The following is a 57,671-nucleotide window of genomic DNA, read 5'->3' on the forward strand; positions in this document are numbered from 1 at the left end:
CTGCGGCGCCACCGCCGCGCACCTCCGGGCGCTCGGGCCGCTCCTCGCCGCGGCCGGCGGCGGGCGCCCGGCCTAGACCGGCGCGGCCGCGCGCGGGTAGGAGCCGAGCAGGTACAGCGTGTGGACGCGCCCGAGCACGCCGGCGAGGGCGTCGGCGCACGCGGGGTCGGCCCGGTGCCCCTCGAAGTCCACGTAGAACACGTAGTGCCCCATCGTCCGCTTGGTCGGACGGCTCTCGATCTTCGAGAGGTTGATCCCGCGCCGGGCGAGCTCGCCGAGGACCTCGTGGAGCCCGCCCGGCCGGTCGCGGTCGAGGGTGAACGCGATGCTGGTCCGATCCGCGCCGGTGGGGGCCTCGTCGGAGGGCGCGAGGAGGACGAAGCGGGTCACGTTCTCGTCCGAGTCCTGGATCGCCTCCGCGAGCATGGCGAGCCCGTACCGCTCGGCCGCGGCGCGCGAGCCGATCGCGGCCGCGCCCGGCTCGCCCGCGGCGACCTTGCGGGCGGCCTCGGCGGTGGAGGTCTGAGACTCGAGCGCGGCGTGCGGGAGCCGCTCGCGCAGGAAGCGCGTGCACTGGCCGAAGGGCTGCGGGTGCGAGAGCACGCGGCGGACGTCCTCGAGCCGGGTCCCGGGGCGCGCGAGGAGGTGCTGGCGCACCGGGAGGAGCACCTCGCGCCGGATCCGCGGCCCCGGCTTCTGGATGAGGAGGTCGAGCACGGTGCTCACCGCCCCCTCGATCGAGTTCTCGATGGGGAGCAGCGCCGCGTCCACCGCGCGCGAGAGCAGCGCGTCGTAGGCGTCCACGAAGGTGGGGTACGGGATGGCCTCGCCGTCCCGCGCGAGGTCGCAGCGGGAGACCGCCTCCTCGCTGAAGGTGCCGGGGGGGCCGAGATAGGCGACGCGCATGAGGGAGGACTCCTATCACGGCCCTCGGCCGGACGCCGCATCACGCGGCGTGGACGAGCGCGGCCAGCTCCCCGAGGGCGGCCGCCAGGTGGTCCGGCTCGGCCGCCGCGAGCGCCTCCGCGCTGCACGCCCCCCAGAGCGCCGCGACGGTGCGGACCCCCGCGCGCCGGCCGGCGACGAGATCGTGCGGCGAGTCGCCGATCATGAGCGCCTCCTCGGGCGCGCGCCCGAGACGCGCCAGCGCGAGGCGCACCGGCTCCGGATCGGGCTTGGCGCGCGGGCAGCTGTCCGCCCCGATGACGGCGCCCATGTACCGGTCGAGCCCGGTGTGGCGGAGCGTGCGCCAGGCGCCCTCCTCCACCTTGGCCGTCACGACGCCGAGCGGGTGCCCGCGCGCGGCGAGCCCGGCGACGAGCTCGAGCGCCCCCGGGAAGCAGCGCGTCATCCGGTCGTGCTCGGCGAGCCAGTAGGCCCGGTACCGCCGGAAGAGCACGTCCACGTCCTCCGCCCGCCGCGCGAACCCGGCGAGCTGGGTCCGGAGCGGCGTCCCGATGCCGGCGATCCACTGGGCGTCGCTCGGGCAGCTCCCGTAGCCGTCGAAGGCGTGCCGGACGGCGGCGAGGATGAACGGGACGGTGTCGACGAGGGTGCCGTCGAGATCGAAGAGGACGGCGATCGGGCGAGGAGCGGGCACGCCGGTGAGCATAATCGAGAAACGGCGATCCGCCCGCCCGCCCGGACGCGCGCGCGCCGGTGGGCGGCTCGCGCCGGGGGGCGCCGCCCGGGCAGGCCCGCGCGCGGCCGCCTCCCCATCGACCGCGCCGCGATGCGCCGGGCTTTCGCACGGACGGCCCGAAGCGCAACGTTCCGGCGGAGGGGGCGGTGGCGAGCCTTTCGCAGAAGGTGCAGCAGGCGCTCGACGAGGGGCGCATCCTGGTGCTCGGCACGCAGGTCCTGCTCGGGTTCGAGTACCGGGCGTTCGTCGAGCGCCGCTTCGACGACCTCCCGCGCTGGGCGCAGGCCCTCAAGCTCCTCGCGCTGTGCACGATGCTCTGCGCGTTCGCGCTGATCGTGCTCCCGGCGGCGTTCCACCGGCTCGTCGAGGGCGGCTCCGACTCGGCGCGGCTGCTCCGCCTCACCACCCGGGCCGTCGGCCTCGCCCTCCTGCCGCTCGGCGTCGGGCTCGGGCTCGACCTCGCCGTCGCGGCCCAGCCCGTGCTCGGCGCCGGAGGAGGCCTGGGGTTCGGCGCGGCGTCCGCCGCGCTCGCGCTCGGGTGCTGGTACGGCTGGACCGGGCTCGCCCGGCGGCAACGGGGCGGTCGCGCCGGGCGGGAGGAGGAGGACGAGGAGATGGCGCCGACGCCCTTGCAGACCCGGATCTCGCACACCCTCACCGAGGCCCGGATGCTGCTGCCGGGCGCCCAGGCGCTGCTCGGGTTCCAGCTCGCGGCGGTCCTGGCCGACGGCTTCGACCGGCTCCCACGGGCGGCGCAGCGCGTCCACCTCGGCGCCGTCGCCCTCACGGTCGTGACGATCGTCCTCCTCATCGCGCCCGCCGCCTACCACCGCATCGTGGAGCGCGGCGAGGAGACCGAGCGCGTCCACCGGGTGGCGAGCGGGCTCGTCGTCGCCGCGCTCGTGCCGCTCGCGCTCGCGCTGTCGGCGCAGCTCGGCGTCGTCGCGTACGCGTTCGGCCGCGACGCCAGGCTCGCGATCGCGCTCGGGGTGGGCGCCGCGGCGGTGCTGCAAGGGATCTGGTTCGGCGCGCCGCTCGCGCTCCGGGCCCGCCGGGCCCGTCGGGCCTCGCCCCGGCGCGCCGCGGCGCGCCCGTGAACGTGCCCTACGCCTTCGCCTCGTCCTTCTCCCCCTCTCCGAGGATCCGGTAGAGGGTCTTCCGGTCGATGCCGAGCACCTCGGCCGCCCGCGTCTTGTTCCCGCCGTGCTCGGCCAGCACCTGCGCCGCGTAGCGCCGCTCCAGCTCCGCCAGCGTCGGGCGCTCGGCGCTGCCCGGCGGCGGGACGGCCGGGACGGTCGTCCGGCGGATCGCGTCCGGGAGGTCCTCGGGGACGATCATCGCGCTCGGGTTCAGGGCCAGCGCACGGGCGATCACGTTCTCCAGCTCGCGGACGTTCCCGGGCCACGGGTAGGCGACGAGCAGGTCCCGCACCGCCGGGGTGATCGCCGCCTCGGGGTGGCCGAGCTTCGCGGCGAAGTGCTCGGCGAGGAGCGGGACGTCCTCCCGCCGATCGCGCAGCGGCGGGATGCGGATCGTGACGACGTTGAGCCGGTAGAAGAGGTCCTCCCGGAAGCGCCCGTCCTTCACCGCCTGAGGGAGGTCCTTGTTCGTCGCGGCGACCACCCGGACGTCCACCGGCACCGCCTCGTTCGTCCCGACCGGCCGGATCTCCCCCTCCTGGAGCGCGCGCAGCAGCCGGGCCTGCAGCCCCGGGCCGATGTCCCCGATCTCGTCGAGGAAGATCGTCCCGCCGTTCGCCTCCTCGAACAGGCCCCGCCGGGCCGACTGCGCGCCCGTGAACGCGCCGCGCGCGTGGCCGAACAGCTCGGACTCCAGCACCCCCTCCGCGATGGCCCCGCAGTCCACCGGCACGAAGGGGCCCCTCGCGCGGCCCGAGGCGGCGTGGATGGCCCGCGCCACCCGCTCCTTCCCGGTGCCGCTCTCGCCGAGGATGAGCACGGTCGCGTTCGACGCCGCCACGCGGGCCGCCGTCTTGTAGACCCCGAGCATCGCCTCGCTCCGGCCGACCACGTTCTCGAGCCGGTACTTGTCCCGCACCTGCCGCCGGAGGGCGCGGTTCTCGACGACCAGCGCCCGCTGGGCGAGGGCGCGATCGACCACGACCGCGATGGCGTCCACGTCGTACGGCTTCGAGATGTAGTCGAAGGCGCCCCGCCGGATCGCCTCGACCGCCCCCTCCACGTTGCCGAACGCGGTCACCAGGATGATGGGCGTCTCGGGGAACCGCTCGCGCATCGCGTCGGTGAGCTCGTAGCCGCCCACCTCGGCCATCCGGATGTCCGAGACGACCAGATCCGCGGGGGCGCGCTCGAGGGCGGCGAGGGCGTCCTTGCCGTCCGCGAGCGCCTCGACGGCGTGGCCGCGCGCCGAGAGGATCCGGGCGAGGAGCGCCCGGCTCGCGGGATCGTCATCGACGACCAGGACCCGGTACGGTGAGTGTGGCATCTCGGCCCTCCGCGGCGGGGCGCTCGGCGACCGCCGGAATCCATAGCGTGAACGTGGCCCCGGCGCCCGGCTCGCTCTCCACCTCGATCCGGCCCTTGAGCGCGTTCGCGATCTCGCGCGAGATGGCGAGGCCGAGCCCCGTCCCCTTCCCGCGCGGCTTCGTCGTGTAGAACGGCTCGAAGATCCGCTTGCGCTCCTCGGGCCCGAGCCCCGGTCCGGTGTCCTTCACCCACAGGCCGAGGTACCCGTTGCGCCGCACGGCCCCCACGGCGAGGCGCCCGGCGCCGGACATCGCGTCCACCGCGTTCGAGACCAGGTTCGAGAGGACGTGCCGGACGAGGCTCGGATCGAGCCGGACCTCGCCGAGATCCTCCGGGACGTCGCGCACCAGCTCGATCCGCGAGCGGACGCCGATGGGCACCGACAGGCCGAGCACGTCGTCGAGGAGGCCGGCGACGTCCACCGGCTCCGGCTCCGGCGTGAGCGCGCGCGCGGAGTCGAGGAAGCGGCGGATGATGCCGGTCATCCGCTTCACCTCGCCCTCAAGCGCCTGGAGCCCGGGGCGGAGCGCCTCCGGGCAGGCCGGGTCGCGGGCGAGGAGCTGGACGTGGCCGCTGATGGTGTTGAGCGGGTTCCCGAGCTCGTGCGCGATCGTGCCGGAGAGCTGGCCGAGCGTCGCGAGCCGCTCCTTCGAGGTGAGGTCGCGCCGCGCCTCGACGAGGAGCTCGTTCACCTCCGCGAGCTCGCGGTTCTTGTGGGCGAGGTCGGCGGTCGCGTCCTCGATCATCGACTTGAGGTTGGAGTTCACGCGGCGGACGCGCGCGAGCATCGCCGCGAGGCCGCGGGCGAGGACGCCGATCTCGTCGTGCCGCTCCACCCCGGGGACCGCGGCGAGGTCGAGCGAGCCGGACTCGACCCGCTCCACGGACGCGGCGAGCTGTGACAGCGGGCGGGCCAGCATCCGCCCGAGCATGAGGCTGAACAGGAGCGCGACGAGCGGCGCGCCGGCGCCCGCGACGACGAAGAAGATGTTCCGCTCGGTCGCGGCGATCTCCTCGACCTCGGAGAGGTTCGACTCGATGCGCAGGGACCCGAAGATGTGGCGGGGGTTGTCGTGCAGCGGGTGATCGACGCGCCAGCCGCGCCCCTGGGCGAACTCGACCCGCGTGACGGTGGTCTCCACCGCGAACGCGCGCGACGAGAGCGTCTCGAGCGACGTCTCCGGGCCGTCCTGGCCCATCGTGACGCGCGCGACCTTGACCTGGCTGCCCTTGCGGATCGCCAGCTCCGCGGAGCGGATGCCGCGCCGGCGGAGGAGCTGCGTCTCGAGCGACGACGCGGCGTCCTCGATGTCGGTGCGTGGCGAGAGGTCCAGCTCCTCGGCGATCGCCCTCGCGACGTCCGCGGTCCGGTCGCGCAGGCTGCGCTCGATCACGCGGCTCGCGACCTGCTCGCCGAGGTAGGCCGCGACGCCCAGCGTGCAGACGAGGGTCGCGGCGAACAGCAGGATGATCCGGGTACGGAGAGACATGGCTTCTCCCGCCTCCCCGGCTGGAAGACCCGGCGCCGGCGGACGAACCGCTGGCGCCGGGGTCCGTCATACGATGTTACTTCGCGGGGACGGCGGCCGGCTCCTCGGTCTTCGGCTCCTCGGCAGCCTTCTTCGCGGCGGCCTTCTTCGCGGCAGCCTTGTGCTTCTTGTGCTTGACCGTCTTCTTCGCCTCGGGCTTGGCCTCCGGCTTCGCGGTCTCACCGGCGGGCGCGGCGGCCGGCGCGGCCGGCTCCTCGGCGCGAACCGGCGAGGTGACGGCGAGGATCGCGAACGCGGCGAGCAGGGTGACGAGCTTGCGCATGATGGTGTCTCCTGTCGGCGCGAGTTGGGTTGGTGCGCCGGACGTGCGGGGAGAAAGCATCGCACGTGCCGAGCGGAGCCGCGCAAGGAACGCCCCTGTTTTCGAGAGATTGGCGTGGGCCGTCCCGTCCGGGGCCCCAACGGTTCGTGGCGTTCCGGGACGATCGTCCCGTATCCGTGGGGCGAATCGCAACGTGGAGACCTTCAACGCGCCAGGCGACGCGCCGCGCCCTCAATGCGCCCCGACGATCCGGAGCACCATGTCCTTCTCGGGCGGGCAGGTCCCCCGGCCGTCACAGTTGCTGGTCGTCACCCAGAGCGCGCCGTCCGGCCCCTGGACGACCTCCCGCACCCGCCCCAGCCCCTCCGGCGGATCGCCGGCCAGGTAGACCTCGTGGCTCCGGACCCGCCGATCCGCTCCGAGCACGACGCGGTGCAGGTGGCGCGACCCCAGCGTGCCGATCAGCACGCTCCCCTTCCACGCCGGCACGGCGTCGCCGCGGTACACGCTCGCGCCGCCCGGCGGCGCCGCCTCCACCCAGGACAGCGCGGGCGCGGGCATCCCGGGCCTCACCTGGCATCCGTACACGTCCGGCCAGCCGAAGTTCGCGCCGGCGGTGCCGACGAGCACGCGGTCGTGGCCGCTGCGCCCCAGCTCGCCGCTCGGCCCGTGCTCCGCGATGACGAGCGTCCGCGGGTCGAGCCAGTCGAACGCCTCGACGTTCCGCACGCCGCTCACGAAGACCTGGCTCCCCGGGGTCGGGTTGTCCGCCGGCGCGGCGCCGTCCGTCGTGAGCCGCAGGATCTTGCCGTTCGGGCTCCTCGGATCCTGCGCGCGCGGCGGCTCGCCCGCGTCGCCCGTCCCGACGTAGAGCATGCCGTCGGGGCCGAAGCGGATCCGGCCGCCGTCGTGGAAGCGGGCGGCGGAGACGTCGTCGAGCAGGATCCGGTCCTCGCGCGCGGAGCGGCCGTCCGGCGCGAGGACGTACCGCACCAGCCGGTTCACGTCGCGGCCGCCCTTGCTGGCGGTGTAATAGATGTAGAAGCGCCGGTTCTCCGCGAAGCGCGGGTCGGCGGCGATCCCGAGGAGCCCGCCCTCCCCCGCCTCCGCCACCTCGACGCGCGCGACCGGCTCCGGCTCGAGCTTGCCGCCGCGGAGCAGCCGCACCCGCCCCGGCCGCTCGGTCAGGAGCACGTCGCCGTCCGGCAGGAACGCGAGCCCCCAGGGCACCTCGAGCCCCGTCGCGACGCGCTCCACCCGGATCGGGACCTCGCCCGCCGGGCCGAAGCCCTCCTTCACCAGGACGCAGCTCGGGGCGTCGGCGCCCCCGGCCTCCTGCGGCCCTCCGCAGGCGAAGGTCACGGCGAGGGCGACGGCGGCGCGAAGCGCGGTCGGGATCATGCCGCCCTGATCTTCGCGCCGGCCGCCGCGCGCAACGCCCGCCCGCTGGCCCTCGATCGTGGGGATCGGCGAGCGGCGCCCGACCTCCTCGCGCGGCGCAGACGCAAGGTCGCCGCGCCGGCTCGACGGCCGAGCGACCCCGCGGGGTTACGGCGAGACGCGAAGGAGAAATGCTCGCCAGCGGGTCCCCCGCGCGCGCCGTGCGTGAAGGCGCGATCACTTCGTGATGATCTGGATCTTCGAGACGAAGTCCTTCTCGCTGCCGTAGCCGATGAACCGGACCTCGCCCGCGCCGATCGCCGCCCACATGGCGCCGGGTCCGTCCTGGGTCGGCGCGGCAGCCTCGAACCAGATCCTCGGGGCCTCGTCCACGCCGCGCTTCGGGAGCCACAGGCCGCCCTTTTGGCCGCCCTGGATCTCACCCGTCTTGACGTACCGATCGGCGGGCTCGTTGCTCATGTATACGACCGACTTCCCCTCCCCGAGGAAGTAGAGCCCGGAGTCGTCCTCGGCGGCGAGCGTGTAAATGCCGGCACGCAGCCCTTCCGCCCAGGTGTACCCGAGACCGCGCTTCTCGATCCGCACGTGGTCCTTCGCCAGCACGAAGTACTGGTTCTGGGTGGGCTTCGGGAGGCTCGCGAACTTGGGCGGGCATGCGGTCAAGGCGAGCAAGGCTACGAAAGCGAGTCGCTTCGTCATCGGGGTCGGCTCCGTTGTCGTCGGCCGGAACGCTCGGCCCTCTGCGGCGCGCGTCGTTCCACCATTAGAGAATGCAATCGTATCGAGTGGAGCCGACTTCGCATCGGCGATCCCCTTTCTGAGGGACTCAGCCAAGCGAAGTTCCAAAGTTCGTTTTCGTCCAGTTTTCGGGGGGCAGGTCAGTCGATGCCGTCGTTGCGAATCGCGGACGTCGTTTAGATGACCTGATGCGGCATTCCCAACAGTTCAAGGCTCCGACTGATCGACCTGATAATCTCTTCGCGTTTTGAAACCGACATCTCCAAATCCGCGTGTGGTGGATCCCAGCCCACGAGCGTCGTGGCATAGACGAGCCAGTTCACCTCGCCATTTGGACCTAGTCCACCCTCTATCTCAACCGATGCGGTCCTGCCTCCTTCTTCATACAGGACGCGGTGAACGTTAGGGACGCTGACAACGAACGCAGGGCCCCGCACGGTCTTGTTGTTGACCCGAACGAGCATATCAGTAGTGGTACCTATAACCATAGACATTCTCGTTCAGCCTGAGAATCGATTCCTCGATAGAACGGAACGTCCTATCGGGCCGTGCGCCACGAAGGTCAAGTCCCGAGTTGTGTGTAAATCGGACGCGCAGTGAAGCTCCTCGCGTACTTCACGCTGCGTCGGCGACAACGACCTCCTTCGAGTTCAGCAGGGTCATGTCCAGGTAGCGGCGGTCGGTCCAGATGGCGGTCACGTGGAGCGCGACGGCGGTGACGAGTCGCATGGCGCTGGCGCGGTACGGGAAGGCGTGCCCCGACCGAGAGAAGTCATCGTGGACCCACCTGGTCGTCACCGACCCGCACGCCAGGCTCCCGGACTTCCACCGCTACTTCGACGGCCTCACCGCACGGCGATGAACTGCTTCCTCGGCCGGCGGGACGGCTTCTGGGAATGCGACACCTGCAGCGCCGTTCGCCTCGAGAGCCCCGAGGCCGTCATCAAGAAGATGGTCTACGTCCTCGCCAACCCCGTCGCCGCTGGCCTCGTCCGCCGCGCCCAGCAGTGGCCGGGGCTCTGGTCCTCCCCGTCCCTCATCGACCCGCCCATCGTCGCCGAGCGGCCGGCGGGCTTCTTCCGCAAGCTCGGCCGGATGCCGGCCTCGGCGACGCTCCAGCTCGAGAGGCCTCCCGGTTTCGAGACCGACGCCGCCTTCGCCGAGCGCTTGAGCGAGAAGCTGCGCGAAGCCGAGGACCGCGCCGCGACAGAGCTCGAAGCCGACGCGCGATCCTTCCTCGGCGCACCCCGCGTCCTCGCCCAGAAGCCCTACGCGCGCCCCGCTCCCGGCGAGCCGCGGCGAGAGCTCAACCCACGGGTCGCGTGCAGAACAAGGTGGAAGCGGATCGAGACGCTCCAGCGGCTCGAGGAGTTCGGATGGGCTTACCAGGCCGCCCTCGAGTCCTGGAGAGCCGGCGTCCGCGACGTGATCTTCCCCCTCGGCACGTGGCTGATGCGCGTCCAGCACGCCGCGCGCTCTCAGGCGTACGGATAGCCCGACCGGTCCGCCCGACCAGGCAGCCCCCACCGGATCTCCAGGCGAGACGCCGGCGGATCGCGCACGCCACCGCACCGGCGCTCCTGGGTCGAGGTTGCCTGTCGCGATGACGTGTCTGTTCGCGGCGTTCATTGGGGGTCGCCTGGGGACTCCTGCCTCGCCACATTCGTTCCCGAATCCCGATCCTTCCACTTACGGTACAGCCACGTCATCCTCTTCCACGAACTACTCTCGGTCGGGGGGTCCCGAGCTGGGCCGGAGGAACTGGCTCGCTGCCCGCGCGGTGCCGCGGTACATCGACTCGAGCTCCGCCTGAAACTTGTCGTCGAAGATCTCGTGCCGATGAGTGCGCAGGAAGCCGAACAACTTCCGCTTCTTCTCGAGCCGCTTGAGGATGAACTGCTCCTGCCGCGTCGCCTCATGCTTCGGGTGCCATCGCTCCATGCCTGCCGTCTCCCTCGCGGGCACCGGCCCGCGCGGAGCGCAGAAGATCACGGCGCCGATGGGCCGTGTCGATCCGCTGCGCGTAAGGCATGGGATTCATGGGACTTCCAAGCCCATTGCTGCTCTAGGCAAGGCAATCACGAGGCCGCCCGGCGTCCCCCCTTCTCTCTCGGCGGTCCTCCTAGCGAACGTTTCGCCGTGCCATGGTTGACCGCCGTGAACAGTGACCGGCCCGACAACGGGTTCCATGGTCGCGGCCTTCTCCTCGGTCGTACCGTGAATCACATACTCGAATGGCTCAGGTCGCAAGCCTTCGCAGTTCACGTCAGTCCGGTGTTCGTTCATCGGCGGCAGCTAGGACGGTTCGCCTACGCGCCCTTCCCCTCTGCGCTCCCGAAGTAGCGCACATCCATGTCTCGGTCACATTCAGCCATCAAACGGGGAACTGACCGCAGAGTGCGATGTTCTGACATCTCCGACGGGGGAGCGGACTGAACGATCGCCAGGAAGCGCCTTCGTTCGTCACCAGCGAGACTAGATACCTCACTCGGGTGGCCATCCTAGTCCATTCCGGCTTGCTTCCGCTCTAAGGACAGGAGGAACCGGAAGAGCTCTCCCCACCAGGGATGCCACTTCACGTCATCGCCACGACGAATAAAGAAGTAACGAGCCCCCCCCGGTGGAATGAGGGACATCTACCCTGATTGTATCTATTTCGGAATCTGTCATGGCTTGAACGTTCCCGGCGGCAACGGCTCGATTATTCCTCTTCTTTCCACCACGTCCGCTGCCCCGGGCTCGAATATCGTCTCGAAACGTCCAGACATGTCGGGCACCTCCTGTGTTCGAACCAATCCTTGCCGCCTAAGGTTCTCCATGACTGGGCGCGGCAACGCAATAACCAGTGTTACCGCGTCGACTATAACGAGGTCAGGCCGCACAGTTCGCTCGACAACCAGACGCCGATGGCGTTTGCTCGCAGTTCAATCTGGCTCACACCGGTAGCCGTCTAGAGTCGGGGGGCAGGTCACACTGATCGTGCGGCTACTTCACGTTCTTCCCCGAACTTCTCTCGGTCGGGGCTAACTGTCCGTCTCCGTCATCAGGACTTTTGCGAAGAGAGCGCGGAGGATCACGCGCCCGATCACGGCCGCCAGACGGACTTCGCCGGGTGGTTTCCGTGGCTCGTGATCATGGAGAGGACGATCATGGAGTGGTCGTCGGCGTCGTAGTCCGTCCAGTCGAGGGCGACGATGATCTCCTGACGTTCACCGTCGCCTTCCCTGAAGACCGGACAGGTCCCGACCTCGCGCTGGACCTTCCCAAACATCAGGGAACTCTCAGTCCGGGCGTTGGGCGTTCGGTTTCCGTTCGCGTCGACCCGGCTCACCACCGGCGCGCTCGCGCGCACGTCGAAAGGAGGACTCGTGTTGCGCGATGCGGGCTCTGTCGAGGGGATAGTCTTTCACGACCTGAAGCCTGATCCTCCTGCACGGGTCGCACAAGAATCACGATGCCCACTCCGTGGCATCCGGCAGGCGCCCCGCCTTCCACTCCTTCCGTATCTTCGCGGCGGCTCTGCTGAACACGTGACCCTTCTCGTCTCCCGGAAGGGGCTCCACCACCGTCACTTCGCCACTGGACTTCTTGATGGCAAGTGTTCCAGCTTCCCCACCATCGCTCTCGAAACGGTAGCGGGCTGAATCTTGGTCCTCGAAGCACTTGGTGAGTATGACGTGGAAGGCCATCATCTACTCCGGTTTCCATGTACGTCCCGAACGAAGTGTAGCGCCATGCGCCTGCGTGTAGTTGGTCTTGAAGAGGGACTCGAATCTTGACTCGAAGTACTCATGCTGGAGCAGATCAAGGTCGGACTGGACGAAGTCACCGGCCTTGAGTCTGCTCCAGGCGTTTACGATATCGGGATCGGCATCGAACTGTCGCACGCCTAGGTCCAACTCGTGTTCCTTGAAGAACACATGGTCCTTGATGCGCGCCACTTCCGCCTCGGACATTCCCGAGTTCTGAGCGATTGCGCTGACGTCTGCGGTATCGGCGCGTATACCGTTGTATGCCTCTTCCGCCGCCTCCCATCCCTCGACCGTCGCGGAGTTGAGGACCTGTCGCGCACCTGTCTCCACGCTGGTCGCGGCGCGCACACTCGCAGAAGCGGGGGGATCAGCCAGGTCGCCTGCCCTTGCCGCCCCGACGCTGCCCGACGCGGGACGAGCCGGCGCCGGCTCCTGCGGTGCTGGTGCTGTCTTGCCCAGTTCGGGTGCCTTGACGAGTTTCGTTTCCGGTTTGGTGGCGGCCTCGACCACCACCGTCACAACAGGTCTCGGCCTCGTTGTCCTGACCGGGCTTGTTCCCGGCTCGACTCCTCCGGCCGCCAAACCCGCTCCGACTGTCAGTGCAGTTACTTGCGCAGAGCATCCGCCGACACTGGCACCCGGATTCGCCGGGTCGCACTCGCCGAAGCTGATGGCCTGGAGAGACGGCTGGCCAGAAGTCAGCAGGCCCGCGCCAAAGAGAGCGGCACACGCCTCTGGTCCAAGTGTGCAGACAACGGCCATCCCGGCGCCAATTGCTGCACCCTCGTTAGCGCCATCGATGGCTTCGTCTGTAGACTTTAGGACTAGTCGGTTCGCCTCAGCTGCTTTCCGGAACTGCGGCGACTGACTCGGAAACGGTGGAGCCGAGATGTCTAGGAAGAACTTGAGAATGTCCTCCAGCACGCCGTGACCACTGGGGTCCGTGTACCGCAGTGGATTGCTGCGGACGTACATGTACCGATGCAAGCTGGGCGCGTCGATGTATGTGCCTTCCAGTGAATCCCTGGAGACGAACGCCCCGATCTCTGCGTCGTAATACCTCGCCCGCGCATACACGAGCCCGGTCTCCGGGTCGAACTGGTGCCCCGTGAACCCGAGCTTCGGCTCCGAGGACGCCGGCGCCGTGCCGTTCCGGTACTGTCCCCATGCGTCGTACCGGTGGCCAGCCGCGACGGCACCGGTCGTGCTCGTCAGGTCCGTCGCCGACCCGAGCGCGTCGGTGCTGATGAACCGCCGCCCAGCGCCGTCGTCCACGGCCAGCGGCTCGTGTGCGTAGTGGTACCGCCGGTACGCAGGGTGCCCAGTCGAGGCGGAGGCTTCCTGCAAGACGTGCCGATCATCGAGCACGTACTCCACGTCCTCCTGGGCGGTCTTACGCTTCACCCGCTGCAGGTCCCCGTCGTAGTCGTACCGGCCCACCTCCACGCCGTTGTCCACCACCGCCGTCAGCGTGTCCCGCGACGACCAACGCAGCCGCCTCGTCAGCGTCCCCTTCTGCCTCAGGATCAGGTTGCCCGCCGCGTCGTAGCCGAACGTCGCGCTCTGCGTCGCGTCCACCGCGTCCGTCCGCGCGTACACCCAGTCCGCTCGGTTGAAGCTCGCCGTCACGTCTCGCGTCAGCGTCGCGCCGGCTGGGATCGGATCGAACCGGGTGAGATCGCTCCCCGACACGACCCCGGTCAGCTCCCGCTCACCGGTCCGGTTCCCCACCGCGTCCAGGCGGTACAGCTCCGCTCGACCGCCGGAGTAGAGCACGCCGACGAGCCGATCCAGCGCGTCGTAACCATAGGTGGTGAGCTCCTCCGGCCCGAGCGCCGAAGCTCCCGGCTCACGCCGCTGCTCCACCTGCCTCGTCCGGTTCCCGTCCCCGTCGTACCCATAGTCAAACCGGCTCACCACCGGCACGCTCGCACCGCACGTCTCGTCGATCGCCCCTACCGCCGTGACGATCGTCGTGAGCCGCCGGGCCGCGTCGTAGCACCGTCCCTCCCGTAGGCCGTTCGGATAGCTGCTCCCCTTCGCCAGCCCGTCGGGCCAGTACCCGTAGCTCGCCACCCCCGCCGGCGTCGTCGCCGTCGCGAGCCGGTCGAGCGCGTCGTACGTGTACGACGTCTCCACCCCGTCCGGATCCGTCACCCTGGTCCGGTTCCCCTTCGCGTCGTACTCGTACCCCACCACCTTCCCGTCGTACCGGGTCTCGCTCCTCAGCCGGTCGAGCCCGTCGAACACCCGGTCCGTCGTCTCCGTCACCACCCCCGCCGCGGTGTGCTTCTCCTCCCTCCGGTGCTCCACCGCGCCGTTCCCGTTCCACTCCTCCGTGATCGCCGACGTGTACGGCAGCTCCACCGGCACGTTCGCCTGGTACTCCGTCCGCTCCCGCCGGTCGAGCAGCCCGTACGTGTACGTCGTCACCAGCAGCCGCGGGTCCGTCTGCGTCCGCGGGTTCCCGTTCTCGTCGTACGTCCCGCTCCAGTGCAGCGTCCCCCGCTCCGCCGCCGGATCGTCCGCCGGTGCCGGGTCTTCCCCGTGCACCGCGCTCACCGCCGCGCGGGTCACCAGCCGCTCGTGCCGATCCCGGTGCTGCCACTCGTCCGTCCGCCGGTTCAGCGCGTCGTACGCGTACGTCGTCAGGCTCCCGTTCCCGTCCTGCTTCGACAGCAGGTTCCGGCTCTCGTCGTACACGAACGTGTACACGCTGCCGTTCGCGTCCGTCACCGACGCGAGCTTCGACTCCTCCTCGTACGCCCACCGGGTCACGTACCCGCCCGTGCACGCCGCCCCCTGCACGGCCTCGAGCGACATCCCCCGCGCCCCGTCTACCCCGAGCGCGTCGCCCCCCAGCGGCCTCTTCTCGCAGACCTTGTTCCCCGCCCCGTCGAACGCCCGCGTCGTCACGTTCCCCAGCGCGTCCTCGCTCCTCACCCCTCGGTTCAGGTCGTCGTAGCTCTCGCGCAGGTCGAAAGCCCAGGCGCCCCGCGGCCCCTTGGTGGTCAGCCGGTTCCCCGCCTTGTCGTACGTGTACGTCGTCGCCGCCGCGGCCGTCGTCCCTGCGCCCCGCGTCTCCTTCGTCCGCCGGTTCCCCCCGTCGTACTCCCACTCCGTCCTGTGCCCGTTCCCGTCCACCTTCGCGATCACGTTCCCGTTGCCGTCGTAGCTCGACGACTCCGTACGCACCTCCCCTCCCGACCCGCGGACCTCCTGCTCGATCCGCCCCATCCCGTCCCGCTCCCGCACCAGCGGGATCCCCCGGCGATCCGTCGCCGTCTCCGTTCGCGCACCGTCGTCGTAGCTCGTCGACTGCGAGTACACGACCACGCCGTCGCGCACGTCGCGCTGCGCCACCGGGCGGTTCGCCGCGTCGAGGTCGTACTCCGCCACGTACCCCTTGCGGTCCGTGACGGCGCGCCGGTTCACCGCGTCCCATCGCGTGAGCACCGACTTCCCGAGCGCGTCACGGACCTCGACCTCGCGGTGAAGGCCGTCTAGGTATCGCCAGGTGATGTCCCCGCGTGCGTCCACCTCCGCGACCTGCGTCTTCCCGTCCAGCCCCGGCTCGTCGATGTACGTCCGCAGCAGCGTCCGGAGCGGCGCGCCCCCGCTCGAGATGGACTCGATCAGGTTCTCCCGCGTCGGCCGGCCCAGCGCGTCGTACGTGGTGTTCCGAACGATGCCCCGTCGATCCGTGCGCGCAGTGACGTGCCCCTCGCCGTCGAGCTGGGCCGCTTCCCACACGCCCATCGGGAGCTCTCGGCGGATCGTTCGGCCGAGCGCGTCGTGAAGCTCCTGCGTCTGCCGGCCGAGGGGATCGATGGTCAGGCTTCGGTTCCCCGCCGCGTCGTACTGGGCTCGCGTGACCAGCCCGAGCGGAACCGTGCCGTCGGCTGGCCTCGCGATGAGCCCGCTCCCGTCGTCGACGATCTCCTGGTACACGCGGTCGACGTCGTCGAGCGACCGCGTCGTCACGTACCCGCGCCGGTCGCTGATCGCCACCGTGTGGTTGGCGTCGTCGTACGCCGTCTGCTGCCGGTACGTGACGGTGCCGGCGAGGGTCGCCACCACCTCCGTCGTCGTCCGCGGCCGGTTCAGGCCGTCGTACGTGGTGGTGCGGGTGAGGTGCGCCACCCCCTCCGGAGCTTCCTGGGCCAGGACGTGGACGTTGCCGTTGCGATCGTACGCGGTACGCTCCACCCGCCCGACGGCGTCCACCACCGTCGCGACCCGATCGGCGAAGTCGTAGGTCCACGTCGTCGCGTTGCCGTTGCCGTCGGCCTCGTACGTCTTGTTCCCCACCACGTCGAAGCGGCGGCTGGTGGTGTAGCGAACCAGCCCGATGCCGGACCGCGCCGGGACCGGAGGGCCCTGAACCCCCACCACCCGGTACAGCGAGTCGAGCTGGTAATCGGTCCGGTGCCCGTGCAGGTCCGTCTCGAAGACCTTGTTCCCGACGGCGTCGTAACCGTAGGTCGCGGTGAGCCTGCTCACCTGGAGGTCCGCAGGATCGCCGCCCTGCGCCGTGAACGTGGTCGGATCCGCGATCGAGACCGTCACCCGGATCGGCCGATCCGCCCAGTCGTACTCGGTGTGGGTCCGAACCCCGCGGCGATCGATCACGTCCGTCCTGTTCCCGGCCTCGTCGAAGCTGAACGCCGTCGTGACGCCGGCCTGCGGCAGCCCCGGTCCGGTCTCCACGACCAGCGACGGACGCCCGAGGCCGTCGAGGGACGTCACGCGGGACAACCCGAAGCCGTTCGTCTCGAGCCTCGGCTGACCGCCCGGCCAGAACGCGTACGACTTCTCGAGCGGCGGAGAGTTTCCCTTCGTGTTGTCCCGCTTCTCGTAGACGACACGGTCGAGCGCGTCGTAGGACCGCGACAGGGAATGCCCCAGGCTGTCGGTCTGGGTGACGAGCCGGCTCCGCGGGTCGTACCCGAGGATCGTGGTGACCACCGATCCCGGCGCCGGGCTCACCTGCTCTCGCGTCGCGTCCCCGTAGCGATCGTAGGCCAGCACCCTCGAGACGTTTCCCTCTCCATCCGTGGTGCTGACCAGGTCGCCCCGCACGAAGCTCGAGTCGGGGCACCCCGCGTTCACGCCGCAGTAGCTCCACCGTGTAACGACGTCGGCGGCCGAGGCGCCCGCCCGGCTCGCCAGCTCGTCGCACGACCCGCCCGCCGAGAGGACCGTGCTCGCGAGCGGCGTCGCGTACCGATACACGCCGAGCAGGCGCCCGGTACCGGTCGTGCCCGAGTCGTAGGTGGTGACGGTCACGCGCCCCGCCGGATCGACGTGACACGTCACGCCACCGAACTGCGCGTCGTAGCTCCATCGCTCCACCACCGACGAGATCGTCGTTCCGACCCCGTCGTCGGGCGCGACGGTCGCCCCGCCCGCCCCCGACGCCGCAAGCACCGGGACGAGCACGCGCCGCTCGATCAGGTTGCCCCGCGCATCGTACGCGTACGTCGTCCGGCGACCTCGCGGGTCCTCCTCCGACGCCGGCAGCTCGTGGTTCGAGTCCCAGACCGTCTTCGACACGGCGCTGAGCTGCGCATCGATCGGGCGCTCGACCTGACTCGCCGCGCCGTACGGATCCATCCAGTAGACGGTCGTGGCGTTCGCGGGGACGTCCGCACGCGGGCTCTTGACCTTCGTCGCGTACGCGAGGCGCGCGGCGCCGGAGACGGAGATCGTCGCGGGCTCGAGGCTGTAGGTGAACGTCGTCGCCCGGCCCGGTTGCGGCCCGTTCACGCGCCTGACGCGCTCCTGCTTGTCTCCCATGAGCAGGAACTGTCCCTCGCCCGGCATGGGATCCGATGCCGAGTAGTAGTCGTATGTCGTGGTGACGCCGTTCGGATCCGTGTAGCTGGCGAGGTGCTTCTTGAGGGGCTCGAGCTCGCTCTGGACGTACGTGTACGACTCGCTGCGAGCCACCGGCCCGAGATCGCAGTCGCCGTCGTGACGCGAGGCCTTCAGCAGGTTCTGCGTCGCGGGATCGTACGCGTACGAGACACAGACGCCGAGGCTCGTGCCCGGCTGGTCCGGGAGGGAGGCGGCCCGCGTCAGCGTCACGCTCGCCAGCTGCGCCCGCTTCGCCCCGGCTGGACGGGCGTACCGGAACTCCAGATACCGCTGGTGGCCGGGCTCGAAGACCCGGCTCACCTCGTAATCGAACTCGGGGCCGAAGTACTCGAGATCGATCTGCTGCCCGTCCGGATAGGTGATCGACCGCAGCGGATAGCGATAGGGCCAGGCCTCGGTGTTGAGGCCCGAGTAGTGGTAGGCCACCCCGCTCTTCGATGTGAAGGTGACCTCCTCGCCCGCCCCCGCCGAGCCGCTCTGGACCGTGAGCGTCCCGTGGTACCCGCGCTGGGGAGTGCATGACCTCGCCGCCGTGCAACGGAAGGCCTGGCCTCCTCCGTCCCCTCCGACGACGACGTACTCGCTCCCGGACGCCTGACCGCTTCCGTTGCCGAGGACCGTCTGCGGGTCCGGGATGACGTACGAGCGGTAGCTATGCGTCCATCCCGCGCCGAGCGGCGACGCCTCGAAGCCGCGGCTCGTGTACGAACGCTGAAGCCTCAGGCCCCCGGCCCTCCCCGGCAGCGAGAGATCCTCCGACTGCTTCACCAAATGGCCATCGACGGTGCTCACGTCCTTCACGAACGTGTGCCCGACGGGGAGAGCTCCCGCGTCCACGTACTCCACCAGGAACGGGATCTCCTTCGTCTCGCCGGCGGTGGCGTCCGACGGCGTCACCTGGATCTTGACGGTCTCGTTGCCGACGCCGACCGGGTAGACCCAGAGACGCAGCGCGCCGCTCGGCGCGATCTCGGGCGGCGGCGGCATGTTCGGAACTGCCGCCACGGCGATCGCGCCCGTGTCGGTCCTGCCGACGTCCGCGGCGCTGAGGAGGGTCCCGCCGAGGGAGACGAGCAACCGCCCGGGCCCGGGTGCCACGAAGTCGAGCTTGGCCGGGATCAGCAGCGGGTCCGCGGTGGCCGTCGCCGGCGACGTCCCCGTGACCGGCGTCGCCGTCGACTCGAAGTTGCGGACGGGGATGAGCACCTTGGCGCGCAGTTCGTCCGGCCCGAGAATGTTCGCGCCTACCGCGGGGATGGCGATCTGGCTCGTCGCCACCTCGACGAGCGAGGTCGCGCCGATCGCGGGATCGGGCGCAAGGACGTGCAGGATGACCTTGCCACCCCGCGAGCCCGCGACGAGGTCGAGGCTCAGGTCGCTCCGCGCGTACTCCGGGATGCGAACCAGATCCGGCCACTCCGGATAGGGCGTCTGGCCAGGCTGCGGCGTCGCGACCAGCGCCTCGCCCGGGGAGTTCGGGATCTGGACGATCCGCAGATAGAGCGGGTATGCCGCCCGGTTGGTGACGCCAAAATCCAGGGCTACGTCACCGGGGGACAGCGAGTGGTTCGGCCCCGTCGGCGCGTAGATTCGTCCGGGGAGGACCCGCTGCGTCTCGATGGGCACCGTCGACGAGAAGGGCGTGAAGGTGATGGGGATGCTGCAGCAGTCCCGGGTCCCGTCCGCGAGCGTCACCTCCGCGTCGAAGGTGATCTGCTCGGCACGATCCAGCAGCTCGTAGCGAGGCCAGAAGACGACGTTCGTGTCCGTGTCGATGCCGTCCGTGGCGCCCGCGCCGACCGTCGACGGGGTCGCCGACCGCCGATCCCAGACCATGGAGCCGTCGGAGACCGTCATGTGCACGGCGACGCCACCGATCCCCGGCTCGTCACCTCGAAGCGGGACCCAGGCCGGACCGGAGCCCGTGTTTCTCCGGAGCACCTGGAAGACGTACGGCTCCGGGAACGAGGAGCCGAAGATGCCATCGAAGCTGTTCCGCGCCGAAGGCACCCACCCGAACACGTATCTCCACGAGTCCGACTCGACGCCCTCCACGGTGTAGCTCGCGGAGGCTCCGCCACACGACGCCGTCACGACGTTGGTGCCGCCGTTGATGAAGTTCGCGACCACCGTCCCCATCTCGTCCGTGACCTGCTGCAGGACCGCCACCTGGTCCGGATCGCTGGGATCGAGCTGCTCCACGTGGGAAGCCGAGCGTCGCGAGGGCAGGATGAATCGCCCCGTCGCGGGCGATTGCGTCCAGGTGACCAGCTGGTTGGCGAGCTTGTTGCCCCATCGGTCCGTGACGGTCGCGGGGAGATCCTCGCCCAGGATCATCTGGAACGGCACCCTGAACTGCGTGTTCGATTGCAGGACGATCTTCGCCGGCACGTCCGGCAACCCCACCTCCCGGAACGGCTCGGCGAGGACGATCCTCGTACCGGCAGCGTCCAACGTCTCGGCGGAGATGACGTTGAGTCCCACCGTCTGGTTGCTGGGCGATCCCGGCTGCTCGATGAAGGAGTTGCCGATCAGCGTGTCCGGCGAGACCGCCACGGCCGCACGACCCGTGGAGTCCGTCGTGACGGTGACGGAGCCGGTGACCTCCGAGGACGAACCCGGGACGCGGAACGTCGGCTTGGCGCCCCCCATCGCCCGGAAGGTCACCTGGGCCCCCTGGACGGCGACGCCTGCGCTGGTCGTGACGAACACGACCAGGTTTCGCGGCAGCTCGTTGCCCACCACGACGCTCTGCAGGTCGGTGCTGGGCAACTTGATGATGCGAGCGACGAGCGTCGTATCGGGCGTCGCGGGGGGGGCGTCCGGCTGCTGCAGCTGCTGGGCGAGCGTGGCGTCCTTCCACGCGTCCGGGGAGGCGACCGTCTGAGCACCGGACAGGTGCCCGGAGAGGAAATAGCCGCCTTCCTCCGTGCCCGGCGCCCGGGCGATGAACCCGGTGCCGGTCCACGCCTGGATCGCCAGATCCGTCGAGGGGATGATCACCTGCCGGCCCGCCGCGAGCTGGTCCTGGACGTCCCGCACCACCTCCGGCGTCGTGGCGAGGAGCGGCAACGAGCTCGAGGCGTTGTTCTTGTCCAGCGTGAGGACCGCCACCCCTCGGGCGTGCGCCTCCTGGATGGCGGTTACGGCCGAGACGGCGCCCTCGCCCGTGCCGTCGGTGAGGACCTTCGCCTCGAGGAGCGATCCCTGGTACCCGGAGAGCTGGAGGAGCTGCTTGCCTCGTCCCGCCACGAGGTCGAGGGGCGTCATGCTTCGATGATCGGCGTCGACCTCGAGCCCCTTCCACGCGACCCTGCGGCGGACGCCGAGCACCTCGTCGACCGCCAGCTGGTTCTCGACCAACACCAGGTTCGCCGTCGGACGCACGGGAACGACCCGCAACAGCTGGCCGAGCTCCTCCTCAGCCTCCGTCCACGCGTTGGCGTAGGCAGCGGCTCGCGCGTACAGGAACCGGGGCGCCGGCCCATCGACGCCGAGGGGCGACGCGTCGTCCGCATGACCGTTGGTGGGGCCGGCGAATCCGACCGCGACGAGGTTGCCCGCGATGATCCGGTTGTCGACGCGTCGCGCCGAACCGCCCGGGAGGAGGAGCTCCATCGACCAGGCGTGCTCGGCTCCGAGCCCGACGGCCCGCCTCGCGGCTGCCTTCTCCTCTCCGTCGACCCGGATCACGGCCACCAGCTCGACGGCCGCCGCAGGAGCCTGGTAGAGCCCGCCCGCTTGCGCGATCAGGTCGGCGTCGGCGTCGGTCGCGGGACGATACGTGAACAGCGTCCGGTGTCCGACGAGCTGGTGCAGCGGCAGCGTCGTTTCCAGGAACGCTCCTGACGAATCCGACGCGACGAAGCGGACACGGTGCTTGAAATCGTCGGGCAGGAACGCCGTCTCCTCGTTGACGGAGACGACGCGGTACGGCAACGACCCGGGGATGAACGCGATCTCCTCGGACCGCTGCGCCACGGTCCGAAGGACGTCGGCATACTGCACTCCGGCCCCGCTCGAGCCCAGATAGGCCTCGACGCGCGTCCTCACGAACTCGAGCGGCGACTGCGGCGTCGGCTGGGCGAGATACTCCTGCATCATCACGGAGGCGCTCAGCCCGGCCTCCTGCCACACGTCCAGGGACGGTGAGGAGGCCGCGTTCTTCACGGCGCCCGTCACGGCGGGATCCATCGGTACCCATTGCCGGATCGCCCCGGCCATTCCCGTGCCGCGGTAGCGGGCATACGGGATGAAAGCCTCGACCCACGTGTGAACGAACCGGACGGCGGTCACTTGCCCGCCGCTGACCACCGGCTCGAACGGGATGCCCGCGGAGGTGAGCGCGGTGAGGACCTGGTCTCGTGCCGCGCCCGGGAGCGCGTAGGTTCCCTCGGCCGCCTGGGCCGCGTCCGCATCGGCGGCGGCGAGCAGGCCCATGAGGGCCGCCATCCGCCACAGCGGCAGCTCGATGGTGCCTCGCACGAACCTGGCGGCGGTGCCCTGGGCCCGGAGCAGCGCGACCAGGAGCGCCGACAGGTCGGCGTCGTTCCCGCGCGCCTCCCGCAGCGTCTCCGCGGAGCCCTTGAGCGCGCCGTAGTACCAGTCGAGCTTCAGCTGGTTCTTGACGAAGCCGTATGCGGCCTCGGCGGTCTCGAGATCTCGAGCCTTCGAGATCACGTCCGCGGAGAGCTCCACCTCGCGCCCGGTGGTGGTGTCCTCGAGCGCGGGAGCCGAGGCGTCCGGCGCGAGATACGCGGGCGTGATCTCCACCGTCGGGAGGCGTGCGGGCTGCAGCGCTCCCTGGACGTAGGTGAGGTCCGCGCTCAGGACCGGCGGCAGCCGAAGCGCACCCCACCCTCGGAGCGTCACCTCGATGCGACGAAGCTCCGTCGAAGCGTCACGCCAGGTGAGCCTCCGCCAGCAGTGGCTCAGCCGCTGACCGAGCCCGCCCTGCGCCAGCACGAGATCCTCCGCCAAGGCGGCGAGGCGCCCACCCGTCGCGGCGAGGCGGGCGTCCAGGTGTTCGCGCTCCGTCCGCACGCGCGCAGCGGCCTCCTCGCGCCCCCGCTGTCGAGCGAGCACCTGCTCGAGAGCGAGGAGATGCTCCCGGGCGTCCCTACCCTGCCTCGCGAGCAACGCCGCGGCCTGCTGCGCCGCTGCCTGCGCTGCCTGGAGCCGCTCGCGCTCGGCAGCCGGCGGCCGCAGCGGCAGGGCCAGGCGCTGCCACCAGCCCGGCTCGGGGCCGAGCGCTCGCCGTGCCGACGCCAGCGAACGCTCGAGCTGGACCGCCAGCTCCGGCCCGCCGCCCGAGGCGGGGTTGAGCGCCCGCGCGTTCTCGAAGGCCCGCGTCCGCTCGGCGATCGGAGCCCGGTCGGGCCGCGCACCTGGACGGTCGAGGGGAGTGACCTCGAGCCTCGCGCCGGCCCCGATCGGCTCCGCCGCCGCGCCACGCGCGACCAGGCAGGCGAGCAGCACGCACAGCGAGGGCGCGAGGCCCGTCACCTTACGTGACGCCCGGCTCCACGCCTTCGCTTCCCCCTCCACGACCGACTGCACGTTCACGGGCGCGTCTCCCAGTAGGCAAGCTGTGCGTCGAGCGCGAGCCGCAGCGCGGTGGGGTCCACGGTCCGCAGCGCCCTGGCCGCCTGGATCGCCGAGAGGAGGTCCGCGATGGCCTGCTCGCGCTCGGACGCGGTCGCGCCCGGGTTGGCCTGGACGCCGGCCAGGGCCGACAGGATCTTCGCTCGGTTCGCGGCGTCCGTTCCCTTGTCCGGCACCGCAGCGGCCAGATCCAGGGACGTCGCCGCGAGCTCCGCCGCGCCGCTCCCCAGGACGAGCGCCAGCGGGAACTCGCCCCAGACGCTGACGCCGGACGAGCGAACCGCGGCGACCTCGGCCGAGGTCGTGTACGTCCCCGCCGCCGAAGGCAGGCGCACGAGGTAGCCGAACCGGTCGTTCTGCCCCTGCGCCTGCGGGAGGGACCATTCGATCTCGCCGGTCGGCAATCTCTGGCCCGCACCGCCGATCGACACGACCTGCAGCGCGGGATCCAGCGACTCGCGCACCCGGGTCGTCGTCGGCCTGGCCTCGTTGGTGACGGAGATCTCCACCGCCGCGACGGCCATCGGCGCGAGCGACGCTTCCGAGGTGACGAATGCAACCGCTCCGGACACGAGCCTCGCGACAGTCGCCGGCGGGCCGGCCTGGGATGGATCGAAGCCGATCACGACGGCGGCGCCCATGCCGAACCCGTGTATGGTCGCCGCGACGTCACCGGAGCCAGCGAACCATCCGATCGGCGACGCCGCCCCCGGCTCGAGCTGAACGCCGCCCGGCGCGGCGATCTGCATCGCCTCGGACACGGCGCTGGACGTCACGGTGACGTTCCCGGCCAGCTCGTTCCCGCGGAACTGCGTGCCCAGGGCCTCCGCGAGCTTCGGCCAGGCAGCCTGATTCTCGCGCAGCACCACGATCCCGACTCCGCGATGAGCAGCCTCCGTCAGCTCCTGCTCGACCTCGCTGGCGAGCACGCCCGCAGGAATGGGGGGGACGGGGAGCGCCGCGGCGCACGTCGTCGAACCACCCGCGCCGAGCACGTCCGTGAGGACCACCACGTCGTGCACTCCCGACCGCAGCTGGACGAGAAGGTCGCTGAGAGCCTGCACCGCGGTCAGCTCGACGTCGGGCAGCACGGCGGACAGGAAGCTCTGGATCCTCCGAGCCTCCGCCGGATCACAGGGCAGTCGCAGCAGGACGCGCGACTGCCTGGTCACGAGGTGCTTGTCCACGGCGTACTTCACGAGGACGAGGGTGAAGCTCACGGTCTTCGCCGCGACGTTCCCGGCGAGATCCCTGGCGGTCACCGTGAGCCGGTAGGAGCCCTCCGCCCCCACCGTCGTCCCGCTCACGAACGGGGTCCCGTTCAACGTGGCGGACACGCTCCCGAGGTGGGCGTCGCTCGCCCCGAACGTCGGCGTGACGGGATCGGCGTACTCGGCGCCGTCGGCCAGGTTCACCGAGATTGACGGAGGAGTCTCGTCGATCTCGAACCGGATGGTGGCCCGGGTCGAGTTGCCGGCGAGATCGTAGGCCGTCACGTCCAGCTGGTGAACGCCCTCGGCGCTCACGACGGTCCCAGGGAGCAGCGTCACACCGTCGAGCGTCTCGACGGTCCGCGTGTAGTCGAGGTTGGCATCGCTCACGGTGACGATCGGCAAGACGGGCTGGTTCGTGAGCTCGCCGTCCTCCACCCCCGCGATCCGGATCGCCGGCGGCGTCGTGTCGATCGTGAAGCTCCCGCTTGCGGTCGTCTTGTTCCCGGCCTGGTCCAGCGCGACCACGGAGACGGCGTACGCACCGTCGCCCGACACCGGCGTGCCCGAGGCGAAGGCGGCCCCGTTCAACGTCGCGTTCACGGACAGCAGGTTGGAGTCCGTCGCGGTGACCGTCGGGCTCACGGCGCCGTTCACGAGCTCGCCGTTCGTGAACCCACCGATCGAGACCGCCGGCGGGGTCTTGTCGATGACGAACGCGACGGGCCGTGCCGCCACGTTCCCCGCCAGGTCGCGCGCGTCGATCGCGAGCGCGTGCGGACCTTCGCCGCCGATGATCGTACCCGGGGAGAACGGCCGTCCATCGAGGGTCACCGAGTACGAGTCGAGGTGTGGATCCGTGACGGCGATCGCCGGCGTGATGTCGCTCGGGACGTAAGCGCCGTCGAAGACGCCTCCGACCGCGATGACCGGCGGCGTACCATCGACCGAGAACCGAACGCCCGCCGTCGTGGCGTTCCCTGCGCGATCCGTGGCCTGGGCCGTGAGGACGTAATCGCCGTCGAGCACGATCGTGGTGCCCGACGGGAAGGTCGTCCCGTTGAGCTGCGCCTCCACTCGCGCCAGGTTGACGTCTTCGGCGACTAGCGTGGGCGTGACGGGCACGTTCAGCAGCGCGCCGTCGGTGACCCCCTGGATCGCCAGCCGAGGCGCCACGGTGTCGCTCACGACGTGGACCGTCACCGGGTTCGCTGCCGTCGGTGCGAGAAGGCCGTCGTTCCCCTGCGCGTCCGCGGCGCTGAACACGAGCGTGTAGGCGCCGTCCGCGGGGAAGTGAATGGCGCCCGTCCAGGTCCCGTCGAGGACGCTCCCCTGCTGGAGCGTCAACGCGCTCGCCTGACCGTTGGCCGTCACGCGGACGACCGCCGTCCCGGAGGCGTCATCCTTCGCGGCCACCTGCGCCACGAGCTCTCCCCTGACGAAAGCACCCTCGGAAGGGGCCTGGGCACTCAGCGCCGGCGCGAGCCCGTCCACCACCTTGAAGCGTGCCACGGCGAGGATCTCCGAGATCCCATCGTGGTCCACTGCCAGCGACAAGCCGTAGACTCCCAGCGGAAGGCCCCCGGACACGCTCGCGCCCCAGGTGACCGCCGACGCGGGGTCGATCGCCGCCAGGGTCGAGTCGACGCGCCCGATCTCCGCTCCGGTGATCGGGTCCACGGTCACCAGGTGAGCCACCCCGGACGAGCTCGACCTCGAGCCCACGTTGCCGACGGTGAGCGTGATCGCGATGGGCGCACCGAACGGAGTGGCCGGATCGCCAGGTGAGGCGGCGGTGATCGAGCCCACGAGCAGCGGCCGTCCGACGATCTCGAACCGGCTCACCGTCTGCGACAGCACCTCCCCTCCCGCCACGACGCTCGCCGAGACCGAGTACGATCCTGGCGGGAGCCCGAGCGTGCTCACCGTCGTCCCCATGTTGAGCTCCCCGCCCATCCAGAGGTACGGGACGGGCCGGTCCACCGGCGAGGCGACCACGTTGCCGCCCGAGTCCTCGAGCCGAAGTCGATAGGTCGCGCCGTCCAAGGGCGCGTTCAGCGAATCATTCGAGATGAGCGAATCGATGACCACGTCCTCGCCGGTGAGGTAGCTCGCCCGATCGGTCAGGGCCGTCATCGTGATGGACGTGCTGGGCGCGACGGTCACGTCGATCGAGGAAGCAGCCTTCTGGGTTCCGCCCACGAACTGCGCGACGACCCGATACGACCCCGCCAGCGTGCGGCCGACGCTCAACGGGACGACGACGACGGTGGTCGAAGCTCCCGCTGCGGTGACCGCCTGATCCGGCGCCGTGACCGCAGGCGCTCCGCTCGGGTCCACGAGCGCCGTGCTCAGGACGCCGCTGATGGGTGACCCTGGGTTGCTCAGCGTGATCTGCGCCGTGATGACGTCATCGGCCTGGACGAGCAGCGGCTGGGCGTCCAGCGCCATCGCGATGGAGCCGGATGCTCCGATCACGAACGGGACCTGGGCTTGGTTGTTGGTGAGATCCGCGTCGCCTCCGCCGTTCGACGGATCGGCCATGACCACGAGCGTCTGCGGGCCGGACAGCCCGGTCGTGTCCAGCGGGACGACGAGCACCGCGGACTCTCCCGGCGCGAGCCCCTGCACGGCGACCGGGGTCGCCTGCCTGAGCGTGCCGTCCGAGGCGCTCATGGTGGCCGCCACCGTCGCCCCCTGCGTCGCGACTGGCCCGCGGTTGGTGACCGTCACGAGCGCCCGCACCTGCCCCCCGGCGACCGCGACGGACGGCTGGACGAGCGCGCTCACCGCGACATCCGGCAGCGCGCTCGTGTCGAGATCGACCTCGATGGCTTCGGAGAGCCCGCTGCGATTGCCGCTGGCGTCGATCGCAACTGCCGCGAAGACGTTCGGGCCCGAATCGAGCTGGACTGGGACCTGGAACTGACCGCCCGGGACGAGGCGGGCCGCTCCGGATCCGGCGAAGCGGTGCAGGCCGGTGTCGGGCCAGATGAGCTCGGAGGCCTGCCCCAGCGCGCCCAGGTCCGTCTCCGTCCTCGTCGCGAGATCGATCACGACCAGCTCGCCGTCCGCGTCGCACGCCAGCCGGGTGCCATCGGAAGCGAACACCGGCGTGTGAGCGTACCGTGCGTACGGGCCGTCCATGGCTCCGTTCTCGACGAGGTAGACCTGAGCGACGTACGAGTAGTCCGCCAGCAGCGCAGCCACGTGCGCGCCGTCAGGCGTCGCGGTCCAGTCCCTCACCAGGTACGGCGCGCTGGCGATGACCTGCCGTGCCCCAGTTCCCAGGTCGAGGCGGACGAGCGAGGCCCCGGAGTTACCGATGAATCCGAGGGCGCCGCTGGAGATCCAGCCTAGCCGGCTGGCTCCACCGGACGGAACCGCGGTGACGCTCTCCGTGCCCGTCGCGAGATCCGTCACGACGATGGCGGCCGCCGGGCGCGGCGCGAGATACGCGACGCGAGTGGAATCAGGCGACCACGAGAGCGAGCTCTCGCCCCCCGGATCCGCCGCGAGCAGCGGAGTGACCGCGCCGGTCTCCACGTCACCGATCTGGACCGTCGTCCGGTACGCGGCGTCGTAGGCGAGGAACGCGACGTGCCTCGCGTCGGGCGACAGGTACGGGCCGGCCGCGAGCCACCCCGGCACGGCGAGGGTGACCACGCGCTTCTGAGTCGGCCACTCGACGGCGATGTACGTCTTCCATTGAGCGTCGTAGTACCCGTAGGCGAGCGGCTCACCGCTCCCTGCCATCTCGAACCGGTACGACGGCGCGTAGGCCGTCGCGACCGGTCGCGCGAGGATCATGGGCTGGTCGGCGAGGGCGGACCCGGCGTACCGCGCGTTCTGGGTGAGCTCGACGGTTGAGTTGCGCTCGGCGAAGCCGCTGATCGTGGCCGCGCGCGCGCTCGTCCCGAGCGGACTTCCGGCGACGGTCGGCTGCAGGATCACCGGACGGCCCGGAGCCACGAGGTCGCTGGGCACGCCCGACACCACGTTGGACGGCGGGCTCTCGTTCCCAGCCGAATCGATGGCGAAGACCCGGTACTGGTAGAGCACGCCGTTGGTGACGCCGTGATCGGCGAAGGCGAGCGCGTCGGTCGAGTCGACCGCCACGAAAGTCGCACCGCCGGTGGCGCGTTCCAGCCGGAAGCGCGCGGCGCCCTGGAAGCTCCAGGACAGGTCGAGCTCCCCTCCGGTCGATGGCACCGCGATCGAGAGCACCGGCGTGACCGGAGCCCGAACGGCGACGGTCGCCACGACGGAGTTCGAGACCGACCCGGCGATGCCCCCAGGGCTGAGCGCCTTCACTCGGTAGGTGTGCGTCCCGTTGGGCACGTTCCGGTCCGTGAAGCTCACGCCCGCGCTGGACGTGGTGCCCACGATCCGATCCGTCCCGGCGGTGGTCCGGATCAGCTGGTAGCTCCCAACCGCGGACGTGTCCCCGGTCACCGAGAACGCCAGGGAGACGTCCGATCCGCTCACTCCCGCGAGCGAGAGCGCGATCCCGACGTCGGGCGGAGGCTCGTACCGCACCGTGACGGGGTCGGAGAGACGGCTCCGGTTCCCCAGCGCGTCCGTCGCCTGTGCGGTGAGGACGTTGTCGCCTGGCGCCAGGCTCGCCGTGATCGTGAACCGTCCGTCAGCATCCGCTTGCCCGCTTCCGGCAGGAGCGCCGGCTCGGAAGAGCGTCACGGCCGCGTTCGCGGTGGCGTTCGCGCCCGTCGCGACGAAGCTGGCGTCTCCGACCACCCCCGTCGCGGGGGCGAGGGTCGGCGCGTAGATCCGCGCCACCGCAGACCCGGTGGCGGACTGCCCGAACGCGCCCCACGCGGTCACGTCGTACTGGAGCGTCACATCTCCGGCCGTGCTCACGGTCTCGGCGACTGGCGTGCCAGACGTCACGACCGACTGGGCCGAGGCCTCGCACAGGCTGTTCCACTGATTCGGAGAGGTGAAGCTGACCCTGAACGCGCTGCCGAGGATGGGCGGTGCGACGCTGACGTGGACCGGAGTGCTCCCCGTCTGACGCAGCTGCGTGGCGACCGGGACCCACACCCCCTGCACGCTCAGGAGGACGTCGAAGGTGCCGCCTCCTGCGTACACGTCGATGCCGCTGACCAGGCCCGGCTTCGCGAAGGTGAGCTGCCAGTAAGCCGTGCCGTACCCTGGCGACCAGCAGCTGTAATTGTTCCCATCCAGGGCTGCACCCGGCGTGCCGCTGTACGTGTAGCTCGCCGTGGCCGAGCCAGAGAGGCTCGTCGCGCTCGGCGCCAGGACGGCGCCCCCGCGCTGGACGGCGAACCCGACGGCACGTCCGGAAGGGTTCGGGTCCTGCCAGCTGATGGAGACGGAGCTCTGGTCCACCTGCGGGACGACCGAAGGCGCTGCGAGTCCCGGCGCGAAGAAGGCGAACGTAGAGACCGGGGCCGAGTCGGTCTTGCCGGACGTATCGGTCGCGCGCGCACGCAGCTCCAGCACCGGCGAGGAGAGCGTGCTCGGGTCCAGCGTCACGACGTACGGACGAACCGTGAGCGGCGCTCCCACGGCCGTGAAGGAGCCGGCGCCACCCGGCCTCACCTCGACCTGGACGCTGGCGACGTCCTGGTCCACGGCATCGGCGACGATGGTGAACGGCCCCGTGACGCGCCCGAGCGCCGCCGGGCTGACGACGGTCGCTCGCGGCGCACGCCGCTCGACGGTGACCGCCATCGCGTTCGAGAGCGCGCTCAGGTTCGCGGCCGTGTCGACCGCCTGCACCTGGTAAGAGAAGGTCCCGTCGGGCGCGCCCTTGTCGATCCACGTCGTGGTCCCGGACGGCAGCACGTACGGACGCGCATCGGTGAGGTCCGTACCGGCCGGAACGCTCACCGGGGCGCCGTTCCGGTACACCAGGTATCCAGCGACGTCTGCCGCCTCCGACGCTTGCCACGTCAGGCTGACGTCGCCTCCCTGGACCGTCGCGGAGACCAGGACCGGCGCCGGCGGCGGATCGTTGTCCACCGCGACGGTCGTGCGCGACTCGGCGACGTTGCCGGCGAGGTCCTCCGCCTCGAGGCGGAAGGTCAACGTCGAGCCCGAGACCACGGTCGTCGTGTCGTACGTTCCGAGAACGCCGACGTTCACGCCGGCCGCCGACCGCCGCACCAGCGTGAACGTGGCTGGCGTCGGACCGACCCCGACCTCGAGCCGGTACTCCTTGAAGTCCCGATCGCTGGCGGCGGTACCGACGACGTCCACGAAGCCGTGCACGGCCGATCCGCCCCCCGGTTTGTAGATCGATGCCACCGGAGGCGTCGTGTCGACGTCGATGACCGCCGCGGGAGATGGGCCGCTCTCGAGGCTCGCCGCGTCGACGGCGACGACCGTGTACTGGTAGGTGCCGTCGCGGAGCCCGACGTCGGTCCAGGTCGTGCCCTGGACCAGGGATGGGCCGACTCCGACGGCCGCCCCCTGCCCCAGGCTGCGAAGGATGCGATAGCCGACCACGTCGGCATCTGGACTCGCCTGCCAGGTGAGCACGATGTCGTTCTTCGGCTGCAGGATCGCCTGGAGCGCAGGCGGCGCCCGCGGCGGCGTCCGATCGATGAAGAAGCCGGCTTCATCCACCTGCTCGTTCCCGGCCCGGTCGACGGCCGTGAGCCGAGCCGTGTACGCGCCCTCCGCCAGCTGGCCCTGCACGGAGGCGAGCACACCGTTCGCGACCGCGCTCGTCCCGTGCGCGATGGGGACGAATCGGTAGGCGGTCCCGGGCACGCCGTCGGAGAGCTCGAGCGTCCACGAGACGAGGTTCTCGTCCGCGACCGTTCCCGTGAGGTCGTCGAGCGTCGGCACCGCGACGTCGCGCGGCGCGGCGATCACGGCCGCGGGCGAGAGGTTGTCGATGATGATCGACTCGCTGCTGGAGCTCTCGTTCCCGGCGAGATCCACGGCGGTCAGGCGGAGCGTCACGGGCCCGTTCGGCTCGTTGCGCAGGTCCCAGAGCGCGAGCACGCCGGCGGCCGGGACGGTCGATCCGTCCGCGACGGGGTCCCACGCATCGGCCCCGCGAGAGGCCTCGAGCCGCCAGTGCGCGAGATGGGCCTCGACGATGTTCCCGGTCACCATCAGCGGACCGCTCCTCGAGGAGACGAAGGAGCCGGTCACGGGCGAGGTCAGCGCCACGACTGGAGGCGTGGAGTCGGACGTGAAGCCGACCAGCTTCTCGAGGTGATTTCCCGCCACGTCCTCCGCGACGAACTCGACCTGGTACGTCCCGTCAGAGAGCCCGGCCAGGACGCCGAGCACGCCGTCGACGGGGTTCGTTCCACTGGCGACGGGCTGCGCCGTGGCACCGGGGAGCCGAGACACCCGCCAGGACGCGAGGTGCTGGTCCTCCACGCGTGCCGCGATGATCGTTCCCCCGGAGACGAAGCCTCCGGCGGCGGGAGTGGAGACGTCGATGGTCGGCGGGATCCGATCGATCGTGAGCGGGCGAACCGCGGCCTCCTGCCACGCGGCGGCGGACGCGCTGGCTCTGACCAGGTAGTCGCCGTCCGGCACGTTCGCGAACCCGTCCAGCCGCACGGACTGCGCGCCGCTCGCGCCCGCGGTGCTGGACATCGGCGCGACGACCGCGCCCGACGCATCGAGGAGGTCGAGCGACAGGCCCGCGGGGCTCGCGAGCAGGACGCTCGCGACGGCGGAGTCCTTCACGCCGTCGCCGTTGGGCGAAACGGCGGCAGGGGTGACGTCGAACGCCTGGATGAGCCGCCCGGGCGCCCATTCGAACGTGGTCCGCGTCTCGGAAGCGTGACCGACGGTGTCCCACGCCTCCAGCCGAACGGTGTACTGACCTGCAGGTCGGCCGCTCAGCGGGAGAGCTCCGAGGGCTCCGACCACCGAGGCGGTCCCCGTCGAGAGGACCTCGAAGCTCGCAGGCGCGCTCCCGGCGCCGAGGGAGACCCGATAGCCTGCGAGGTTCGGGTCCACGACCGCCCCCAGGATCGCACCAGCCGTGGCGATCGTCGCGGCGGGAGCGGGATCGTCGATGCGCACGACGGGCGGCGTGGTGTCCACGAGCACGGCGGTGGTCGCCCGCCCAGCGCCGCCGCACAGGCCCGGAGCGTCGGCGTCCAGGATGTAAGGTCCATCGGGCGCCCGCGAGCCGTCCGCCAGCTTGCCGTTCCAGCTGAACGCCTCGTCGGCAGCCGGCGGCGAGAGCACGGCGATCGGGAGCTTCGCGCCGGACGGGCTGGCGAGCGAGAGAACGACGCTGGAGACGTCTCGCGCCGAGAAGCTCACCGTGGTTTCGTCCAAGACGCCGTCCCCGTCGGGCGAGAAGGCCGGCGGACTTGCGGCCAGGCTCGCCAGGGTGGCCTCCGCAGGGATCCTGAGCGGGACCTCCGTGGGGCACGTGGCGTTGCCGCCGCCGTCGCGGGCTTCGAGCCCGAGCAGGTAGTCGCCCGGCACGAGGCCGCCGAGATCGAAGGTCGCCAGCGCTCCACCTGGAGCGCCGTTTGCTGCGTAGGCGCGGGCGTCTCCACCTCCACCAGCGGGCCGGATCCACACCGAGTACGACTGCAGGTGCGCGTCCGAGACCGACCCGTTCACCGTGAGGGGTCCGTTCGACGGGCAGACCGCACCGCCTGGCACGGGAGACGTGATCGTCGCGATGGGCGGCATCCGGTCGGCGGTCAACGCGGGCGACGTGGCGTTGTAGCTCGCGCCCGTCGCGTCGTGCGCGACCGCGTGGACGAAGTACGGGCCGTCCAGCAGCCCGGACAGCGAGATCGCGGCGGTGCCGCCGATCGTGCTGCCTGGCGCAAACCCGGAGACGGACACGTCGGCGACGTGAGCTCCAGTCGGCGCGACCAGCTCCGCGGCCAGGTCGGTGAACGTCCCGTTCACCACGCCGTGGATCGCCGCCGAGTACAGGGGAGCCCGAGACACGCACCGGGGCGTTGCGTCGTTCGTTGGTGCATCGACGAAGAGCGAGCCACACGGCAGCGGGACGTCGCCACACAAGGGGCGATCGATCCGGGAGCCCTCGTCGATGCGTGATCCATCCGGCAAGACCGTGACCAGACCGAAGGTCACCTTCGGGCAGCCGCCGGCGACGAACGCCTGGACGTCGATCGGAACCGCGGCGGACGTTCCGAAAAATGGCCCGGTTCGCCCTACGAGCCGCGCCGCTCCCCCGGCCACGTCCGGCGACGAGGCGTACACCTCCACGTCCTGCACCGCGGTCGCGAAGGTCTCCTCGACGACGACGGAGGCCGGTGAGTGGCGCAGGTCCCGGGAGACGATGAACGCGGCGCACCGATCGAATCGCCCGACGTCCTGGGAGAACACCGTACCATCCGGCATCGCGGAGCTGACCGCGACGTCATACTTGCAGTCCGGGCCGGGGAGGTCCGCCTGGACCACCAGGCGGGTCGCGTCGTCGAGAACGGCCGGGGCGATTGCGAGGGTCCGTCCGGAGGAGACGCTCTTCAGCGCCAGCCGGAAGGAGGTTCCCGCGGGCACCGTCTCGGGCTTGAATCCGACGGAGAGAGCGCTCCCGGACATGCATCGACCCACGAGGACCGGCTTCGGGCCACACTTCACCCTGAACTCCGGGCTCTCGAAGAAGCGGCCCGTGACGTCGAGCGCCTGGACCTTCACCATGAGGTCGTCGACGCTGGCCACGGTCGAGGTGTCCCAGAACGCCGCCTCGTCTGCGTCGATGGTGGGTGTGACGCGTCCCGCCATCCAGACGTCCGTCCCGGCTGCCTTGTACGAGAGACCGACCGAAGCCAGCGGGCTCCCGATCGAGCTCGCGAAGAACACCGTCAGCGGCGCGCGCGACGCGAGCTGGCTGCACACCGCCTGCACGGTCTGGGCCTTGGCAAGGTCCTCCTGCCCCGGCGGGATGGACACGGTGGCGATCCCGAAGAACGCGCCGAGGACGTTCCGGTAGGGAGCACCACCGTCGAGCGACAGGCCGTACTGATAGGCGGACGGATCGAGCGCGTCCGCCTCTGGGGCGGCGAGGCCGAGCGCATACAGACGCTCTGGGGGGGTGACGTCCTGGAACGCCACGTTCCCTGCCAGATCCCGGGCGAGCAGCCGCGAAGCGTTGCCCCGGGCCCACGCGACGGGGACGGTGAACTGATGGGCAGCCTCGTCACTACCCGTGGCCACGGTGAGCCCGCTCGAGCTCCCCACCTCGCTGAGGTCCCACTCCGCCAGGTTCTCGTCGGATGCCCGGGCCGCGACGTTGAGGAAGGCATCATAGCCGTCCGGGAAGACGTCTCCGCGCATGGAGCCGAGCAGAGGAATGCCGTTCACGGCCAGAAGCCCGAACTCCGTCCCCGGCGACGGGGCGAACGAATCACCGAGCGCGATCTCCACCTTGGGCCGGGTGGTATCGACCACCACGGGGAAGCTCTGGTCGGCGATCCGGAGCGTGTACGTCCCATCGGGCACCAGCGTTCCGGCGTCGCTCAGCCCGTCCCAGTCGATCGCGTAGTCTCCGCTGGCGACGTAGGTCGCGGGGATCCTGCGAACAAGCGCCCCCGCCGCCGACACGGCCTGCACCTCCACCGTGGTGGGTTTCCGGACCGTGAAGCGGATGCGAGTCGAGTCCTGGACTCCGTCCGCGTTCGGCGAGATGAACTGGGGCGCTCGCGTGATGTTCGCGATCGCGGGGTCACCCGACCAGCCGAACCGCACCGTGCGCGCCCGAGCGTTTCCGGCCTTGTCGGTGACCGTGAGCTCCGCTTCGTAGACGCCGTTCCCAGGGGGCGCCCACTGCGCGAAGACGTCGTTGACGACCGGCTGAGCAGACGACCTGATCGTCGTGAACGGCGCTCCACTGTCCGCGAGGCGAGCCCTCAAGGTGAACTGCTCGAAGTTCGCGTCCGCGGCGGTTCCCTGGAACGTCATGAAGGAGTCGCCCGGCTTTTGGGTCGCGACCAGCCTGGCCGTCAGGTTCGCGAGCGTCGTGAAGGCGCGGCGTCCGTATGCCCCCCAATCCAGGGCGTACATGAACGAGCCCTGCGGCGAAAATCCTACATACGAATACCCGGGGCAGTTTGTTCCGCCCCATGACATCTCGAAGCAACTATCGGCCAGGACCCGCGGCTCCGACCCGCTCGGCGCCTCGACGAAGATCTTCCCGTCGAACGCGAAGGCGATCGCGTCTCCCGTCGGGCTCACGGAGAGTTCATCCGCGTACCATGGGGTGAGGCCGTAAATATCCACGTACACCGCGGTGCTTGCGATCATTTCTGGAACGCCGCCGGCCGACCGAACCCGGAAGATCCCTGTAACGTACGGATCCATCCACCGCGGACGCGGCAGATTGCCAATGAAGTAGATAGACGCGCCATCGGGCGCCCATGAATGCGACGGGGTTGATCGGTAACCGAACACCCCACCGTCAATCGGGGTGTACCCCGTCGCTACCACGCGCTCCGGGCTACCGTCGAGCGACTGAACCAGGAGGGCGCCTCCGTCAGTCTGGTACTCGAGAGAGAGGAGCGTGCCGTCCGGCGAGACATTGAAGTCGTTGATGGGGCCATTCGCGAGCAGTCGATCTTGTGAGCCATCAGCCGCGACGACATGGATCTCGACTGGCCAGGTGTTCGTCGCGTAGACGAGACTGTTCCCGTCGGAGGCAAACATCGGCGCAACGACAGACGCGCAGCCGGTCGCAATCCGGGTATAGGTCCTCTCACCCAGCGAGTACACCCAGAGCGAATTACTGGACCACCAGTCTTGAAGATAAAAGGCGAGCTTCGAACCATCCTTGGAGACCGATACGTTCCAGATGAACCCCTCTGGCAAATGGCCATCCGTCAACCGCTTCAGCCCCCCTGCGCCCACTTCTTGGAGGTAGAAATCGCACGGCTGGCCGGGAATACACACGAGCTGAACGAGGCCTTGGTCGCCGGGGAACGGCGCGAACACCTCGCGCAGAAGCCCCTGAATCGACGACGGAGGCATCGACCGATCCAGGTCCTCGATCGACAGGAGCGGCGTCCCGATCGCGTCGGGGAGTTGTGAGCGATTGTCGTCCACCACCGCGTCGAGCGCCCCGAGCTCCCCACCGAACGCCCCGGAAACAGACGCGCGGACCACGATCCGGTACTTCGCATCCGGCACCACGCGGCCAGATGGATCGCGCCCGTCCCAGACGATGGAGCCAGGGCCGGTTGCTGCCGACGGCAACGACGTGACGAGCGCCCCATCGGGCCCATACACCTCCGCCACGACCGCCGCATTTGCGGACGCGCGGTAGGAGATCTCGGTGGAGTCCTTGACCCCGTCGCCGTTGGGAGAGAAGTACGGGTTGGAGATGGCGAGATCGACGTTCTGGACGGCGATCGACCTCTCGGCGCGGTTGTTGTCCGTCCGCGCCTCGGTCCCCGTCGCGGTCACGATCGCGACGAGCTCGTGCGAGCCCAGGGTGCCCGGCTTCCAGGTGAAGGATGCGTCGGACGCGGTGCCCGCGTCGAGGGACGCCAACCCTGCCGCGCCGATCAGGACGCCGCCGCTCTCCGGAGCGCCGTCGTAGAGGGAGACCGTCGACGGGCGAGCCTGTTGCCCTCCCACGTTGCGAACCGTGACCGTGACGGTGACGGCTTCGTTCTGCCTCGGGAAGGCGTTCGACGGCGCGATCGCGCCCGACTCCAGGACCAGGTCCGGGGCACCGAGCACCGGGATCGTTCTCGCGACCATGTTGTCGCTCTCGTCGTACTCGTCGACCTCGAGATCGCTGTCGGCCTGCGCGAGGACGACGAGATCGGCGTCGCTCGCGACCGCGTAGCTCGCGCTCACCACGGCTGCCGCCCCGGGAGCCAGCCCCGGGACGGCGGATTTCGCGACGAGATGGGAGGTGTCGCCCTGGAAGAAGGCCATGTGGAACGGGCCTGCCGCAACCCCACCCACGTTCGTCACGGTGAGCTTCGCGACTGCGGTCGTTCCCTCGAGCACGGGGTCCGGAGTGACGACGAGGTCTTCGGGGCGGACCACGAGGTTCGGCTTGGTCGAGGGAGTGACGACGATGGCCGTCTGGGCGATGTTGTCGCCAGGGGTCCGCTCCGCTGGATGCGCGGCGCTGACGGTGACGTTCAGCCCCCCCGCGACTCCCGCGCGCCAGCTCGCGCTTCGGGTCAGCGTCGCGCCTGGCGGTACCGACAGCCCGCTCGAATCGATCAGCGCGGCCACGCTCCCGTCGGGCGTGGAGATCCGGACCTCATCCGTGGTGCCCGACGCGGCGAGAGTCCCCGTGTTCCGGATGGCATAGCTGATCGTGACCGTCTGCCCTTGCTCGGCCGTCGACGGAGCCGCGGCGAGGTTCACGACCGCGAGGTCGACCGACGGCACCGCCGGCAGCATGATCGAGGCCGTGTTGTTGTCCTCGGCGGCCTCGAGGATCGCGTGGTCGGGATCGACCCCGAGACGGATCACGATCGGAGACGGTCCCGCCGGGATCTGGACATCGAGCTGCAAGGGGAGCGACGAGCGCGGCGGCAACGCCACCGAGGTGGTCGCCACCGCCTGATCGCGAACATAGACGGTCACCGGGACCGCCCCCACCCCCGTCATTCCCAGATTGCCGATCGTCGCTGCGATCTGGACGTGCGCTGGAAGCGTGTCCACGGCCGGCGGATTCGCGACCAGGGACCCCGCGGCGACGTACAGGTCCGGCTGTTGCGGGACCGGCGCGACGTGAAGCGTCCCCGACGCCCTGTTGTCGTCCTGGCGGAGCTCGTCGATCGCGCCGTCCGGGTCCACCACCACGAACACCTGCTCGCTCCCGGCGCGCCCGGTGGTGTCCAGGAGCAGCGTCGCCGACACGCTCTGCCCGCCCTGCAGCGCGGAGATGACCAGATCGCCGCCGAAGGCGACGCCGCTCGAGTCGTAGGCCCGGACGTGGACGGAGCTGGCGCTGGCACGCCCGGTGTTTCTCACGACGGTCGTGACCTGCACCGGCTCGCCGTCGACGACGCTGGCGCGGGAGAGCGTCAGGTTCTCGATCGCGAGGTTGGGCGTCAGGAGGATTCGGAGCGCCCGCACGACGACCGACGTCTCATAGACGGATTCGTCCCAGCTACCGTCCGCGAGCTGGGTCGAGAGCAGGTACTGCGCGGCCTGCCCTGCCGTGCTCTCCCCGAGCATCCCCCAGGCATCCAGCGCCAGGACGGCCTCCGCGGTGAAGGACGAAGACGAGACCGGGTCGTCGGAGAAGGACCCGTCCGGCCCCTGGTGGGCGCGAAGGAACCCGATGCCCGAGGCGGCGGCGATCTGAACGAGGGGATCCGCCGCCAATGGGGCCAAGGCGCGAAGCGCCCAGGCGGTGGTCTCGACGTCGCTCGCCAGCCCGGGGAGCTCTCCCCAACCGCCGTCGCCGCGTTGGACCGCGAGCAGATAGCTCACGAGCGCCGGATCGACGGCGGTGCCGGCTCCAGCACCGATCGCGAGCGCCGCGAGCACGGAGTCCATCGGGGTGGACTCGTAACCCGGTGCGAGGCCGTACCCACCGTCGGCATTTCGTGGGCTCAGGGCGAGCGCGGGCGGCGCCCCCTGCGCTGCGCTCAGACCGAGGCGGATTCGCGCACGGGAGTCGTTGTCCGTGGCGTTCTGGGTCGAAAGGAACCTGGCGCCCGCGGACCGTGCTCCGGCCACGGCGGGATCGGCGCCGTATGCGCTCAAGGCTTCCGTCGCCGCGCCTGAGTCGCGGATCACCGTCCCGGCGTCGTCCTGCCACTCGCCCGGCGCACCTTGCCTGGCGAGCAGGAACTTCACCCCCATGGCAGGCGATGGATCGCTCGCGAGGGCGGCGCCGCGCTCGACGAGCTGCGTCTCCATGATCCCTCGCCCGCGCGTCATGAAGAAGAACGCGTTGGCCCACTGCTGTCTCACGCTCTCGACGAAGGCGAGCTGGTCTGCCGTGGGGGCATGGTCCGCGTCCGCCAGGATCACGAAGGCGGCACGGTAGCTCTGCTGGGCCGACCTCCAGTCTGGACTCCGAGCCCCTTCGGCCGCGATGACGTCATCGACGCGGATCGTCCTCGCCCGCCCCTGGACCTGCGCGCCATCCGTGGGCGGGAGCGTGTCCGAGTTGACCGAAAGTCCTGCCACCGGGTCGATCAGGACGAACGGCGCCACCTCGGACGGCGCCAGATATCCCATCAAGTACAGGTCCAGGTTCGAGTAACGCCGCTGGGCTCCCTGCGACAGGAAGCTTCCCCCGCCCGCGTCCAGCCAGTCGGCGCCGTACATGACGGACCCATCGGAATCGAGGAAGTAGCTCCAGTGCGTCCCATCCGTCGTCAGCAGGGATGCGTCCCGGGCGCCTGTCGTCGGGTCCCTGAAGGACACCGTGCTCGACCACTGGTGGCCGACCTCATGCGCCATCGTAACGAGGGCCTCCTGGACGGTAGCGGTCTTCATGCCGGGGACGAGCGAGTAGAGCTCGATGACCGCCTTCAACCGACCGGCGCTTCCGAAGTACGCGCCGAGGTCCGAGATCGGCGTACCGATCCCGTTGACGTCGTTCCGGACGAGGTAGTGCCTCCCCCCCACCTTCAAGTTCGACTGTTCCTGCACGGCGACGCCCACGGGGAACACCGGGACGAAGACCAGGAAGTCGTAGGCGTCCGCGTGGTTCGCGTAGAAAGCCTTGGCCGCGGCCGCTCGGGCCTCCCACTGCGGCGAGAGGAAGTCTCCGGCTGACGGGACCTGGACGATGGGGACGGGCGGGGTCTGCTGAGCAGCCGCGCCCGCGGGGACGAGCCCGAGCACACACGAGACGGCTGCTGCGACCACGAGTGCGCGCGTGAGCACGTTTCCCCCCGACCCACCCGCGATCGGATTCGGGGCAGGTCCAACGTCGAGCGCAGGTCGAATTCGAGCCCAAACCTGGAGTCGAGTGACTTACAGTATACGAGTCACAGCCGCCCGAGCATCACGCGATCACGGTACGTCGAAATGCATCAAACAGTTCGGCAGCTTGCATCCGTTCCAGATTTCACGCTCGGAATACGCTGCCCCCACGCGCCTGGATCGCACCGGCACGCACCAAGAACAGCCACGCGACGAGGGCGCGGATCCACGACGCGGTCGGACGCCTACTCGCGCGCCGCTGGTTCTCGGGGCTCGGCGCGTGAACGCCGTCGCGCGAGAGACTCGCATCGACGAGGTGCTCATCGCGTTCGAAGCCACAGCACGCCGAGGAGCACCGCAAACGCAATCGCCAGCATTCCGGCGAACCTGATCCCAGAAGTTCTGCCGCGAACCGATGTGCAGAGCGCCGCGGCCGCCGTGCTCCTGGTCGTGCTCGCCGCCGGCTTCGGCCTGCTCGCCAGCCGCCTGGACGAGATCGAACGCGTGGTGAGCAGCGTCTCGTCCGAGGTCGGCTCCGCTCGGGATGAGACCGACTCCGTTCGCTCGCAGGTAGGCCCGCTCACCCGCCGGTAGCGGTCGGGCGCTCCGGCGCGATCCGGCTCAAACAAAAGGGGGCTGGCCGCGAGGCCAACCCCCTGATTTTCTTCATGGGCGCCGCAGGGTTCGAACCTGCGACCCCTGCCGTGTGAAGGCAGTGCTCTACCGCTGAGCTAGGCGCCCTGGTTCTGCGAGGCGGCGGAGTATGCCGTCCCTCCTCGGGGGTGTCAACGGAATCATCCCGTGCATCAGTGCGTCTGATCACGATCCGGACCGTCGCCGGGCGCGCCGCCGTCACGCCGGGCGGCGTCGACCTTCTCGGCGAGCTCGCGGGCCTTACGCTTGATGCGGGCGAGCCGCTTCGCGAGGTCCTGGTAGTCCTGCCGGTTGGGGATGCCGGCCGCCTCCATGACGCGCTCCTGGAGCTCCTCGACCCGGCGCCGGCCGCGCTGCGCCAGCCCGACGGCGCGCGCGACGGCCTCCTGGCCGCGCGGGTCCTTCATCACCGTCTCGACCGCGCGGGACGCGAACCGGGTCCCGGTCTCGAAGAGCGCCCCCGCGATCCCCTTGCCACGGCGTGCCATCGTCGTCCTCTCCTTCACGGCAGCTCGGTCGGCACCGCGGCGAGCGCGGCGTCGATCACGCTCCGGTACTGCGACCGGCGCACCAGCGCCTCGAGATCTCCCTCGACCCTCACCTGGCCCGCGAGCGCCGCCTGGACGGCGTCGGCGCCGCCGAGCAGGTGCCGGAAGATCCCGTACGGCGCGCGGATCACGTAGGTCGGCTCGAGCTCGAGGATCTCGTCCTCGTCCGCGAGCAGGCGCCAGCGGACGATCCGGCGGCCGTCGTGCTCCGCCCAGGCGGCCACGGCGCGCGGCCAGGCGGGCGGGTCCGCCTCGACCACCACCGCCACGTCGCGCCCGAGGCCGCCCAGGGCGGCGCCGAGCGCCGGCTGCGCGTTCACCGCCGCGACCACCGCCTCGATCCACTCTCGCGACCCGAAGCGCATGCCCGCCCCTACCCTCGCTTCAGCCAGCCGAAGAGGCCGCCCCGCCGCTCCTCGCCGGCCGCGCTCGCCTCCCCGGCAGCCTGCCGCTTCCGCGCGTCCTCCGCGAGGGCCTTCTTGAGCCCCTCCGGCGTGTCGCGCGTCGCGAGCTCCACCTCGGTCATCCCCTTCACGGGGTCGTCGAAGCTCACCTTGAGCAGGCACTCCTCGTCGAGCTTGAAGTCGATGCGCCGCCCCGTCGCCGCGGCGGGGAGCCGGATCGAGCCGAGGAACTCGTCGTCCACCAGGACGTCGGACTCGCCCTGGTAGATGTCGATCACGATCGGCTGGCCGGGCTCGCGCGGCGGCGGCAGGCGGAAGCTCTTGGTGGACGGGATGGTGAGGTTCTTGTCGAGGATCTTCCGGAAGTGGTTCGTCGGCGTAGCGATCCCGATCGGCATCGAGAGCACGTCCACGAGGGTCACGGAGTCGATCTGATCGAGGGAGTCGCCGAGGAGCGCGGCCCCGAGCGCGACGCACTCGTCGGGGTGGACGCCCTTGCGCGGGGGCTTCCCGAAGTGCTCCTGGATCTTCTGCTGGACGAGGGGCATCCGGCTCTGCCCGCCGACGAGGATGATCTCGTCGATGTCCTCGGGGCGGAGGTTCTTCTCGCCGAGCACCTCGTCGCAGAGCTCGAAGGTGCGGTCCACCAGGTCCGCGGTCAGCTCGCCGAGCTGCTGGCGCGAGAGCGGCAGCCGGACGTCGAGCGGCTTCCCCTTGCGCTCCTCGATGAACGGCAGGTCGATGACGACGTTCGGGATGAGCGAGAGGTCGATCTTCGCGGCCTCGGCGCCGTTCTTCACCCGCTGCATCGCGATGGGCGACTGGGCGAGGTCGATCTTGTGCTGCCGCCAGAAGTCCTCGAGGACGTAGTCGATGATCCGGTTGTCGAAGTCCACGCCGCCGAGGAATGTGTCGCCGCCGGTGGCGAGGACCTCGAAGACGTTGCCGGAGAGCTGGAGCACCGAGACGTCGAAGGTGCCGCCGCCGAGGTCGTAGACGAGGACCTTCTGGTCCAGGTTCCGCGAGAACCCGTAGGCGAGCGCGGCGGCGGTGGGCTCGTTCACGATCCGGCGCACCTCGAACCCGGCGAGCCGGCCGGCCTCCCGGACCGCCTGGCGCTGCGCGTCCGAGTAGTACGCGGGGACCGAGATGATCGCCTCGTCGCACGGCTTCTGGAGGAACGCCTCGGCGATCTTCTTGAGGTGCGCGAGGACCATCGCGCTCACCTCGGGCAGCGTGCGGACCTGCCCGCCCAGCATCACCGCCGCCTCGCCGTTCGGCCCCTCGACGATGTCGTACGAGTAGTAGTTCCGCAGCTCCTGGACGACCTTCGAGCTCCACTTGCGGCCGATGAGCCGCTTCGCCCCGTAGATGGTGTTCTTGGGGTTGGTGACGAGCTGGTCCTTGGCCACGCCGCCGACGAGCACGTCGCCCTTCTCCGAGAGCGCGACCACGGTGGGGAGGATGAGGCTCCCGCGGTCCGTGGGGACGACCTTGGGGATGCGGGTCCGGACGTGCGCGACGCAGGCGTTGGTGGTGCCGAGATCGATGCCGAGGATGGGCTTCTCCCGAGTCGCGGCCATGTCTCGGATCCTTAGCACGGAACGGCGCGCCCCGGGCTCGCGCCGACCCCTCGCGCGCGGTCGCTAGAACGGTACGTCGCCGCCGGGCCCCGCGTCGCCGCCGCCGGATTCCCCGCCGCCGGGCTCGTCGTCGTCCGGCGCCCCGAACAGCGCCGGGACCGCGCGCATGTCGCGCGGCAGGGCCGGCGCGGCGGGTGCACCACCGAGCGCGGGTCCGCCGGGCCCCGGCTCGTCGAGCTGCCAGCGCTCGAGCAGCTCCGGCTCCGCCGGCAGCTCCTCGAGGAACCGGGACGCCTTCATCACCACCCGCTCGCGGTCGCGCGGCGCCGCGACCACCGGGTACACGAGGTACAGCTCGTCCCGGGCCCGGGTGCACGCGACGTAGAACAGGCGCCGCTCCTCCTCCTCGCCGCGCAGGTCCTTCAGCGCCTGCGCCGAGGGGAAGCGGCCGTCGGCGAGCCACACCACGAACACCGCGCGCCACTCGAGCCCCTTCGCCTGGTGGACGCTCGAGAGGATCAGCTTCTCGTCCGGCTCGCCGCCCTCCGAGACGGTCTCGGCGGAGATCTCGGTGAGGAGCGCGATCTCGGAGAGGAACGCCTCGGTGTCCTCGTAGCCGCGGGCGTACTGCGCGAGCTGCTGCACGTCCTCCACCCGCGAGTCGGCGTTCAGGAACTCGGCGCGGAGGTACTCCTCGTAGCCGCCCGCGAGCACCTCCTCGATGGCCTCGCCGGGCAGGTCGCTGGTGGGCTTCCGGGCGAGCTTGCGGAGGAGCTGGGCGAGCCGCGCGTAGCCGGCGCGCCCCTTGGCCGGGACCTGCGAGGCGACGTCCGGCGCGAGCAGCTCGTCCACCGTCCCCTGCCCGCGGCTCCGCCGGGCCGAGAACGCGCCCCAGACCGCCTCGGCGGTGGCGGTGCCGACCCCCGGCGTGATCTTGAGGCACCGCTTCAGCGCCAGCTCGTCCCCGGGGTTCCGCGCGAACCGGAGGTGGGCGAGGACGTCCTTCACGTGCGCGGCCTCGAAGAATCGGACGCCGCTGCGGACCACGAAGGGGATCCCGCGCCGCGCCAGCTCGAACTGGATCTCCATCGAGTGGTGGTGCGCGCGGTAGAGGACGGCGATCTCCGGGAGCGGGATCCCCTCGTCGCGCAGCTCGAGCACCCGCTGCGCCACGAACGCCGCCTGCTGCGGCACGTCGCGGCACGGCACGAGCGCCGGCAGCGGCCCCTCGTGGCGCACCGCCGAGAGCTCCTTCTCGAACTGCCGGACGTTCGCGGCGATGGACGCGTTGGCGAGCGCGAGGATCTGCGGCGTGGACCGGTAGTTGATGGTGAGGTCGAAGCGCCGGGCGTCGGGGTAGCGCTGCTCAAAGTCGAGGATGTTCTCGAAGTGCGCGCCGCGGAAGGAGTAGATGCTCTGCGCGTCGTCGCCGACGACGCAGAGGTTCCGGTGCTCGGCGGCGATGAGGTCCACCACGTCGCCCTGGAGCCGGTTCGTGTCCTGGTACTCGTCCACGAGCACGTGGCGCCAGCGGTCGCCGAGGGCGCGCCGCACCGGCTCCCGCTCCGCGAGGAGGATCTTCCAGTTGAGGAGTAGGTCGTCGAAGTCCATCGCGTTGAGCTGGTGCTTGCGCTCGGCGTACCGGCGCGCGACGCGGAGGACATCGTCCGTGAGCGGGACGAACTGCGGACGGCGGTCGGCGAGGACGTCCGCGAGGGGCGTCTGGGTGTTCACCGCCATCGAGACCAGGTCGATGAGGACGTCGGCCTTCGGGAACCGGCGGGCGCCCACCGCGAGCCCGCAGTCGGCGATCGCGGCGGTCATCACGTCGCGGGTGTCCTCGCGGTCCAGGATCGAGTAGCCGCGCTGGTATCCGAGCTCGCCCCCGTGCTCCTTGAGCACCTCGTGGGCGACGTGGTGGAAGGTGCCGCCCGAGATGCGGCGGGTGTCCACCTTGCACACCTCCTCGACGCGCCGGAGCATCTCCCGCGCCGCCTTGTTCGTGAAGGTGAGGAGGAGGATCGCCTCGGGCGGCACGCCCTCGGCGACGAGCCGGGCGACGCGCCAGGTGAGGGTCCGGGTCTTCCCGGAGCCGGCGCCGGCGATGACGAGGATGGGACCGTCCCCCGCCTCGACCACGGCGATCTGCTGCTCGTTGAGCAGCCCCTCGTAGTTCAGGGCGCGCGCGGGCGGCGCGGCGGGCTTGAGCTGGTAACGCCGGGACATGCGTTCAGGCCCGGCAAGCTAGCAGGCGGTATCGGGCCGGGTCAAACGGGGCGCGCGTCCCGAGCGTTGAAAACTGGACGCCGTCACGAGCGCGGGTAGCATCCGCCTCGTAGTCGCCGCCGCGCTGACGGCGCCGCGCCGCCCTCCGGCGCGCGCAGCCGGCACCACGCGGCCGCGGCGATCCCCTGCCCCCGCCCGCCCCGGCCCGGGCCGGCACCCGAACCCCGGGTGCCGGCCCGGTCACCGGTTCGACCCGCCGCTCACCGTCCTCGCTCGTACGCCACTCGGCCGGCGACGAGGGCGTGGGTGACGGTGAGCCGGCGGAGCGCGCCGGGCGCGACCGCGAGCACGTCCTCGGCGAACAGCGTCAGGTCCGCGTCGAGGCCCGCCGCGATGCGCCCCCGGCGCCCCTCCGCGAAGCTGGCGTACGCCGCCCCCGCGGTGAACGCCCGGAGGGCCTCGAGCCGCGAGACCGCCTGCTCTACCGCGAACGGCCGCCCTTCCGAGGTCATCCGGGTCTCCGCCGCGTGGAGCCCCGCCCGCGGATCCGGCGACTCCACCGGGAAGTCCGAGCCGAAGGCGAGCACCGCGCCGGAGTCGGCGAGGGTCCGGAACGCGTACGCCCCCGCGAGGCGGACGCTCCCGGCGCCGAGCCGCGCCGCGGCCCAGGGGCCGTCGCTCGCCGCCTGGACGGGCTGCACCGACGCGACCGCGCCGGTCTCGGCGAGGAGCGGCAGGTCCGCGGGCTGAACGACCTGGAGGTGCTCGATCCGCGGCCGCAGCGCGCGCGCGGCCGAGCCGGCGGCGCGGAGCGCGAGCAACGCCTCTCGGACCGCCCGATCGCCGATGGCGTGGACGGCGGGCTGGAACCCGGCGCGCACGCAGGCCAGGACCTTCTCGCGGAGCGCCTCCGGCGTGGAGACGAGGAGCCCGCGGTTCCCCGGATCGTCGGAGTAGTCCTCGAGGAGCGCCGCCCCGCGGCTCCCGAGCGCGCCGTCGGCGTACAGCTTCACGCCCCGGATCTCGAGGAGCCCGGTCGCGGGCGCGGCGCGCCAGCGGGACATCTCGCGCTCGAGCGCCGGGAGCGGCACCATCCCGTCGATCATCGCGTACACCCGGACGGGGAGCCGATCCGCCGCTGCCAGCCGCCCGTACGCGTCGAGGACCTCAGGAGCGCACCCCGCGTCGTGGACGCTGGTGAGCCCGAGCGCGGCGACGGCCCGGAGCCCGGCGAGGAGCCCCTCCTCGAGCTCCGCCGGCGCAGGGCGCGGCAGCCGCGCGCGCACGAGGTCCATGGCCGCGTCGATCAGGATCCCGTCCGGTCGCCCCGCGGCGTCGCGCCCGATCCGTCCTCCCGGCGGATCCGGCGTCCCGGGCGCGATCCCGGCCGCCTCGAGGGCGAGGCGGTTCACCCAGGCCGCGTGACCGTCGACGCGCGTCAGGAACGCGGGGTGCCGCGGCGCGGCCCGCGAGAGGAGCGCCGCGTCCGGGAACGCGGCGCCCGGCCAGCGGTGCTGATCCCAGCCGCGCCCCACGATCCAGCGACCTTCGGCCGTCGCCGCCGCCCGCGCCGCCACGAGCGCCGCGCACGCCTCGGCGCTCGCGCTCCCCTCGCAGCTCACCTCGAAGGCGGCCCGGCCGAGCCAGAGGACGTGGCCGTGCGCGTCGGCGAGGCCGGGGATCGCGCTCCCGCCGCCGAGCTCGATCCGGCGCGCCCCCGGCGCCGCCCGCGCCGCGCACTTCCCCTCCGTCCCGACGCAGGCGATCCGGCCGTCGCGCAGGAGCGCCGCGCCGGCGCGCGGCCGGGCGGGATCGAGCGTGTGGATCGTCCCGACGACGAGTAGCTCCGGAACAGGCACGTGGACCTCGAACGCCGGAGATGTACCGCCGCGCCGCGCCCGGTTCACTACTGCGCTGCACCCTTCGACTCCGGCGCGCTCCGCGCGCCGGAAAAGCGGAGCTGCCGCCAGGCGGAGTCGAAGGGCTCAGGGCGAACGGGTTACTGGAACGCTCGGCGACGTTTGCTCACGCCGCCCCGACCCCCGGCCGGGCGCTCCGGTCGGTCCGCCGCCACGCCGCGGCCTGGGTCCCGCGCACGAACCGCCAGAACCCGACCGCGAGCGCGGCGTTCATCGCGACGAAGTAGTGCGCGACCGAGGCGGCACGCCGGAGCGGCCGCGCGAGCGCGACGTCCCCCCGCCAGCCGGCGACGGCGAGCGCGTAGAACGCGGCCTGGGCGACGAGCAGCGCCCGGTATCCCCAGGCGCCCGGGCGGCCGGCGAGGGCGCCGTTCGCGAGGAGGGCGGCGGCGAGCAGGAAGGGCGTCGCCCAGCGGAGGAGCTTGTGCGAGACGAAGGCGAAGAAGAGGAACCCCGTGCGCGGGTCGAGCAGCGCCGGGACGCGCGCGAGCGCCTGCCAGTTCCCGGCGCCGATCCGGGCCCGGCGGACGAACTCGCGCCCCGCGTCCTCGGTGGTCTCCTCGTGCGCGACCGCCCCCGCCTCGTACGGCACGCGCCAGCCGCGCGCCGCGATGCGGGCCGCGATCACGAAGTCGTCGGTGATGGTGTCCGGCGGGATGGGCGCGAAGAGGAGCCGGCGGATCGCGTAGAGGCCGCCGTTCGCGCCGACGACGCACCCGTGCCTCCCCTCCCAGTACTTGATCGCCGTCTCGTACTTCCAGTAGGCGCTCTCCTCGAACGCGCGCCGGGTCGGGTTGTAGAGGCGGAGCCGCCCGACGACGGCGCCCACCGCGGGGTCGCGGAAGCGCCGCGCCAGGGCGCGGAGGGCGCCGCGCTCGAGCAGCACGTTCGCGTCGGTGAGCACGATCACGTCCCCGGACGCGGCGGGCACGAGGCGCGAGAGGACGCTCGCCTTGCCGGCCCGCGGCGACAGCTCGTGGACTGTGACCCGCCCTCCTCCGGCGGCGCGGGCGAGCTCCGCGGTGCGATCCCCGCAGCCGTCGCAGCCGACCACGATCTCGAGCCGGTCGGCGGGGTAGTCGAGCGCGAGGCAGTTCTCGATCTTCGCGCGGATGCACGCCTCCTCGTCGAACGCGGCGAAGACGAGCGACACGCGCGGCCACGCCTGCGCCTGGACGGGTCGCCTCCGGTCGGGACCGCCGGAGAGGAAGCGCACCCCGGAGAGCACTCCGCGCGCGCCGTCCCACACTGCGAGCACGAGCGGGTAGCCCGCGAAGCTGTAGGCGACGAGGCCGATCGCGATCCAGAGGACGAGCTCCATCACCGGCCGGCGCAGCAACCGCCGCGCCATCCCGGCGAGCCCGCTGGGGCGCTACCCGCCGTCCACCTCGGGTGCGGGCGGCGGCGGGGGCGGCGGCGGGGCGACGGGCCGCGGCGCAGGGACCGGCGCCGCGGCCGGGGTGAGGGCCCGGTGCGGCGGCGCCGCGCGCGGGGCGCCGGCGGACGTCGGAGGAGGCGGCACCTTCACGGCGGGGGCTGGCGGTCCGGAGGGAGAGACGATCACGGGCTGGGCAACCGGCTTCCGCGGGAGGGCGGCGCCGTTCCCCTCCGTGGGCGGAGCGGCGTTCGCTGCGCCGCCCGCGTCGGGCCCCGCGGCAGCCCCCGCTGCGGGGGAAGCGGTCGGTGAGGCGACGGGCCCCGCTGCGGGGGCCGGGGTCGGGGCCGCGCCCGGCCGGGGAGCCGGGGCAGACGGCGGGCGAGAGAGCTCGGCGCGGAGGCTGATGGCGCCCTCGTGGTGCGGGTTCGCGGCGAGGACGCCGTCGAGCGTCGCGAGCGCCTCCGCCCGTCGCCCCAGGTCGGCCTGGGTCCGGGCGAGCAGGTAGCGCGCGCGCAGCACCTCCGGATGGCGCGCCGCGATCGCGGCGAGCGCGGCGGCGCCCCGCTCGCGGCTGGCCCGCTCCTTCGACCGGAGCTCGAGCGTCGCCTCCGCGAGCCCCGCCCACGCGTCGTCGGGCGCCGCCGCCCGCGCGGCGTCCACGTAGCGGCGCACGAGGGCGGGGTCGCCCCCGAGGGCGTGATAGCACGCGAGGGCGCGCGGCACCTGCGCTCCCGTCGCTCCCGGCGCCCCCTCGAGCGGCGTCAGGGCGGCGAGCGCCTCCTCGCGGAGCGCCCGGGCCTTCTCCGCGCGCGCGCGGGCGTCGGCGCCGAGGGCGTCCACCTCGCTGGCCGCGGCCTTCTCCGCCGCTTCCCACCCCGGAGGCATGTCGCGCCGGAGCCGGTCACGCTCGGCGGACCTCGCGCTCGCCCGGGCCGACAGCGTCTCGCTCTCCTCCGCGAGCGTCGCCGCCCTGAGCACCTGCGCCAGCGCGCGATCCGCGACCGCGGGCCGGCCGCGGCGCGCGACCCGGTTCGCCTCGTCGAGGCGCTGCGCGGCCGCGTCGAGGCTCGCCGCGTCGTCGAGTGCGAGGAGCGCGAGCCCCTCGGTCTGGAGCTGCTCGGCCTCGGGGCTCTTGTGATTCGAGAGGTAGAGCCAGGCAGCCGCGGCGAGCGCGGCGAGCGCGAGCACGCCGGCGGGCACGAGCCAGCGGAGACGCGACTTCCAGCGAAGACGCGACTCGAACGTGCCGATGGTGTCGCGCCGCAGCAGCGGGCCACGCTGGATGAGGGCCTGCCCGGGCGCGGGCCGGTACACGGCGGGCCCGCTCCGCCCCGCGGGGCGCCCCTCCGGCGTGGACGTGTGGGGATACGGCGCGGCCGCGCCAGGGGTCGCGACCGAAGGCGCGCCGGCAGGCGCGGGAGCGGCTGCGGCGGGCGCTGACCCTGCGGCGGGCGTGCCCTCGGCGCCTGCGGACGCCGGTGTGGCGGAGGGTCGCGGCTGTTCAGGCGCCGCTTCCGGAGCCGGCGCCGCAGGAGGAGGCGCCGCCGCGGGCGAGCGCGCGGGCTCGCCCCCGGGCGCGTCGGTTGGCACTGCTCCGGGAGCACGCTCGGCGGAGGCGGATGGGGCAGGCGCCGCGGGCGTCTTGGCGGGCGGGGCGGCGGGCGCTTCCGCACGCGCCTGCTCGCCCGTAGCCGGCCGATGGGCCGTGAAGACGTGCTGGCAGCGCGTGCACTGGACCGGCGAGCCCTCGGGCGCGAGGAGCGCCTCGTCGAGCTCGTAGAGCGTCGAGCAGCGTTCGCAACGGATGACCAACGATCGACCCTCCAGTCGGCGCGCAGCGTACCCCAGCGCCGCTGCAGTCGCTACGGTTCGGGAGCGATCGCGAGGGCCTCCCGGGCCCGGGCGAGTCGTCGCGGCCCGATGCCGCGAACGCGCAGCAGATCGTCTACCTCGCGGAACGGACCGTCTCGACCCCGATCCGCGACGATCTCGGCCGCCAGCCCGCGACCGAGCCCCGGCACGAACGCCAGCTCGCGCTCTCCCGCCGTGTTCGGATCGATGGGCAGCCCGAGCACCAGCCGCTCGTCGGCGGCGAGGTCGCGCCGCGGACCAGCGTCCGTCGCGCAGCCGAGCCAGTGGCGCGGCGGGACTCCGAAGCCGGCCGGCGCACACGCCGGGCGAGCGGCCGGGCGCTCGAGCTGCGGCCTCGCGACGGACGACAGGCACGCGGCGAGCAGCACGGCGAGCGCCAGGCGATGTGGCATGACGGCCGGCCCAGCAAGAGCCGGGCCGGCCGCCGGGGCCGCCGCAGGGCTGCCAGCGACGCGACTACAGCGAGTGGAGGCAGAGGGCGTCGTTCAGCGCGGCGACGGCCTTCTTGTAGTCGTCGCGGTTGATCACGAACTGCATGTTCGTCTGGCGCAGGGACTGGGAGAAGGCGTTCACGTTGATCTTCTCCGCCGCGAGCGCCTGGGCGGCGCGGGCGAGGACGCCCGGGAAGGCGATGTTCGTCCCGATCACGCAGACGATGGCCGACGGCACCGCGGACACGAGCTCGTACTGGTTCTCGAGCTCCTCGAGGAAAGCGGAGCGCACGGCCTTGTCCCAGATCACGTGGGTGATCGAGTTCGCGTTGGTCGCCTTGAGGATGTACGAGACGCCGTGCCGCTTGAAGATCTCCATCACCCCGAGGTCGAACCCGACGGTGCCGACCATCGACGGATCGTGGATCTCGAGGGCGGTGACCTTCGGCGAGCCGGCGATCACCTCGATGCGCGCCTTGGTCCCGACGTAGTCCTTGGTGATGAGCGTGCCCGGGTGGTTCGGCTCGAAGGTGTTCTTGAGGCGGATCGCGATCCCGGCGAGCTCCATGGGCTTGGAGGCCTTCGGGTGGATCGCCTCCATCCCGACGTCGGCGAGCTGATCCGCGACGTCGAAGTTGGTCCGCCCGACCACCACCGCGTTCTTGGCGCCGACCAGCTCGGGATCGGCCGACGAGAGGTGGAACTCCTTGTGGATGACCGCCTCGTCCGCCTTGAGCTCGACCGCGACCTTGCTGAAGGTGACCTCCGAGTACCCGCGGTCGAACTCCCGCATGATCCCCTCGACGCCCTTCGTGTACCCGGTGACGACCACCACCTGGGACGACACGTCCACGCCCTGGAAGGACTTGTGGATGCGCTCGTCGATGGTGAGCGGGTCGTCGTCGTCGAAGCCGGAGAGGTCGAGGAGGAGCGCCTTCACGCCCTTACCCTTCAGGATCTCCACGCTGTTGAACGCGCTGTGCGCCTCGCCCACCGCGGCGAGCATCTCGCGCGCGGCGAGCAGGACGCTCTCCCGGCGGACGTAGCCGCTCGCGAGGACGTGGCGCATCGAGTCGAGGTAGCCGTGCAGCTCGTGCATCCGCTTCTCGATGAAGCCGTCGGCGACGGCGAGATCGAGCCCGACGGGCTGGAGCTCCGCGTTGATGCTCTTCAGCCTCCGCGTGAGCGCCTCGAGCGCGGTCGCGTAGTCGCCGCCCCCCGCGAAGCGCGCGTACACGCCGGGCTCGCCCGTCTTCTTGTGCTCGAGGAGCTGGTTCGTGACGCCGGAGTAGGCCGAGACGACGTAGACGCGCCCGTAGATGTTCTTCGGGTCGCGGAGCATGATGTTCTTCAGCACCTCGTCGAAGCGAGACATCGAGGTGCCGCCGATCTTCTCTACGCTGATCATGCGAGGGGGTCCGGTAGGTTGAGGGAAAGGGCCGAGATGCGGGATGATACCCGGATCTCGGCCCCGCGCCACGGGCGCCTGCCCGGCCGGGAGGCATCGAGGCCGCCGCCGGCGGCACGGGGCCCCGCCCGCCCACCTGCCTGGCCCGATGGGGAGCGCCCGCGTGACGGCGGCGCCCGGTCGCAGCGGTCACGCCGCAGGCGTCAGGAGCGCCAGCCTGGCGGCGGCGAGGCGCACGGCGCGGCGCAGCCCCGCGAACCTTAGCCGCTCGAGGGCCTCGTCCACCGTCACCGTCGCGTGCGCGGTGTGCTCGTCAGAGAGCCTCGGCACGAACCCCAGCGGGAGCCGCGCCGCGAACGCGGTCTCCTCGGCGATCACCACCGTCCCGGGCCGGACGCGGTTGACGCCCGGCTCGAGCCCGAACCCGTGCCGGTAGCCGAGGGCGACCACGCGGAGCTCGGCGCCCGTCTCCTCCCGCAGCTCCCGGCGGGCGGCCTGCTCCGCCGTCTCGCCCGGCTCGATCCGTCCCGTGACCGGCTGCCAGAAGCCGCCCCGCTCCGCGCTCCGCCGGAGCAGCAGCACGCGCCCGTCCCCGGTCATCGGCACCACCGACACCGTCCGGAGATCCGGCCCGGCGTCGGTGCGCGCGCGCCCGAGCGCGGCCGCGAGGTGCACCGCCAGCCGGCCCTCGACGGCCGCCGTCTCCGGCACCGGCCGGCCTCGCGCCCCGAGCTCGGCCGCGAGGCTGGTCACCCCCAGGCGCGGGTCGGCGATCCCGCACGGCACGATCGCCTGGAAGTGCGAGAGGTCGGTGCGCGCGTTGAAGGCGAGGCCGTGCGAGGTGATCCACCGCGACAGGTGCACGCCGACCGCGCCGAGCTTCCGGTGGCCCACCCAGCAGCCGCGGTGCTCCGGGTGGCGGCCCGCCTCGACGCCGAAGTCGGCGCAGGTGTCGATCATCGCCTGCTCGAGCGCGCTCACGTACCCGCGGACGTCGGGGCGATCGGAGAGATCCAGGACCGGGTAGCCGACGATCTGGCCGGGGCCGTGGTAGGTCACGTCCCCCCCGCGATCGGTCTCGTGGATCTCGAAGCCCTGCCGCTCGAGCCACGCGGGCGCGGCGAGGATGTTCCGGGCCGCCGCGTTGCGGCCGAGGGTCAGCACCGGCGGGTGCTCGAGGAGGAACAAGAAGTCGGTGCCGGGCGGCGCGCCCGCGCGGACCGCGTCGCCGGCGAGCCGCATCAGGGCGAGGCCGTCGGCGTACTCGACCCGGCCGAGCCGGTACGTGCGCAGCGTGCGGGGAGCGGAGGTGGAGGTCATGCGCGCGCCGTCGCCCCCGTGTCCGCCTTCCGCGGCCGCTCCGGCCGGTTCAGCATGTGGATGGCCTCCCCGAGCGCCGCCTTGCACGCCTCCATGAACGCCTCGGGCAGCGTCGGGTGGGCGTGGATGGTGAGCGCGACGTCCTCGAGGTACGCCCCCATCTCGAGCGCCAGCGCCGCCTCCGCGATGAGATCGGAGGCCTCCGGCCCGCAGATCGTGACGCCGAGGAGGAGCTTCGACGCGCGGTCCCCGATCACCTTCACGAACCCCTCCGCGTGGTCGATGGCGACCGCGCGGCCGAGGGCGCCGAAGGCGAACTTGCCGACGATCGGATCGTAGCCCGCCCGCCGGGCCTCGTCCTCGGAGAGGCCGACCGTGGCGATCTCGGGATCCGTGAAGATCGCCGCCGGGAGCGCCACCCAGTCCCGCGCCGACTTCATGCCGGCGATCGCCTCGGCCGCGATCTCGCCCTCCTTCGAGGCCTTGTGCGCGAGGAGCGGCGGCCCCGCCACGTCTCCGATGGCGAAGATCGACGGGACGCTCGTGCGGTACTGCTCGTTCACCTCGACGAAGCCGCGCGCGGTGAGCCTCACGCCCACCGCCTCGACCCCGAGCGCCTGCGGCGCCGGCCGGAAGCCGACGGCGCAGAGGATCCGCTCGCAGGGGAGCTCGAGCTCCTTGCCCTCCACCTCCGCCTTCACGACGAGGGCGTCGCCCCGCCGCTCGTACCCCTTCGCCTTCGCGTTCACGTGGATCGCGCCGCCGCGCTGCCGGATCCCCTTCTGGACCAGCCGCACCGCCTCCGGATCGATCCCGGTGAGGATCTGGGGGAGCGCCTCGAGGAAGGTCACCTGCGCGCCGAGCTTGGCGTAGACCGTCCCGAGCTCCATCCCGATCACGCCCCCGCCGATGCAGACGAGCCGCGCCGGGAGCTCGGGGACGTCCACCGCCTCCCGCGCGCTCCACACGTCCGGACCGAAGGTGAAGCCCGGGAGCTCGATGGGGTGCGCCCCCGTCGCGACGATGAAGGCCTTCGCCTCGAGCCGGGTCTTCTCGCCGCCGGCCCCCGTCACCTCGACCGCGCCCGGCGCGACGAAGACGGCGTCGCCCTTCACGACCGAGACGGTGTTCCCCTTCTCGAGGAACCCGATGCCGCCGACCATCTTCTTCACGACGGCGTCCTTGAACTCGCGGAGCTTCGCGAGGTCCACGCGGGGCGCCTCCACGAAGATCCCGCGGTTCGAGGCGCGCTTCGCGTCCTCGACGAGGTTCGCCGCGGCGATGAGGGCCTTCGAGGGGATGCATCCCCAGTTGATGCAGACGCCGCCGAGCTCCTCGCGGTCCACGAGCGCGGTCTTCTGGCCGAGCTGGGCGAGGCGGATGGCGGCGACGTAACCGCCGGGGCCGGCCCCGATCACCACTGCGTCGAAGGTCTGGGTGCCCATGGGCGCTCCCCTCCAGGTCACGTCCTCATAATCGGCCGGACGCCGCGGCGCGCGGGCTGGTGGCGACCTCCCCTCGCGCCGCGCTCCTCGCAGCGGACGAGTGTAGCGGTCCGCCTGACGCCACGGCGCGCGAGCTGGCGCATCCGGGAGGGGCGGTACTTCCCGGCACTTCCCCGCCGTTTCGCGCGTCGCGAGCTTTTTGGGTGACGGCGCCGCGTGGGGGCCGCGGGGGACGGGGGCCGCATGAGGCGAACGGCGTGGATGGGGGTGGGCGCGGCGTGCACGGCGGCGGTCATCGCCGCCATCGGATGGGGGACGCGGAACGATCCACTCGACGGGCCGGTGCAGCTCACCGTCTGCGAGCTCCGCTTCGCCGACCGCGCGCGGACCCCGACGCGGGCGTGCGTCGCCTGCCACGACGGCTCGGTCGGGTCGGAGATCGGCTTCGAGGTGCGCGCCACCCACCAGGCCAACGCGAACCACCCGGTGGACGTGTCGTACGCCGAGGCGGCGGCCCGGGATCCGAGGCTCGCACCCGAGAGCGCCCTCCCGCCGGACGTGATCCTCGTGGAGGGGCGCGTCGCCTGCACGACGTGCCACGACGGCGCCTCGACCGACCGCGGGCACGCGGTGCGCGGCCGCCCGGACCTCTGCACGAGCTGCCACCGGATGTGACGGCCCCGCCCGCTCGCGTTGAGCGTCGTGAGGCACACGATGCCGTCGCCGAGCGGGGGCACACGACGGCCGAGCAGCGCAGGCGATTCGAAGCTCCGTTCGCCCTGAGCGTAGGCGCGCGCTGCGCGCCGGAGTCGAAGGGCGAGCAGCGCAGGGAGGAGTCCACGGAGGGCTACTTCTTCTTCCGCCGCCTCCGCTCGGGCTCGGAGAGGACCCGCTGCGTCCGCGGCGCGATCCCGCAGAGCCGCTGCACGACCGCGGCGGCCGCGGCGAGGCCGAAGGCGCCGGTCGCGAACGCGGCGCTCCCGTAGCACTTCGGCTCGCGGCGGCGGGCGCCGGGCTCGACCGCGCGCACGCCGGGGATCCCGTCCTCGTCCCCGGGGAGCGCGAGGGTCGGGAGCGGCGTCTCGACGGACCAGACCGCGATCACCCCCGTCGGCCGGGTGGCCGGGATCCCGTGCCGCCGCCGCAGGTACTTGCGGACGTCCTTCCCGAGCTGGTCGGTGTGCGTCTCGCACAGGTCCGTCACCTGGACCGCGGTCGGATCGATCCGTCGCGCGGCCCCGAGCACGGTGACGATCGGCGTCCCCCTCTCCAGGCAGCGGGCGATGATGTGGAGCTTGGCGACGACGGTGTCCATCGCGTCCACCACGAACGACACGCCCTCCGGCACGAGCCGCTCCGCCGTGGCGGCGGAGTAGCGGGCGACCACGCCCTCGACGCGGGCGGCCGGGTTCACGCGGGCGAGCCGCGCCGCCATCACCTCCGCCTTGGCGCTCCCGAACGCGCCGTCGAGCGCGTGGAGCTGCCGGTTCGCGTTGGACGGCTCGACGCGCTCGCCGTCCACCAGCGTGAGCCGCCCGACGCCGGCCCGGGCGAGCGCCTCGGCGGTGAACGACCCGACGCCCCCGATCCCGAGCACCACCACGTGGGCCGCCGCGAGGCGATCCATGGCCTCCAGCCCGAGCAGCCGGGCGGTGCGATCGAGGTTAGCGGGGAGGCGGCGCGCGGTGGTCATCGCGCGGCGGAGTCTACCCGACTCCCGGCGCCGCTCCCTCCCCCGCGGGCGCGACCGGCAGCCGGAAGAGGGCGCGGGCGTTCCGGGCGGTGATCGCGCCGACCTCTTCCGCCGGGATCCCGAGCGCGGCGGCGACGCCGGCGGCGACGAGCGGCAGGTAGGCCGGCTCGTTCCGCCCACCGCGGTGCGGGGCTGGGGTCTGGTCCGGCGCGTCGGTCTCGAGGAGCAGCCGTTCGCGGGGGACCGCGCGCGCCGCGGCGAGCGGCCTCCGCGCGCGCTCGAAGGTGACCGGCCCCGCGAACGCGAAGTGGAGGCCCGCCGGGAGGAAGGCGCGGACCTGCTCGGCGCTGCCGGACCAGCTGTGCAGCACCCCGCCGGCGGGGAG

General features: G+C 71.6%; 31 protein-coding genes, 1 tRNA gene and 3 pseudogenes (1 of these 35 running past the window's edge). 6 read left to right on the plus strand and 29 right to left on the minus strand.

Annotation, left to right across the window (positions count from 1 at the left end; translation table 11 throughout):
- Positions 1-72 precede the first annotated feature (72 nt).
- Both pheA and MNZ27_RS09870 read right to left on the minus strand, forming a co-directional pair.
- On the minus strand, positions 73-906 hold the full coding sequence (gene pheA, locus MNZ27_RS09865) for a prephenate dehydratase (RefSeq protein WP_242393880.1): 834 nt from the start codon (positions 904-906) through the stop codon (positions 73-75).
- A 40-nt stretch (positions 907-946) separates the two neighbouring features.
- Entirely contained in the window at positions 947-1,600 is a 654-nt protein-coding gene (locus MNZ27_RS09870; protein WP_242393881.1) for an HAD family hydrolase, read from the minus strand.
- A 188-nt stretch (positions 1,601-1,788) separates the two neighbouring features.
- Between MNZ27_RS09870 and MNZ27_RS24000 the strand changes: the two genes are divergently transcribed.
- A complete protein-coding gene (locus MNZ27_RS24000) occupies positions 1,789-2,739 on the plus strand; it encodes a DUF6328 family protein (RefSeq protein ID WP_242393882.1) in 951 nt (316 codons plus the stop codon).
- A 7-nt stretch (positions 2,740-2,746) separates the two neighbouring features.
- On the opposite strand, the gene MNZ27_RS09880 is transcribed toward MNZ27_RS24000, so the two are convergent.
- The 7 genes and pseudogenes from MNZ27_RS09880 to MNZ27_RS09905 form a co-directional block, all read right to left on the minus strand.
- The gene (locus tag MNZ27_RS09880) at positions 2,747-4,108 is read right to left on the minus strand and encodes a sigma-54-dependent transcriptional regulator (RefSeq protein ID WP_242393883.1); all 1,362 of its coding nucleotides are present in this window, start codon (positions 4,106-4,108) and stop codon (positions 2,747-2,749) included.
- Complete coding sequence (locus tag MNZ27_RS09885; RefSeq protein WP_242393884.1) at positions 4,071-5,639, minus strand: ATP-binding protein; 1,569 nt, start codon at positions 5,637-5,639, stop codon at positions 4,071-4,073. Before MNZ27_RS09885 ends, MNZ27_RS09880 begins: the two co-directional genes overlap by 38 nt.
- A gap of 76 nt (positions 5,640-5,715) precedes the next feature.
- Positions 5,716-5,961: a hypothetical protein gene (locus MNZ27_RS09890; protein ID WP_242393885.1), complete on the minus strand. Its 246-nt coding sequence runs from the start codon at positions 5,959-5,961 to the stop codon at positions 5,716-5,718.
- Positions 5,962-6,192: 231 nt separating this feature from the next.
- The gene (locus MNZ27_RS09895; protein WP_242393886.1) at positions 6,193-7,362 is read right to left on the minus strand and encodes a PQQ-dependent sugar dehydrogenase; all 1,170 of its coding nucleotides are present in this window, start codon (positions 7,360-7,362) and stop codon (positions 6,193-6,195) included.
- 216 nt (positions 7,363-7,578) lie between these two features.
- Positions 7,579-8,025, minus strand: a complete 447-nt coding sequence (locus tag MNZ27_RS09900; protein WP_242393887.1) for a hypothetical protein — start codon at positions 8,023-8,025, stop codon at positions 7,579-7,581.
- 251 nt (positions 8,026-8,276) lie between these two features.
- Complete coding sequence (locus MNZ27_RS24255) at positions 8,277-8,594, minus strand: Imm74 family immunity protein (protein WP_408629687.1); 318 nt, start codon at positions 8,592-8,594, stop codon at positions 8,277-8,279.
- 121 nt (positions 8,595-8,715) lie between these two features.
- Positions 8,716-8,868 (minus strand): annotated as a pseudogene (locus MNZ27_RS09905) (IS256 family transposase); the annotation flags it as partial.
- Between MNZ27_RS09905 and MNZ27_RS23535 the strand changes: the two are divergent.
- Both MNZ27_RS23535 and MNZ27_RS09910 read left to right on the plus strand, forming a co-directional pair.
- Positions 8,828-8,962 (plus strand): hypothetical protein, encoded by a 135-nt coding sequence (locus MNZ27_RS23535; RefSeq protein WP_277957798.1) that lies wholly within the window; start codon positions 8,828-8,830, stop codon positions 8,960-8,962. The pseudogene MNZ27_RS09905 and the gene MNZ27_RS23535 sit on opposite strands and share 41 nt — an antisense overlap.
- Entirely contained in the window at positions 8,959-9,594 is a 636-nt protein-coding gene (locus tag MNZ27_RS09910; protein WP_242393888.1) for a hypothetical protein, read from the plus strand. Before MNZ27_RS23535 ends, MNZ27_RS09910 begins: the two co-directional genes overlap by 4 nt.
- Positions 9,595-9,822: 228 nt before the next feature.
- Here MNZ27_RS09910 and MNZ27_RS09915 read toward each other — a convergent pair whose 3' ends face one another.
- The gene (locus MNZ27_RS09915) at positions 9,823-10,041 is read right to left on the minus strand and encodes a hypothetical protein (RefSeq protein ID WP_242393889.1); all 219 of its coding nucleotides are present in this window, start codon (positions 10,039-10,041) and stop codon (positions 9,823-9,825) included.
- Positions 10,042-10,943: 902 nt separating this feature from the next.
- Between MNZ27_RS09915 and MNZ27_RS09920 the strand changes: the two are divergent.
- Positions 10,944-11,054 (plus strand): annotated as a pseudogene (locus MNZ27_RS09920) (integrase core domain-containing protein); the annotation flags it as partial.
- A 131-nt stretch (positions 11,055-11,185) separates the two neighbouring features.
- Here the strand turns inward: MNZ27_RS09920 and MNZ27_RS09925 are convergent.
- From MNZ27_RS09925 to MNZ27_RS09940, 4 genes are all read right to left on the minus strand, one after another.
- Positions 11,186-11,371, minus strand: coding sequence for a hypothetical protein (locus tag MNZ27_RS09925; protein ID WP_242393908.1), 186 nt, complete (start codon positions 11,369-11,371; stop codon positions 11,186-11,188).
- 178 nt (positions 11,372-11,549) lie between these two features.
- Positions 11,550-11,792, minus strand: a complete 243-nt coding sequence (locus MNZ27_RS09930) for a hypothetical protein (RefSeq protein ID WP_242393890.1) — start codon at positions 11,790-11,792, stop codon at positions 11,550-11,552.
- A complete protein-coding gene (locus MNZ27_RS09935; protein ID WP_242393891.1) occupies positions 11,793-23,297 on the minus strand; it encodes an RHS repeat-associated core domain-containing protein in 11,505 nt (3,834 codons plus the stop codon).
- Positions 23,294-40,366, minus strand: a complete 17,073-nt coding sequence (locus MNZ27_RS09940) for a CARDB domain-containing protein (RefSeq protein ID WP_242393892.1) — start codon at positions 40,364-40,366, stop codon at positions 23,294-23,296. Before MNZ27_RS09940 ends, MNZ27_RS09935 begins: the two co-directional genes overlap by 4 nt.
- Positions 40,367-40,843: 477 nt before the next feature.
- On the opposite strand from MNZ27_RS09940, the gene MNZ27_RS09945 reads away from it, so the two are divergent.
- Positions 40,844-40,999, plus strand: a complete 156-nt coding sequence (locus MNZ27_RS09945; RefSeq protein WP_242393893.1) for a hypothetical protein — start codon at positions 40,844-40,846, stop codon at positions 40,997-40,999.
- Positions 41,000-41,074: 75 nt separating this feature from the next.
- On the opposite strand, the gene MNZ27_RS09950 is transcribed toward MNZ27_RS09945, so the two are convergent.
- The 13 genes and pseudogenes from MNZ27_RS09950 to lpdA all read right to left on the minus strand — a co-directional run bounded on the left by MNZ27_RS09950 (position 41,075) and on the right by lpdA (position 55,593).
- Positions 41,075-41,146, minus strand: a tRNA-Val gene (locus MNZ27_RS09950).
- Positions 41,147-41,211: 65 nt separating this feature from the next.
- A complete protein-coding gene (locus MNZ27_RS09955) occupies positions 41,212-41,547 on the minus strand; it encodes a hypothetical protein (protein WP_242393894.1) in 336 nt (111 codons plus the stop codon).
- Between the two features lie 14 nt (positions 41,548-41,561).
- On the minus strand, positions 41,562-41,972 hold the full coding sequence (locus MNZ27_RS09960) for a hypothetical protein (protein ID WP_242393895.1): 411 nt from the start codon (positions 41,970-41,972) through the stop codon (positions 41,562-41,564).
- An 8-nt stretch (positions 41,973-41,980) separates the two neighbouring features.
- Positions 41,981-43,594: an Hsp70 family protein gene (locus MNZ27_RS09965; RefSeq protein ID WP_242393896.1), complete on the minus strand. Its 1,614-nt coding sequence runs from the start codon at positions 43,592-43,594 to the stop codon at positions 41,981-41,983.
- A gap of 63 nt (positions 43,595-43,657) precedes the next feature.
- Positions 43,658-45,820, minus strand: coding sequence for an ATP-dependent helicase (locus MNZ27_RS09970; RefSeq protein ID WP_242393897.1), 2,163 nt, complete (start codon positions 45,818-45,820; stop codon positions 43,658-43,660).
- Between the two features lie 260 nt (positions 45,821-46,080).
- A complete protein-coding gene (locus MNZ27_RS09975; protein WP_242393898.1) occupies positions 46,081-47,679 on the minus strand; it encodes an amidohydrolase in 1,599 nt (532 codons plus the stop codon).
- A 166-nt stretch (positions 47,680-47,845) separates the two neighbouring features.
- Positions 47,846-49,060, minus strand: a complete 1,215-nt coding sequence (locus MNZ27_RS09980) for a glycosyltransferase family 2 protein (RefSeq protein WP_242393907.1) — start codon at positions 49,058-49,060, stop codon at positions 47,846-47,848.
- A gap of 51 nt (positions 49,061-49,111) precedes the next feature.
- On the minus strand, positions 49,112-50,431 hold the full coding sequence (locus MNZ27_RS23540; protein WP_277957793.1) for a tetratricopeptide repeat protein: 1,320 nt from the start codon (positions 50,429-50,431) through the stop codon (positions 49,112-49,114).
- Positions 50,432-50,830: 399 nt separating this feature from the next.
- Positions 50,831-50,929, minus strand: a pseudogene (locus tag MNZ27_RS24260) (zinc-ribbon domain-containing protein); the annotation flags it as partial.
- Positions 50,930-50,979: 50 nt separating this feature from the next.
- Positions 50,980-51,381, minus strand: coding sequence for a ComEA family DNA-binding protein (locus tag MNZ27_RS09990; RefSeq protein WP_242393899.1), 402 nt, complete (start codon positions 51,379-51,381; stop codon positions 50,980-50,982).
- A 64-nt stretch (positions 51,382-51,445) separates the two neighbouring features.
- The gene (locus MNZ27_RS09995) at positions 51,446-52,828 is read right to left on the minus strand and encodes an aspartate kinase (RefSeq protein ID WP_242393900.1); all 1,383 of its coding nucleotides are present in this window, start codon (positions 52,826-52,828) and stop codon (positions 51,446-51,448) included.
- Positions 52,829-53,017: 189 nt separating this feature from the next.
- A complete protein-coding gene (gene lipB, locus MNZ27_RS10000) occupies positions 53,018-54,148 on the minus strand; it encodes a lipoyl(octanoyl) transferase LipB (RefSeq protein ID WP_242393901.1) in 1,131 nt (376 codons plus the stop codon).
- Positions 54,145-55,593 (minus strand): dihydrolipoyl dehydrogenase, encoded by a 1,449-nt coding sequence (gene lpdA / locus MNZ27_RS10005; RefSeq protein WP_242393902.1) that lies wholly within the window; start codon positions 55,591-55,593, stop codon positions 54,145-54,147. The genes lipB and lpdA overlap by 4 nt, the downstream gene beginning before the upstream one ends.
- A 243-nt stretch (positions 55,594-55,836) precedes the next feature.
- On the opposite strand from lpdA, the gene MNZ27_RS10010 reads away from it, so the two are divergent.
- On the plus strand, positions 55,837-56,268 hold the full coding sequence (locus MNZ27_RS10010; RefSeq protein WP_242393903.1) for a cytochrome c3 family protein: 432 nt from the start codon (positions 55,837-55,839) through the stop codon (positions 56,266-56,268).
- 172 nt (positions 56,269-56,440) lie between these two features.
- Here the strand turns inward: MNZ27_RS10010 and MNZ27_RS10015 are convergent, their stop codons facing one another.
- Positions 56,441-57,286, minus strand: coding sequence for a tRNA threonylcarbamoyladenosine dehydratase (locus MNZ27_RS10015; RefSeq protein ID WP_242393904.1), 846 nt, complete (start codon positions 57,284-57,286; stop codon positions 56,441-56,443).
- A gap of 13 nt (positions 57,287-57,299) precedes the next feature.
- Positions 57,300-57,671, minus strand: partial view of a TatD family hydrolase gene (locus MNZ27_RS10020; RefSeq protein WP_242393905.1) — the 3' portion only. The gene runs 447 nt beyond the window's last position; only the last 372 of its 819 coding nucleotides appear in the window; its start codon lies off the right edge, out of view — the gene reads right to left on this strand; its stop codon occupies positions 57,300-57,302.

Source organism: Anaeromyxobacter oryzisoli, assembly GCF_022690765.1.
In the GTDB taxonomy this organism is placed as follows: domain Bacteria; phylum Myxococcota; class Myxococcia; order Myxococcales; family Anaeromyxobacteraceae; genus Anaeromyxobacter; species Anaeromyxobacter oryzisoli.

Excerpts from the sequence above, each read along its gene's own strand:
- MNZ27_RS09970 (WP_242393897.1), bottom strand. The coding sequence starts at position 45,820 with ATGTCCCGGCGTTACCAGCTCAAGCCCGCCGCGCCGCCCGCGCGCGCC.
- MNZ27_RS09960 (WP_242393895.1), bottom strand. The coding sequence starts at position 41,972 with ATGCGCTTCGGGTCGCGAGAGTGGATCGAGGCGGTGGTCGCGGCGGTG.
- MNZ27_RS09885 (WP_242393884.1), bottom strand. The coding sequence starts at position 5,639 with ATGTCTCTCCGTACCCGGATCATCCTGCTGTTCGCCGCGACCCTCGTC.
- MNZ27_RS09880 (WP_242393883.1), bottom strand. The coding sequence starts at position 4,108 with ATGCCACACTCACCGTACCGGGTCCTGGTCGTCGATGACGATCCCGCG.
- MNZ27_RS09930 (WP_242393890.1), bottom strand. The coding sequence starts at position 11,792 with ATGATGGCCTTCCACGTCATACTCACCAAGTGCTTCGAGGACCAAGAT.
- MNZ27_RS09990 (WP_242393899.1), bottom strand. The coding sequence starts at position 51,381 with ATGCCACATCGCCTGGCGCTCGCCGTGCTGCTCGCCGCGTGCCTGTCG.
- lipB (WP_242393901.1), bottom strand. The coding sequence starts at position 54,148 with ATGACCTCCACCTCCGCTCCCCGCACGCTGCGCACGTACCGGCTCGGC.
- MNZ27_RS09890 (WP_242393885.1), bottom strand. The coding sequence starts at position 5,961 with ATGCGCAAGCTCGTCACCCTGCTCGCCGCGTTCGCGATCCTCGCCGTC.
- MNZ27_RS09925 (WP_242393908.1), bottom strand. The coding sequence starts at position 11,371 with ATGTTTGGGAAGGTCCAGCGCGAGGTCGGGACCTGTCCGGTCTTCAGG.
- MNZ27_RS10015 (WP_242393904.1), bottom strand. The coding sequence starts at position 57,286 with ATGACCACCGCGCGCCGCCTCCCCGCTAACCTCGATCGCACCGCCCGG.
- MNZ27_RS24255 (WP_408629687.1), bottom strand. The coding sequence starts at position 8,594 with ATGTCTATGGTTATAGGTACCACTACTGATATGCTCGTTCGGGTCAAC.
- MNZ27_RS10010 (WP_242393903.1), top strand. The coding sequence starts at position 55,837 with ATGAGGCGAACGGCGTGGATGGGGGTGGGCGCGGCGTGCACGGCGGCG.
- MNZ27_RS09915 (WP_242393889.1), bottom strand. The coding sequence starts at position 10,041 with ATGGAGCGATGGCACCCGAAGCATGAGGCGACGCGGCAGGAGCAGTTC.
- MNZ27_RS09965 (WP_242393896.1), bottom strand. The coding sequence starts at position 43,594 with ATGGCCGCGACTCGGGAGAAGCCCATCCTCGGCATCGATCTCGGCACC.
- MNZ27_RS09895 (WP_242393886.1), bottom strand. The coding sequence starts at position 7,362 with ATGATCCCGACCGCGCTTCGCGCCGCCGTCGCCCTCGCCGTGACCTTC.
- lpdA (WP_242393902.1), bottom strand. The coding sequence starts at position 55,593 with ATGGGCACCCAGACCTTCGACGCAGTGGTGATCGGGGCCGGCCCCGGC.
- MNZ27_RS09995 (WP_242393900.1), bottom strand. The coding sequence starts at position 52,828 with ATGATCAGCGTAGAGAAGATCGGCGGCACCTCGATGTCTCGCTTCGAC.
- pheA (WP_242393880.1), bottom strand. The coding sequence starts at position 906 with ATGCGCGTCGCCTATCTCGGCCCCCCCGGCACCTTCAGCGAGGAGGCG.
- MNZ27_RS23535 (WP_277957798.1), top strand. The coding sequence starts at position 8,828 with ATGGCGCTGGCGCGGTACGGGAAGGCGTGCCCCGACCGAGAGAAGTCA.
- MNZ27_RS09980 (WP_242393907.1), bottom strand. The coding sequence starts at position 49,060 with ATGGAGCTCGTCCTCTGGATCGCGATCGGCCTCGTCGCCTACAGCTTC.
- MNZ27_RS09910 (WP_242393888.1), top strand. The coding sequence starts at position 8,959 with ATGAACTGCTTCCTCGGCCGGCGGGACGGCTTCTGGGAATGCGACACC.
- MNZ27_RS09955 (WP_242393894.1), bottom strand. The coding sequence starts at position 41,547 with ATGGCACGCCGTGGCAAGGGGATCGCGGGGGCGCTCTTCGAGACCGGG.